The sequence below is a fragment of the Polaromonas sp. genome (genome assembly GCF_029945895.1).
Lineage (GTDB): Bacteria > Pseudomonadota > Gammaproteobacteria > Burkholderiales > Burkholderiaceae_C > Polaromonas.
Genome location: NZ_JAQSDL010000024.1, coordinates 1 through 55,507, shown reverse-complemented (window position 1 = coordinate 55,507; position 55,507 = coordinate 1). Strand labels below are relative to the sequence as shown.

Below are 55,507 nucleotides of genomic sequence, written 5' to 3'. Positions count from 1 at the left end.
ACCAGCTCAAGCTGCCACTGGGCACGGTGAAGACCTGGATACGCCGCGGCCTGGAGCAGTTGCGCGGCTGCATGGCCCGGTTTGCCTGAGATGAAGCCGATGTTTGTTTTGTTTGATCTGTTTGCTCTGTTTGTTCCTGCTGCGTTGCGGCGGGAAACTTCTGAAGAAGGTGGCGTATGAACCTGACCCGCAATCCCGCGCTGATTGATCAGCTGGCGGCCAGTTATGCGCTGGGCACCTTGCGTGGCGGCGCGCGTCGCCGTTTCGAGGAGCTCGCGCGAACCCATGCAACCGTGCGCGCCGCCGCGCTGATCTGGCAGGGGCGCATGGCTTCAGTCACCGAACTGCAGGCGCAACAGGCGCCCAGTCCCGCCGTCTGGAAGCGGATTGAAAACCTCGTCCAGGCGGACAAGCAGGCGCGGGCCATGCAGGCAGCGCGCCAGGTGCCCGCCGCCAGGGCCGGCTGGTGGGCCAGCCTGGGCCTGTGGCAAGGCGCAACCGCGGCCGGCGCCATGGCGGCGGTGGTGGCCGTGGTCACCGGACTGAACTTCAACACCCAGCTCAACGGCCAGGTTCGGGAGCTGAGCGCCCGGCTGGCGGCCACCCCCGAAATCCGTTACGTGGCGGTGCTCGCCGACGACAAGGCCGCGCCCGCGGTGCTGGTGACCTACGACCCCAAACACAGCCAGCTGCAGCTCAAACATGTGGGCCAGTTCCACCCCGGCCCGGACAAGTCCCTGCAGCTGTGGGCGCTGCCGCAGGCCGGCGGGCCGAAGTCGCTGGGCGTCCTTGGTGAAGGCACGGTGATCCGTCTGCCAGCCGGCAGCGGTGAGGTGAACAACGTGCCGGCGCTGGCTCTGAGCCTGGAACGCCTGGGCGGCGTTCCGGCAGGCAGCGGTCCGAGCGGGCCGGTGCTGTTCAAGGGTGCGTTGCTCCAGACGGCGCTTTAGAGCGGGCAGCCGGGCAGGCAAGCCGGCAGGCAAAAAAAAGGGGCTTTCAAGCCCCTTTTTGTTTTGCTGGCCTAACGCCAGTGACGGTGACCGTAGCCGCCGCGGCTGTAGCCGAAATTGAACGACAGGCCCACCGGCGGGTAGTAGGGGCGCGGGTAGTAACCGGGGTAGGCGACCACCGCCGGCTGCACGTAGACCGGTTGGGAATAAACCGGCTGGTAGACGGGCTGCGAATAAACCGGTTGCGTATAGACAGGCTGCGAATAGACAGGTTGCGAGTAGGCCGGTTGCGAATAAACCGGCTGGGCAGGCTGGCCATAAGCTTGCTGGGCACCGGCCTGCGGCGCGGGCATCGCACCCACCGGCGTGACCTGCAGCCGCACATACAGGCCGGGGTCATTGGGCATCTGCACGGTGTACTGCTTGTCGGCGTATTCGTAGACCACGTTGTAGTGCGAGGTGCGGTTTTCGTAGGAGGTCTGGGTGCCGCACTGCTGCACGTTCTGCACCTGGCTGCGGTTGCCTTCGATGTTGTTGCCGACCATCGCGCCACCGACCAGGCCAATCATGGTCGCCAGGGCGCGCCCGCCGCCGTCACCGATGGCATTGCCCATCGCGCCGCCGGCCAGGGCGCCCATCACCGCGCCGGCGCCCGAGGGAGGCGCTTCGGTGATCATGGGCTGGGTGTTGCAGACCTGGCGCGGAACGCTGACCTGCTGGACCACCGGGGTGCTGGAAATCACGCGCGCCAGGATGTCCATGGCTGACGCGTTGACGGCAAACAGGCCGGAGGCTGCGGCAACAGCGGATAAAACAAGTGCTTTTTTCATGGTTCAAATCCTTTTTCAGCCGGCTGGAAGAGCCCCTTGCGGGAGGCCAAAATGACGGCTATCAGTTTAATGATTCAGAGTCAATTTGGTGCACACAAGTTCAGTAAAGCCCTGTAAAGCTGACCCGGCCCCGCCCGCTTTACAAACGCCCCGCGGGCGGCCTCACAGTCGGTCAGCCCAGCTTTTTTCGTCAAATCCGACCGTGACCTGCGTGCCCCAGTCCACCACCGGGCGTTTGATCACGCTGGGCTGCGCCAGCATCAGCGCGCGGGCGCTGGCGGCGTCCACCGTGGCGGCCTGCAGCTGCGGGTCCAGCTTGCGCCAGGTCGTGCCCTGGCGGTTAAGGAGTTTTTCCCAGCCCACCGCGCGCTCCCACGCGCTGAGCCCGTCGGACGGCACGCCCTGTTTTTTGAAATCGTGAAAAGTATAGGCAACACCGTGTGCCGCCAGCCAGGCGCGGGCTTTTTTGACGGTGTCGCAGTTGGGAATGCCATAAACAGTGATCATGCGCAGATTTTCGCATGGTTTGGCAGCAAATTGGCCCTATCCCCTTGCTGGGTGGGCGCAAACAGCTATTGTTTTGATAGCTATCCAACCCCATCCCGCGTACGGTCGGGCCGGCGGCGCGATCGGGTGCGGCGCGGCAGCGGCGACAATACCGCTTCCATGGACAAGCCCCACACCCTAGCCGACTGGCTCGCGCACTGCGAACGCCTGCACCCCCACGCCATTGACCTCGGACTGGACCGCGTCCGCAGTGTTGCCGAACGCATGGCGCTGCGGTTTGACTGCCCGGTCATCACCGTCGCCGGCACCAACGGCAAGGGGTCGAGCTGCGCCATGCTCGAAGCCATTTTGGGGCAGGCCGGCTACCGCACCGGCGTCTACACCTCGCCGCACCTGGTGCATTTTGAAGAACGCTGCCGCCTGCGCGGCGAGATCGCCCGTGCCGACCAGTTGCTGCCCCACTTCGAGCGGGTCGAGGCGCTGCGCGGTGAGATTTCACTGACCTATTTCGAGTTCACGATGCTCGCCATCTTCAGCCTGATGGCCGCGTCCGGCCTGGACGTGGTGGTCCTCGAGGTCGGGGTTGGCGGGCGGCTCGACTCGGTCAACATCATTGATGCCGACTGCGCATTGATCACCAGCATCGACATCGACCACACCGAGCTGCTCGGCAAGGACCGCGAAAGCATTGGCCGCGAGAAAGCCGGCATCATGCGCGCCGGCAAGCCTGCTGTCGTGGGCGACCCGGTACCGCCGCAAAGCGTGATAGATCACGCCGCCGAAGTGGGCGCTGACCTGTGGCGCCTGGGCCATGATTTCAACTTCTCCGGCGACAAGCAGCAGTGGGCCTGGGCCGGCCGCGGCAGGCGTTACGCCGGCCTGGCCTATCCGGCGCTGCGCGGCGCCAACCAGCTGGTCAACGCCTCGGGCGTGCTGGCCGCGTTGACGGCCCTGCGCGACCGCCTGCCGGTGACCGCCCAGGCGGTGCGCAACGGGCTGGGCATGGTGGAGCTGCCGGGGCGCTTCCAGATCATCTCCGGCCAGCCGACGCTGGTGCTGGACGTGGCGCACAACCCGCACGCGGTGGCGGCGCTCACCGAGAACCTCGACGCCATGGGTTTTTACCCCTGCACCCACGGCGTTTTCGGCGCCATGGCCGACAAGGACCTGGCCCAGATGCTCAAGCGGGTGGGGCCGCTGGTCGACCGCTGGTATTTCACCGACCTGCCAACCCCCCGCGCGGCCAGCGCGGATGATTTGCTGACCACGTGGCAGGCGCTGAACACCCGCCAGGATGCGCGTGCCAGCGTGTTTTCCGACCCGGTCCAGGCCCTTCAGGCCGCCATCGCTGCGGCAGACCCCGCTGATAGAATTGTGGTCTTCGGATCGTTCTATACGGTGGGGGGTGTTTTGAAGGACGGCCTGCCGCGTCTTTTCGCTCCGCACGCTGCGCCTGAGCGCCACGCTTCATCAACCGATACCTAACGTAACGGATACCGTCATCGCCATGCCGTTTTTCAACTTTCGCCGGGGCCAAGCCTCTGCTGCAGCCGGGTCTGCCGCCCAGACCGAGAGCGTGGAAGTGATGCGCAAACGTGCCAAGCACCGCCTGATCGGTGCGGTGGTGCTGGTGCTGGCCGGGGTGATCGGCTTCCCCCTCTTGTTTGACACCCAGCCGCGTCCGGTGGCTGTCGATATCCCGATCGAGATCCCTGCCAAGAGCGGGGTCAAGCCCCTGGTGATGCCGCTGCCGGCCACTGCGCCGGCTGTCGCCGCCAGTGCCGCGTCGGCCGGCAGCGACAAGGTCACCGCTCCGACCAGCCTCTCGCCGCGCGAAGAAATCATCCCGGAGAAAAAGGCTGAAACGCCCGCTGAACCTGCGCAGCCTGCTATCAAAAAAGAAGCAAAATCGGAGCCAAAAGCAGAACTGAAAGCGGAGCCGAAACCCGAGCCCAAGGCCGCGGCCAAAACGCCCGTAGCCGCACCCGCCGGCGACGAGGGTGCCCGCGCCAAGGCCCTGCTCGACGGCAAGGCGCCCGCTGCCAAGGCCGCGCCGGCCGAGGCGGAAGGTCGCCTGGTGGTGCAGGTCGGTGCTTTTGCCGATGCCGACAAGGCCCGGGAAGTACGCCAGAAACTGGAGCGGGCGGGGCTCAAGACCTACACCCAGGTCGCCGACACCAAGGACGGCAAGCGCACTCGCGTGCGGGTCGGGCCGTTTGCCAGCAAGGCCGATGCCGACAAGGCCGCCAGCAAGATCAAAAGCCTTGATTTGCCGGCCGCCATCCTGACCTTGTAGGCATGTAACGCGTCGTGGCTGTTGCGGACTGGGCGTTTCTGGGGGTGTTGGTGGTGTCGCTGCTCATCGGCGCGTGGCGGGGGCTGGTGTACGAGATCCTGTCTGTTCTTGGTTGGGCGCTTTCGTTTTATGTCGCGCAATGGTTTGCGCCCGCGGTGGCTGCCGTGCTGCCGCTGCAGAGTGCGTCCGATCCGGTGCGTTACGCCGCGGCCTTTGTCCTGATTTTCATTGTGTCCGTGTTTCTGGCGGGCCTGCTGGCGGTGTTGTTCAAGAAGCTGGTGGAGGCCATCGGCCTGCGCCCGGTGGACCGGACCCTGGGGGCGGCATTTGGCCTGGTGCGCGGGGTGATCCTGCTGCTGGCGGTCACGGTGGTCGTCAACATGACCGCCTTCAAGACCAGCGCCTGGTGGCAGGAGTCGGTGGGCGCCGGCGTGCTGACGGCGGCGGTCAAAGGCCTGAAGCCGGTGTTGCCCGAACAGTTTGCAAAGTACCTCTAATGATGGGCCAATTGATGAACGGAAATGTATGTGCGGAATAGTTGGCGTTGTCAGTAACGCCCCGGTGAACCAGCTGATTTACGACGGGTTGCTTCTGCTGCAGCACCGTGGCCAGGATGCGGCCGGGATTGTCACGCAGCAGGGACGCAAGTTCTTCATGCACAAGGCCAAGGGCATGGTGCGCGACGTGTTTCGCACGCGCAACATGCGCGCGCTACCGGGCAACGTGGGCCTGGGTCAGGTGCGTTACCCGACGGCCGGCAACGCCTTCAGTGAAGACGAGGCGCAGCCGTTTTACGTCAACGCGCCGTTTGGCCTGGTGCTGTCGCACAACGGCAACCTGACCAATGCTGCCGAACTCAAGGCGGAACTGTTCAACACCGACCATCGCCACATCAACACCGACAGCGACTCCGAAGTGCTGCTCAACGTGCTGGCGCACGAGCTCGAAAAAACCACACGCGGACTGCCGCTGACGCCGGCCGACGTGTTTGCGGCCGTGCGCGGCGTGCACAAGCGTATCAAGGGCTCCTACGCCGTGGTGGCGCTGATTGCCGGCCACGGACTGCTGGCTTTTCGCGACCCTTTCGGCATTCGCCCGCTGTGTTTGGGCCGCGGCCAGAACGATAGCGGCCACACCATGATGGTGGCCAGCGAGTCGGTGGCCCTGGAAGGCACGGCCCACCAGTTCGAGCGCGACATTGCGCCGGGCGAGGCGGTGTTTGTGGACATGCAAGGCACCGTCCACGCCGAGCAGTGCGCGGCCCATCCGCAGCTCATGCCCTGCATTTTTGAATTCGTCTACCTGGCGCGGCCGGACTCGGTGCTGGACGGCATCTCGGTCTACCAGGCACGCCTGAACCTGGGCGAGACGCTGGCCAAACGCGTGGTGTCCACCGTGCCGCCCAACGAAATCGACGTGATCATTCCGATCCCCGAGTCAAGCCGGCCAAGCGCGACGCAACTCGCGCATTTGCTGGGCATTCCCTACCGCGAGGGTTTTGTGAAGAACCGCTACGTCGGCCGCACCTTCATCATGCCGGGCCAGGGCGTGCGCAAGAAATCCGTGCGGCAAAAGCTCAATGTGATCGCCAGCGAGTTCAAGGGCCGCAACGTGCTGCTGGTCGATGACTCCATCGTGCGCGGCACCACCTCCAGGGAGATTGTGCAGATGGCGCGTGACGCCGGTGCCAAAAAGGTCTACCTGGCGAGCGCGGCACCGCCGGTGCGTTACCCCAACGTCTACGGCATCGACATGCCAACCGCCGCCGAACTGGTGGCGCACGACCGCACGGTCGAGGAGATCCGCGTTGCCATCGGCTGCGATGCGCTGATCTACCAGGACGTCGAAGGCATGAAACGCGCCATCGGCTCGCTCAATGGCAAGCTCGACGGTTTTGATGCCTCGTGTTTCGACGGCGTCTACATCACCGGCGACATCACGCCCGAGAGCATTGCCAAAATGAACGAGCAGCGCATTGACAGCAGCGAAGAGGGCGATGTCGATGTCTCGCGCCTGGCGTTGCCCAATCCGCAGGAGGCCTGAGCATGGCCAACAAACAACTGCCCGACAACCTGCACCGCGACACGCTGGCCGTGCGTGTGGCGCTGGAGTCCAGCCAATACGGTGAAAACTCCGAAGCGCTCTTCCTGACCAGCGGTTTTGTGCAGCCCGACGCTGAAACCGCAGCCCGGCGCTTTGCCGGCACCGAAGACGGCTACACCTATGGCCGCACCTCCAACCCCACCGTCAGCAGCTTCGAGCGCCGGCTGGCCGCGCTGGAGGGCACCGAAGCCGCCATAGGCGCCTCGACCGGCATGGGCGCCATCCTCATGATGTGCATGGGCCTGCTCAAGACGGGCGATCACGTCGTCTGTTCGCGCTCGATGTTCGGCTCGACCTTGACACTGATAGGCCGCGAATTCGCAAAGTTCGGCGTCGAGACCACCTTTGTGTCGCAGACCGATGTGGCCGAGTGGAAGGCAGCGATCAAGCCCAACACCAAGCTGCTGTTCGCCGAAACACCGACCAACCCTCTGACCGACGTGTGCGACATTGCTGCGCTGGCTGATCTCGCGCACGGTGCCGGTGCACTGCTGGCGGTGGACAACTGTTTCTGCACGCCGGCCCTGCAGCGGCCGGCCGAACTGGGCGCCGACCTGGTGATCCACTCCGGCACCAAGTACCTCGATGGCCAGGGCCGCGTGATGGCCGGGGCGATCTGTGGCCCCTCAAAGCTGATCGTCGACGTGTTCGGCCCGGTGGTGCGCACCGCCGGCATGACACTGTCGCCCTTCAATGCCTGGGTCGTGCTCAAGGGGCTCGAAACACTGGGTATCCGCATGCAGGCGCAGTGCGCCAATGCGCTGGCGGTGGCGCGCTGGCTGGAAACGCAGCCCGGCGTAGCGCGTGTTTACTACCCGGGGCTGGCTTCCCATCCGCAGCATGACCTGGCCATGCGCCAGCAGTCGGGGCAGGGCGGTGCGGTGGTCTCTTTCGACGTGGTGGGCAACGATGCCGACACCGCGCGCGCCAATGCTTTCCATGTCATCAACAGCACCCGCGTGCTGAGCATCGCCACCAACCTGGGCGACACCAAGACCATCATCACCCATCCCGGCACCACCTCGCATGGGCGCCTGACCGAAGTGCAGCGGCAGGCCGCCGGCATCGGGCAGGGCCTGATCCGCGTGGCCGTGGGCCTGGAGCATATTGAAGACATCAAGGCTGACCTGCTGCGCGGCCTGGGCACCCTGACATGACACCAAAAACAAGAACGCGGTTTGCGCCTTCACCGACAGGCTTCATCCACCTCGGCAACATCCGCTCGGCGCTCTACCCCTGGGCGTTTGCACGCGCCACCGGCGGCGACTTCATCTTGCGCATTGAAGACACGGATGTTGAGCGCTCCTCGCAGGCTGCGGTGGACGTGATCATCGAAAGCATGCGCTGGCTGGGCCTGGATTACGACGAAGGCCCTCATTACCAGATGCAGCGCATGGACCGCTACAAGGCGGTGCTGGCCGAGCTGCAGGCCGCAGGCCATGTCTACCCCTGCTACATGAGCATGGCGGAACTCGACGCCCTGCGCGAAAAGCAGATGGCTGACAAGCAGAAGCCGCGTTACGACGGTACCTGGCGGCCCGAAGCCGGCAAGACCCTGCCACCGGCGCCCGCAGGCGTGTTGCCTGTGCTGCGTTTCAAGAACCCGCAGGGCGGCGCGGTCGTCTGGGATGACAAGGTCAAGGGCCGTATCGAGATCAGCAACGACGAGCTCGACGACCTGGTGATCGCGCGGCCCGACGGCACGCCGACCTACAACTTCTGCGTGGTGGTCGATGACCTTGACATGGCGATCACCCATGTGATCCGCGGCGACGACCACATCAACAACACGCCGCGCCAGATCAACATCTTCCGTGCCCTGGGCAAGGATGTGCCGGTCTATGCCCATCTGCCCACCGTGCTCAACGAGCAGGGCGAAAAAATGAGCAAGCGTCACGGTGCCAAGGCCGTCACGCAGTACGCCGAAGAAGGTTACCTGCCCGACGCCATGGTCAACTACCTGGCGCGCCTGGGCTGGAGCCATGGCGACGACGAAATTTTCAGCCGCGAGCAGTTCCTGCAATGGTTCAACCTCGACCACCTCGGCAAAAGCGCGGCGCAGTTTGACGAAGCCAAGCTGCGCTGGGTCAACGCCCAGCACATCAAGGCCATGGCCGACGACAGGCTTGCCGAACTGGTGTTGCCGTTCCTCAATGCGCGTGCATTGGCTGGCCTTGATGCTGGCCGGCGCGTGGCGGCCTGCGCCTTGCTGAAAGACCGGTGCAGCACCCTGGTGGAACTGGCCGACTGGATGGGCGTGCTGGTCAGCCATGAGCCGGTCAGTGCGGAAGACATCCAGGCCCATGTATCGGTCGATGTGGTGCCAGCCGTGTACCAGCTCGCGGAGTTGCTGGCCAGCTGCGAGTGGAACAAGCCGGCGATCGCCGCCGCCATCAAGCAGGTGTTGCAGGACAAGGGCCTGAAGATGCCGCAACTGGCCATGCCGGTGCGGGTACTGGTCGCCGGGCGCCAGCAAACGCCGTCGCTGGATGCTTTTTTGTCATTGATGGACAGGGAAAACGTGATTGCGCGTCTCGTCCACTTGAAAAGGCCCTGATTTTCGGGCTATAATTCAAGGCTCGACGATTGCAGGGAAACTTGCAACAGGGGGGTATAGCTCAGCTGGGAGAGCGCTTGCATGGCATGCAAGAGGTCAGCGGTTCGATCCCGCTTACCTCCACCATTAAATTGTCGAAAAGTTTTTGAATAGAGTTTTTTTGGTGGGCCTTTGTGTAAAAACAAAAAGCCTGCTGACGGAAGTTCCAAGGTTTTGACCCTATCGTCTAGAGGCCTAGGACACCACCCTTTCACGGTGGCTACAGGGGTTCGAATCCCCTTAGGGTCGCCAGAATTCTTCACAGCGATGTGAGGCACAAGGCACAAGTTGATAACAAGCCTGCGCAAGCAGGCGACTTGGCTCGCAAGAGCGAATGTTGTTGCTACCAGGAGTGGTAGTTCAGTTGGTTAGAATACCGGCCTGTCACGCCGGGGGTCGCGGGTTCGAGTCCCGTCCACTCCGCCAGTATTGAAGGGTTTGCTGCTATGAAAATAGAAGCAAACCCTTTTTGCTTTCCGGCTCCGGCTTTGTTCTCACGTGCCGCCTTCCGTTCAACGCCCGGTCGGGCAGTAGCTGTTTTTCGGTTCTTCGCCGCGCAGGTACTGCAATTCCTCTTCGTCCGTGGCCTTGCGCACCGTCGCCAGCTTGGCGCGGTCACCGTACAGGTCCTTCAGGGTGTCCGTCATTTGCTGGAACGGATCGTCCTTGGGGCCGAAGGCTTTGAACCAGCGGCGTGGACGGCCCTCGTAGTGGAAGTCCACGACCCAGGTGACGGAGGTCTTGAAAAACTCGGCCATACAGATGTGTGATCCGGTGGGGATGATGGACCATTGTAGGCAGGCGCTGGCGGTCTTGTTGCACTGGATGGACAACGTTTTCCGCGGCGCCACCAGCAGGGCGCCTGCTGACGCGGTAACCTTCGTCAGGTCATGACAAGAGAGAATCGGGCAGGCACGCCGATCTGGTCGGCCAACCGTCCATCAGGGAGAAAAAAATGAACCGGGATTTTGTGATGCGTCTGCTCAACGAGCGGATGGACCAGGCGGACCTGACCGAGGGGCGGGTGTTCGACATGGGCACCCTGGCCGAAGTGCTGATCAATGAGCTGGCTGAGAGCTGGGAAAACATTCCCGAGCGCACCCGCGCCATCATGATGGGCGCTGCCTTTGACCTGGTGATGCAAAACCTGAAGCTACAGGAGGCCGACATCGAGGCGGCGCTGGTCATTGAAAACCTGAAGAAGAAGTAGCGCCCCGTACGAGCAAGCCTGGGCACTTGCGCCAGGACACTTCTTCCTGGGGCTGCACGCGGGCAAGGCGCCGTCTCCCGGCCTTGAGGCGGCGCGTCGCTCGCATCACAATGGGCCCATGCGCAAATATTTTTCTGAAACCACCGGACCGCAGCGCCTGATGTATGGCCTTGCGGCAGGTCTGGCCGCGGCCGCACTGCCGCTGCCGATGGCCTGGCCGCTGCGCGGCCTGCTTGGCTGGTGTGCGGGCATAGTCGTTTACCTGGTGCTGGCCTGGTGGCTGGCCATGGGTTTTGACGCGAAGGGCACCCGCGAACGCGCCCAGGCGCAGGACGAGCCCAGCGTGGTGATTTTCCTCATGCTGCTGCTGGCCACCCTGGCCTGTGTGACGGCCATTGTGTTCATGATGCAGCAGAGCCGGGACCTCTCGGGCGTGGGGCGCACCCTGCAGATTGCCTTGTCGATGGCGGCGCTGGCTGCCTCCTGGCTGTTCATTCAGGCCGTTTTTTCGTTTCACTACGCACACCGCTACTACCACGAAGAAAAACGCAATCAACCCGCCGGGGCCGGCCTGTTGTTTCCGGGCGGGCTGGACCCTGACTATTTTGATTTTCTCTATTACGCCCACGTGGTCGGCATGACCTCGCAGGTGTCCGACGTGCAGATCACCTCGCGCGCCATGCGTCGCCTCACAACGATCCACGCGGTGTTGTCCTTTGCCTTCAACATGCTGATTCTGGCGCTCAGCATCAACGTGGTGGCGGGCTCCCTGAAATAGGAACTTCAGTCTTCGCGCAGCTGCCTGTCCAGCGCACGCTTGTCGGCATGCCGGGTGGCCGATTGCGACTTGCGGTGCGCACCCGCCTTGCGTTGTGCCGCCGGCACGACCAGCGGGTTGCGCGGCCGGGTGGCCTTGAGCTTGAGTTTGATCTTGGTCTTGCGGGCGGAGCTCATCGGGGAATTTTAAGCAGCCCGGTGGACAGCGCCGTGCCGCACACAATCACCACCGCGCACAGCAGCATCCACAGCGTGACGGCCTCGCCCAGAAACAGCACGCCGTACAACACCGCAAACACCGGCACCACAAACGTCACGGCCAGCGCACGCGCCGGGCCGGCCGATGCAATCAGCCGGAAGTACAGGATGTAGGCAATGCCGGTGCACAGCACGCCGACCACCAGCAGGGCCAGCCAGGCGCTGCTGCCGGGCATTTTTGCCGGCCACAGCCACAGGGCCGGCAGCGCCAGGCCCAGCGTGGCGCCGATCTGGCTGCCAGCGGCGGTGACCAGCGGCGGCAGCCCGGTCAGGTAGCGCTTGGTGTAGCTGGCCGACAGCGCGTAACAGATGCAGGCAAACAGGCAGGCCAGCACGGCCCAGCCGGGCGCCACACCCGAAGCGTCAGGCTTGAACGTGGCCTTGTCCCAGGCCAGCATGGCGACCCCGGCAAAACCGACCACCAGGCCCAGCAGGCGCGAGGGGTTGGGCTTGTCCTTCAGCCAGAGCCAGGCCACCAGCGCGCCAAACATCGGCACGGTGGCGTTGAGAATGGCCGACAGGCCGGTGGTGATCGACAGCAGGGCAAACGAGAAGCAGGCAAACGGAATGCCGGAATTGAACATGCCGATCAGGAACACATGGCGCCAGTTTTTCGCCAGCGTGGGCCCCAGCCCGCGCAGCAGCACCAGCGGCAGCAAAAAGGCCGCGGCAATCGCAACGCGCACGGCCGCCGTCGGCAGCGGGCCGAACTCGACCGTGCCGATACGCATGAACAGGAAAGACGAGCCCCAGATGGCGGCCAGCAGCACGAAGTCGATCGCCCAGTGCTTGGTGCGGGCGCCGGCGGTTGCAATTGCGGAGGTTGAACTCAAGACTGATGCTCCTGAAGAACGCCTTCAAGCTTGAGCAGGGCGGTTTTGCGGTCCAGCCCGCCGGCGTAACCGGTCAACGCGCCATTGGCGCCCATCACGCGGTGGCAGGGCACGATGATGCTGACCGGGTTGCGGCCGACGGCGGCGCCCACGGCGCGCACGGCGGCTGGCTTGCCGATGCGCTGGCTCACTTCGCCGTAGCTGGCGGTGCCGCCTTGCGGGATTTTCAGCAGTGCCTGCCACACGGATTGCTGGAAAGCCGTGCCATAGGCCAGGTCCAGCGGCACATCGAATTCGGTGCGCTGGCCGGCGAAGTATTCGCCGAGCTGGCGGATGACTTCCTGCAGCACCGGATGCCCGGGGGCGCTGGGCCACGTGGCCGTGCGCCGCGAAGCAACAAGCGTCGGGGCTTTCTCTCCACCAGTCGGGGCCGTGGAACCGGCCTTGCCGGGCCGCAGGCGCAGCGCCCCCCCGGGGGGCAGGGAGGACACGTCAGTGCCGAGCGTGGGGGCCAACAATTCAGGTGGGAGATGGCGCTGGCCCTCGAACCAGAGCCCGGCCAGCCCCTTGTCGGTCGCGGCAATGATCATCTTGCCCAGAGGGCTTTGAAAAGTGGTCTGAACGATGGAGCGGTCAAATTTCATGTGGTTCACCTTTTGAATGGTTTCGGGTTCCCGCCTGCTATTCAGGCTGTTGTGAGGTTTTCCCCTTTGCGTACGGGGTTTGTTTGCTATCAAATAAGAAGCGGCATGGCTTTTTTATCCATCCGTACACATTTCAGGGAAAAAGGAAGCTCCATCATTCGCTGCTGATCCTCGCGCGGCGGCACTTTCCCGTCCAATGAAATCGAAGCGCCTGATTCATGCCCTGAACGCATGGATCGCAGGGGCCGTCAGCCGGTGGGTTCCATCGCGCCGCTCCAGGCCCGGATCACGGCGTAGCTGCGCCAGGGCTTCCAGGCCAGCGAGGCGAGCCTGGCTTCCTTGGCCGGGTTTTTCAGCCCCTGCACGCCGAGAGCCTTGTGCAGCGCCACGTCGCCGGATGGAAAGGCGTCGGGCCAGCGCAGTGCCCGCATCGCGATGTACTCCGCCGTCCAGTCGCCAATGCCGCGCAGGGCTTTCAAGGCGGCGATGGTGGCGTGGATATCGGCGCCGCCATGCAGTTGCAGGCGCTTTTCGGCCACGGCCTGGGCAATGCCGACGATGGCCGTCTGCCGCTGCCGGACAATGCCGAGCTGGCCCAGCGCGTCGCCGCTGGCCTGCGCCAGCACGGCCGCCGCAGGAAAAAGCCGCGTCAGGGCGGGCCAGGGGGTTTCAATCGGCTCGCCGAATTTGTCCACCATGCGCTGCGCCAGCGTGCGCGCGGCCGCCACCGTGATCTGCTGGCCCAGCACCGCACGCACGGCGAGTTCATAACCGTCCATCGCACCGGGGACGCGCAGGCCGTCGCCGCCCGGAAAAGAGGCGTGCAGCACGCTGTTGATGGCCTGCGGGTCGGCGTCGAGGTCGAGCATGGCGCGCAGCCGCCGTATCACCAGCGGCAACACCTCGCGCAGCGAGTCGCTGATGCGTAGCGCAACGTGGCAGCGGCTTTCGTCGAAGGTGGCGTGGATCCAGCCGGCGTGCACCTTGCCGCCGGCTTCTACGCGAAAAGTGCGTCCTATCCCCACGCTGCCTGCGCCGTCAGCTACAAATTCGATAGCGTTGATCTGGCGCTTCCTGAAAAAGGCGGCCATGGCTGCCACGTCATACGGCGGGCGGTAACCGAGCCTGACGGTGATGCCGGAGTCCGGCGAGGTGTCGCCCTGGCGCCGCATCTGCGTCGGGTTCAGGCCATAGTGGTCGACAAATGCCGCGTTGAAGCGCCGCACGCTGGCGAAGCCGCTGATCAGCGCAACCTGCGTGATGGGCAGCGCGGTGTCGGCCAGCAACTGCTTGGCCGTCAGCAGCCGGCGCGTCTGCAGGTACTGCATGGGCGACACGCCGAATTGTGTTTCGAAAATGCGCCGCACGTGGCGGTCGCTGACGCCCAGTTTGGCGGCCAGCGATTCCACCGAAGGCATGCCATCCGGCCAAGCGTCGGGTTCATCCAGCAGGCGGGCCGCCTGGTGCGCCAAAATATAGGAAGCATCCTGGATGGACCAGACCACCGAGTGCGGCGCCAGTTCGGGCCGGCAGCGCAGGCAGGGCCGGAAACCCGCGTTTTCGGCCTGCGCGGCATGGCCGAAGAAGCGGCAGTTTTCGCGCTTGGGGGTCTTGACGCTGCAGACCGGCCGGCAGTAAATGCCGGTGGAGGTAACACCTGTAAAAAAACGGCCGTCGAAGCGAGCGTCCCGCGCTTTCAGCGCGAGGTAGCAGGCATCGTCGGCGAGAGGGGTGGCGTCCGGGGTCATGGGCTGGATGATACGTGGCGGGCGGGTTTTGACTAGCCGTTTCCGGACATCTGCCGCATGCCCCCGGCGCCTACAATCTACGCTGTTTTGCAACCCCAGGAGTGCCCACCCCATGCAGCTTGACGCATCCATTTTCAAAGCTTACGACATCCGCGGCGTGGTGCCCTCCACCGTCAATGAGCCGGTCGCCGAGGCGCTGGGCCGGGCCTTTGGCAGCATTGCCCTGACCCAGGGTGAACACACGGTGGCGGTGGGGCGCGACGGGCGCCTGAGCGGGCCGGCCCTGAGTGCGGCGCTGATACGCGGCCTGGCGGCCAGCGGCGTGGATGTGGTCGATATCGGCATGGCCACCACGCCCATGCTTTATTTCGCGGCCAGCACGCTGGCCAGCTCCGGCATCCAGATCACCGGCAGCCACAACCCGAAAGACTACAACGGCTTCAAGATGGTGCTGGCCGGCCGCGCCATTTACGGTGAAGACATCCAGGCCCTGCGCCGCAGCATGGAAGCCGAAGGCTGGGCCACGCCGGCCCGCGCGGGGAGCATCACCCAGGTCAATGTGCTTGCGGCCTACCGCGAGCGCATCGTGGCCGACGTCAAGCTCACGCGGCCCATGAAAATTGTCATTGACTCGGGCAACGGCATTGCCGGGGCGTCGGCGCCGGACATTTTCCGCGCGCTGGGCTGCGAGGTGACCGAGCTGTTCAGCGAGGTTGACGGCACCTTTCCTAACCACCACCCCGACCCGAGCAAGCCGGAAAACCTCAAGGACCTGATCACCGTGCTGCAGGCGGGCGACGCCGAGCTGGGCCTGGCCTTTGACGGCGACGGCGACCGGCTCGGTATCGTCACGCGTGACGGCAACAACATTTACCCGGACCGCCAGATGATGCTGTTTGCGCGTGATGTGCTGTCCCGCGCGCCGGGCGGCGCCATCGTGTTCGACGTGAAGTGTTCGCAGCGCCTGGCCCCCGAGATCGAGGCCGCCGGCGGCGTGCCCATGATGTACCGCACCGGCCACTCGCTGATCAAGGCGAAGATGAAGGAAGTCAATTCGCCGCTGGGCGGCGAGATGAGCGGCCACATCTTTTTCAAGGAGCGCTGGTTCGGCTTTGACGACGGCACCTACGCCGGCGCCCGCCTGCTGGAGATCGTGAGCCGTTCGCCCGATGCCGGCGCACTGCTCAATGCCCTGCCCACCAGCTTCAGCACACCCGAACTCAACGTGGCCTGCAAGGAAGGCGAGCCGCACACGGTGGTCGACGCGCTGGTGTCCCTGGCCATGGAGGCGATGCGCGATGCCGGTCCTTCGCCGGCCGGCCCCGATCCCTCGGGCGGCAGCGCGTTGCGCGAAGCCATTAACGCGGGCGCCAAAATTTCAACGATAGACGGCGTGCGCATCGACTGGGCCGACGGCTTCGGCCTGATCCGCGCCTCCAACACCACGCCGGTGCTGGTGCTGCGTTTTGAAGGCCGCACCCCCGAGGCGCTGGCGCGCATCCAGGCCGACATGCTGGGCCTGCTGCGCAGCGTCAAGCCCGATGCCAGTTTTGCAGCCGCAGCGCACTAGATGTTGTCCCCACGGTTCCAACATTCCGTTCGTCCTGAGCTTGTCGAAGGATGCCCCCCGAGAAGGCTGGCTTTGCTTGGGGCGGCTGGCGCGTTGTGAAAATCCTTCTTGTCAAGCTCTCGTCGCTCGGCGACGTGGTGCACACCTTGCCGGTGGTGCAGGACCTTCTGGCGGCGTGCCCCGGCGCGCAGATCGACTGGGTGGTGGAAAAAGCATTTGCGCCGCTGCTGTCCCCGCTGCTGGCAAGCGGCCATCTGCAGCGTGTCATCCCCTGCGAGCTGCGTCGCTGGCGCAAGGCGCCTCTGGCGGCGGCCACGCGGGCCGGGTGGGGCACTTTCAAAAAGCAGCTGCAGGCGCAGCCGTACGACGCGGTGATCGACCTGCAGGGCCTGACCAAATCCGCCCTGGTGGCGCGCCTGGCCCGGCTGGCGCCGGGCGGCAAGCGTTACGCGCTGGCCAACCAGACCGAGGGCTCGGCCTACGAGGCGCCGACGCGCTGGGTGGCCGACGTGGCGATTGCCATGGAACCGCACATTCACGCCATGCAGCGCGGGCGCGAGCTGTGCGCGCGAGCCCTGGGCTATGCCTTGCCGCCGGTTCCGGATTTTGGGTTAAAAGTGCCTCCAGCCCTTATGGAGCAAGCGCAAGCAGCTCCTGAAACCATAGCATTTGTGCACGGTACTTCGCGTGCCGACAAGCAGTGGCCGCTGCAGAACTGGGTCACGCTGGGCCGCCAGCTCATCGCGCAGGGCTACCGAGTTGCCCTGCCGCACGGCAGCACGGACGAACTGGCGACGAGTCAGGCCATTGCTGCGGCGTTGAACGGTGATGACGAGGGTGGGGGCGCCATCGTGTGGCTCCGCCTGTCGCTTGACGCGCTCACGCAAAAGCTCGCGCAGTGCGCCGGCGTCATCGGCGTGGACAGCGGCCTGAGCCACATCGCCGTGGCGCTCGATCTCCCGCATGTGCAGATCTACAACTTCGACACCGCCTGGCGCACCGGGCCACTGTCTGGCTCAGCGGGGCCGGCCGGGCCAGGCGTTCAGCGCCAGCTCAGCGTTTTCGCCCAGCCCACCCCGTCGGTGCAGGCGGTCTGGGACGCCTGGCTCAGTTGCCAGCCGCTTCCGGCGCAGGTGTCGGAATGGGCGCCGCTTCCCTGATGATTCGGCAGCTTTATTCACTGCTGATGTGGGCGGCCCAGCCCTTTTTGCGGCGCAAGCTGCGCCGGCGCGGTCTGGCCGAGCCGGGTTACCTCGACGCCATCGAGGAGCGCTTCGGCCACTACACGCAGGCTGCCGAAACCACCTCCGGGCTGGTGTGGGTGCACGCCGTGTCGCTGGGCGAAACCCGCACCGCGGGCATTTTGCTGGCGGCCCTGCGCGCGCGCTGGCCCGGGGTTCGCATTCTGCTGACCCACGGCACCGCCACCGGCCGGGCCGAGGGTGCGGGCCTGCTGCGTGCGGGCGACGTGCAGGTCTGGCAGCCGTGGGACAGCCAGGCCGCGGTGGCGCGGTTTTTCACGCACTTCCGGCCGCGCCTGGGGCTGCTGCTGGAAACCGAGGTCTGGCCCAACACCGTGGCCGGCGCGCAGGCGCGCGGCGTTCCGCTGGTGCTGGTCAACGCGCGCCTGTCTGACAAGTCGCTGCAGCAGGCGCTGCGCATGGCGTGGCTGTCGCGGCCGGCCTACGCGGCGCTGGCGGCGGTGTACGCGCAAAGCGACAACGACGCCGAGCGCCTGCGCAAGCTCGGTGCGAGGGTAGAGGGTGTGTTCGGCAACCTCAAGTTCGACGCCGCGCCCGACGCGGCGCAGCAGGAAGTCGGGCGGCGCTGGCGCCAGGCGCTGGGCCGGCCGGTGCTGATGCTGGCCAGCTCGCGCGAAGGCGAGGAAGACGATTTTTTAAAGCAAATAACGGCGCTGGCCCTTTCCACGCGGGCGCAAGCAGCTCCTGAAACAGGAGCAAACGGCGAGCCGTCGCCGGCCACCGCCGACTTCCGTATCCTGATCGTGCCGCGCCACCCGCAGCGTTTTGACGAGGTGCAGGCCCTGGTTGAAAAACACGGGCTTTCGGTGTCGCGCCGCTCCTCCTGGGCCGATGCGCCCGTGGCCGCCGATGTCTGGCTCGGCGATTCGCTGGGCGAGATGGCGCTGTATTACGCCATGAGCGACGTGGCCCTGCTGGGCGGCAGCTTCGCGCCGCTGGGCGGGCAAAACCTGATCGAAGCCGCCGCCTGCGGCTGCCCCGTCATCATGGGCCCGCACACCTTCAACTTTGCCGAGGTCGCCGAACTGGCCGAGGCCGCCGGTGCTGCGCGCCGCGTTTCAGACATGGCCGAAGCCGTGCGCGCGGCCCGCACCATGCTCAGCCGGCCGGCCGCACAGCAGGCCGCCGCAGCCGCAGGCCGGGCGTTTTCGGCACAACACCGCGGCGCGGCGGCCAACACCGTGCAGGCGCTGGAAGAACTTCTCAAAATAGGCTGAAGGCATGGCAGAGCCCCTCGTCAACCAGTACGGCGCGGACGTTCCCCAGGCGATTGCCCGCATGGTCGCTGCGGTGCACCCGGCCTTCGAGGCGAAGAAGTTCATGCGGGATGTGCTGCAGGGTTATGAGGCACTGGCCCTGATGCCGCGCGGCAAACACATCGCACGCGCCTTGCAGCGGCACCTGCCGACGGACTACCCGAAGGCAATCGCCATCCTGCTCGCCTCGCTGGACCAGCCGCACGGCCGGGCCGAAGGGCTCAGCATGGCCTCCTTTCTGTACCTGCCGCACACGATGTTTGTGGCCGAGTTCGGGCTCGATCATTTTGAGGAGTCGATGCGCGCGCAGCATGCGCTGACGCAGCGCTTCACCGCCGAGTTCAGCATTCGCGCCTTCTTTCAAAAGCACGAAGCGGCTACGCTGAAGCGATTCAGGCAATGGGCCACCGACCCGAGCGAACACGTGCGCCGCCTGGTGTCCGAAGGCAGCCGCCCACGCCTGCCCTGGGCCAGCCGTCTGCCGGCCTTCCAGAAGAACCCGGCGCCGGTGATTGAACTGCTGGAGCTGCTGAAAGACGACTCCGCGCTCTATGTGCGCCGCTCGGTCGCCAACAACCTCAACGACATCGGCAAGGACCACCCGGAACTGCTCGCCAAAACCGCGAAGCAGTGGCTCCACGGCGCCAGCGAAGAGCGCCGCTGGATCGTCCAGCACGCGCTGCGTTCAGCCGTCAAACGCGGCGAGGCCGGTGCGCTGGAGGTGCTGGGCTTCGGAAAAAGTGCGAAGGTCGAAGTGTCAAACGCCCGCATCACGCCCGAGCGTGTGCCCATGGGCGAGAAGGTCAACATCGCGTTTGACGTGAGTAACACCAGCGCGAAGTCGCAGGACGTGCTGGTGGACTTCTGTATCCACTACGTCAAGGCCAGCGGCAAGACCAGTGCCAAGGTGTTCAAGCTCAAGGTGCTGAGCCTGGCACCCAAGGAAACGGTTCGATTGAGCAAGACGGTATCCACCGCGGAGATGACCACGCGCAGACACCATGCGGGGCTGCATCGGGTGGAGGTGCTGCTCAATGGGCAGGCGGGAGCGCTGGGGGAGTTTGAGTTGGTGGCCGGCGCCTGAGTAATCAGCCAAGCGGCCGACAATGTTCGCTAGTCAGCCGCTGCGACTGCTTTCGGCCAGAAGCGGCCGTTGGTGCGACACCAAGCGAAGGTCTGCAGTGATTCATTGCTTTCGACCAAGGGGGCACTGGCAATCAGTTGTTACTCGCCCCCAATTCAGTAGCCCTTTTAAACAAATCAGGTAATAAAAGGTCTAGTAACGTCGGGGCGATTCGCTGGGTTGAACACGCGGCGTGCGTTGTCTGCGATGACTCCGGCCACCATCCCAAACAGCAAGGGTGGAAGATCGTGGCCCATTCCCTCGACGATGAGTAGTTCGGCTCCTTTAATATGGGCCGCCGTGTCCTTCCCGGCTTCCGGGGGAACCAGTGGGTCGTCTGACCCATGCAATACAAGCGTCGGAGCACTTATGTTGGCTAGTCGTGATCTTAAGTCACCGGTTGCTGCAATGGCAGCGATTTGCCGCCAAAACCCGCTTGGGTTGTATGCTCGTTTGACTTCGGCCAGGGATTGGTCACGTTGAGCGGATTCGTCGAACGGATAGCCTCGCCCGGCAATCACTTGGGAAAAGGCAACGCAATGTGCGAGATAGCCCTGTTCATCTTTCAAAGGATGTGGCGCGGGCGATGTCATCGCCGCCATCACTGCGGGGCTGGCCTGCGGCAGCTCACGATTGCCCGTGCTCGACATCATGGAAATCAGAGATAGAACGCGTTCAGGATGCTCGCTGGCCAACAGTTGTGCAATCATGCCGCCCATTGATCTCCCAACCACGTGCGCTCGTGTGATCATCAACGAATCGAGAAGTCCTACAGCGTCGTTCGCCATGTCGAACAGCGTATAAGGGACATTGGGTGTTTCACCGCGAGAGACTGCGTCGGAAATTGCAGCGAGATCTGGCATCGATGTGCTATCGAAGTGAGTTGAAAGGCCAGCGTCGCGATTGTCAAAGCGAATCACGCGATAGCCTTGTTCTGCCAATATCCGGCAAAACGTTTCGCTCCAGCGAATCATCTGCGTACCCAGACCGGAAATCAGCAACACAGCTTCCGCATCGTTATTGCCAAAAGAATCGTATTCAATTTCAATTCCGTTCGCTTTAGTCTTGGGCATGACGATTTGTCCTTAAATGCTTTTGTGTCGTGCGCTTTGTGGGAGCGCTTCGATATTTCGTTTGGCCTGCTTCACTGCAGCACCACGGATGCACCGTCAGGCTGCGTAAGTGGCCACGTACCCAAAAGATCGTCGCGATGGCGTTGCTCATGAGAGGGCTAAGGTTGGCGTGCGTGCAAGCGTTTTCAGTGCTGCGGAAACCATCTCAACCGCTGTGGGGGCGATTGATTCGACGGCCTCGGTGCAAATGCTATCGGCGGTCTCGCGTGCGGCGTTTACCAGCGCACGCCCGGCTGGGCGCAGCACGGCCTGACGATCGTCATTCGCACCCTCGCGCACCACAAGGCCTATCTTCTCGAGCAAAATCAACTGACGCAGCACAGCCGATTGAGGCAGACCCAGCGGACGCACGAGTTCCGGGATGCTTACCCGACCACCGTCCGCTTGCGCAAGCAAATTCAACAGCGCAAAGTCGTTGAAACCGATGCCATGGTAGATGCCCAACTCGTCGTCAAGCTTGAGTTGCAGGCTGGCGTTGGCACGGTGTAGCGCCAGGCAAAAGTCGAGAGTCGTGTTCATCGAGTAGCCCTCTTCAATTCGTCGTAGCCGAGCTCGCCGTGACAAGGGATTTCCTGGCGCCACAGGCCAACTAGCATTTCCAGTTCTCGTGCGGCATCGAACTCTGGATCTCCGCTGGGTTTGACCATGTCGATTACGTCGAAGAGAAAATTGGTCTCGCCGTGCTCGACCCAGTCCTGCGCAAGCCTTGCATTGCGATGCTGTCCATGCTGCAGTTCAAAACGATGCCGGTTGAGTGTGCCCTGAACGTTCGTACTTCCTGCAACCAACACCCGGCCGGTGACCTGGTTACGGATCGCATAGACGCCTGCTCGGGTTTTCGTCTCCAGATACTGTCGTTTCAGCGTCTTTTTGTCTGTCATCATCAATCCTTTTTTTTAAATGAGTTACGGTGAAAGCTACGGCACTTCTGTCAGCGGCAGTGGCTACGCCAGCTACCTGACGTAATCGCAAACGTCGGCCGCCCGAGCTTCGGTCCGTTGGCGAAACTTTGCCGCGTCGTTCGTGAACAGGAAGGAGTCGCGGCATCAATCACGGTGAGATCAGGCTCCAATTGGATGAGTTAATAATACCCGGGTTAAATTACTGCCTGAATAATACCCGGGTTAAATTACCGTGTCAATAATACCCGGGTTAAATTTAAATCATCGTGCTTCCATGACTGGCGCATTGGTAGTGCCAGGGCCTCCCGTTCTTGCTCGACAACACCGAAGTGGATCAACTTCATGCGCCAATTCGGTCAGCGCCCCTCGGAGGATTCCGCTTCACCCGTTGGCCAGTGTGTTAGGGCAGTCTTGCCGACTCCGTTGTGTCCGAACAAACCAATGTGTCGTAGATAGAGGCCTCGTTGAGATAGGAGGACCGCGCTTTGCCACCGCACCTCATGTCACGAACGACTTCAGTTCTGAAAGAAAATTGGCAACCCGAAAGCTTTCACCGACGAAAGGCCGCAACCGCTGCGAAGCAGTCACTGGGAAAGGTGGTTTGGAAGACCGCAACGGGCCCAAAGCAGACATTTTCCTGCAGAGGCTGTGTCTATGTGGACAGAGCTGTTGACTATCGATAAATGCATATTGTCGATAGCCAATCCGGAGACGTTGACAAGTTCAGGTATGACCAGGCGTCCGGTGCCAGCGAAAGGCCGCAGAGATATTCTCTTGTCAGGCAAGAGGCAAGAGGCAAGAGGCAAGAGGCAAGAGGCAAGAGGCAAGAGGCAGGAGCCCCTTCGTGCCGACTACTGCACCAGCAACGAATTGATCAGCAACAGATCTTCCGGCGTCAGCGTCCCATTGGCCTGGCGCAGCCGCAGCCCGCCGATCAGTACGTTGTAGCGCGCCTGCGCGAGGTCGCGTTTGGTCTGGAACAGCTGGCTTTGCGCATTGAGCACGTCGATGTTGATGCGCACGCCGACCTGGTAGCCCAGCTTGTTGGCGTCCAGCGCACTCTGGCTGGATGCTTCGGCGGCTTCCAGCGCCTTGACCTGGCCCTGGCCCGACAACACGCCGAAGTAAGCGGTGCGCGTGCTCAGGGCAACGCCGCGTTTGGCGCCTTCAAGGTCGGAGCGTGCTTTTTCTTCAAGGGACAGCGTTTCGCGGATGCGGTTTTGCGTGGCGAAGCCGGCAAACAGCGGCAGGTTCAGCGCCAGGCCGACGGTGGTGCTGTTGCTGCGGTTGTCCAGCGGGCTGGTGGTGCTGCCCTGCGGGTTGCGCTGCGAGCCGTAGCTGGCGGTCAGGTCCAGCGTGGGTTTGTGGCCGGCTTCGGCCTTGTCGACTTCAAGCTTGGCAACTTCGAGGTTGGCCAGGGCCTGGCGCACCGACGGGTGCAGGTCTTCAGACTGCCGGACCCAGGTGTTCACGTCGGCGGGCACCAGCGGCGGCAGCTCCACGGGCACCAGCAGGCCTTTGGGCTGGGCGTCGGCTTTGCCAACCAGCTGGTCCAGGGCAATTTTCTTGACGCGCAAGTCGTTTTCGGCGGCAATTTCCTGGGCGGTCACCAGGTCGAAACGCGCCTGCGCCTCGCGCGAGTCGGTGACGGTGGAGGTGCCGACCTCAAAGTTGCGTTTGGCTGAAGCCAGTTGTTCGCCGACCGCGGCTTTTTGCGCCCGCACAAAAGCCAGCGTGTCCTGCGCGGCCAGCACATCGAAATAGGCCTGGCTGGTGCGCACGATCAGGTCCTGTTCGGCGGCTTCGAGTTGCGCCCTGGACAGCACCACCTGCTGCTTGCCCTGTTCGTAGGTGGCCCAGTTGCCGGGCCGGTAGAGCGGCTGCGAAGCGTTCAGTGAGCCCGTCTGGGTGGGGAAGTTGCGGTCGATGACCGGGTTGGTGTTTTCAAAATTGGTGCGCGACACCCCCAGTGACAGCCCGGCCGTTGGCAAAATGCCGGCCTTGGCCTGCTCGGCCTTGGCCAGGTTGGCCTCGTACAGCGAGCGTGCCGACTGGTAGGACGAGTCGTACTCGCGCGCCGAACGGTACAGCTCCACCAGGTTCTGCGCCTGGACGGCTGGTACAAAAGCCGCCAGCACGGAACCCAGCGCAAGAGACAAAGGCAACAGGGCCGGAATTTTCAAGAGCGTTTTCATGGGGTGTCCTGATGGAAGGTGAAGTCGGTGAAGAGGGCTGGCCGGAGCTCAGTAGCGCGGGACGGAGGCGTCGCGCTGCCCGGACCAGGCATTGATGCCGCCCTGCAGGTTGACCACTTGCGTGAAACCGTTTTGCGCCAGGAAGCTGGCCACCTGCTGGCTGCGCGCGCCGTGGTGGCACAGGCAGGCCACCGGCTGGTCGGCGGGCAGTTCTTCCTTGAGATCAAAAATCCGCGCGGGGACAGCGCGCATCGGAATGTGCAGCAGCCTGAACCCGTCTTCCTTGACCGAGGCTGTCTGCACTTCCCACGGCTCGCGCACATCCAGCACGATGGGCGCGGGGCCGCCGGCGGGAAGGCTGGCAAGCCAGGTGCTGAAGTCGGCAGGGGAAAGCTGGTCAATCATCGGGACGGCTCGGTTTAAAAGTTGAATGTCGACGGTTCGGGGAAGTTGAGCAGGCGCGGGGCGACCGTGTCCCAGCCCTGCGTGGTGCTAAAGGCGGCGTCGCCGACGCGGGTGACCAGCGTGGCACGCATGACGGGCTCAAAACCCACCACGGCGCTGAGCCGGCCGCCGATCTTCAGCATGGCCAGCAGCGCGGGCGGCACTTCGGCGACCGAGCCGCTGAGCACGATCACGTCGAAGGGGCCGCTCAGCGGGTCGTTGCCCGAGACCGCCTTGCCAAGTTTGACGGCACCGTCGCCGGTGCGCACTTCAGCGTTGTAGACGCCGGCTTTTTTCAGGTTGTCGCGGGCCAGCTGGGCCAGTTCCGGGTCGATTTCCAGCGTGATGACCTGCTGGCCACGGTGCGCCAGCAGGGCGGCCATGTAGCCGGAGCCGGCGCCGATTTCGAGCACCTTCTCGTGTTTCTGCACCGCCAGGTCCTGCAGCATGCGCGCCTCGACCTTGGGTGCCAGCATGCACTGGCCGGGCTCGGCGCCCAGCGGTATCTCCATGTCGGCAAAAGCCAGGGCCCGCATCGCAGGCGGCACGAAGTCCTCGCGCTTGACCACGGCCAGCAGGGACAGGACCTGGCTGTCCAGCACTTCCCAGGGGCGGATCTGCTGCTCGATCATGTTGAAACGGGCTTGTTCGTAGTTCATGGTGGGGGCCTGTGAAGAGAAATCGGGGTAAACCTCTGATTTTAACGGGGGGTCAACGGCACCGGCGCCACGGCGGGCAAGGCGCGCCGGCCGGTAAAGCGGCGTTTGAGCCATTGCGCGAGGTCATCAAGATAGCAGTAGGTCACCGGCACCACCACCAGCGTCAGCAGCGACGAGGTGATGACGCCGCCAATGACGGCCTGGCCCATGGGGGCCCGCTGCTCCGAGCCTTCGGTCAGCGCAAAGGCCAGCGGCACCATGCCGAAAATCATGGCCAGCGTGGTCATCAGGATGGGGCGCAGGCGTACGCGGGCGGCCATCAGGAGGGCTTCGCTGCGTTCCATGCCTTCGTCACGCATGCGGATCGCAAAATCGACCAGCAGGATGGCGTTTTTCGTGACCAGTCCCATCAGCATCACCACGCCGATGATGGAAAACATCGACAGCGTCGAGCGGAACAGCAGCAGCGCCAGCACCACGCCGATCAGCGTCAGCGGCAGCGAGGTCATCAGGGCCATGGGCTGCAGGAAACTCTTGAACTGGCTGGCCAGAATCATGTAGATGAACAGGATCGCCATGACCAGCGCAGAGATGGCATAACCAAAGGACTCGGCCATGTTCTTGGTTGAGCCGCCAAACTGGTAGCGGTAGCCGGGCGGAAAACTGATGCCGTCCAGCGCCTTGCGGATGTCGGTGGACACCTCGCCGGCCGAGCGGTTGTACACGTTGGCATTGATGGCGACTTCGCGCGTCAGGTCTCGCCGGTTGATCTGGTTCGGGCCGGTGGCTTCCTTCACCGTGGCCACCTGGCTGAGGCGCACCGTACGGGCCGAGCCGTCAGGGTTGTTGCCGATCACGCTGCTGATGAAGGGCAGGCGCTCCAGGTCCTGCGGCGTATTGCGGGCGTCGGGTGCGAGCCGCACATTCACGTCGTAGGTCTGGTCGTCGGGCGCGCGCCAGTTGCCCACCGTCTGCCCGGCCACCAGCGTGCGCAACGAAGCCGCGATCTGCGACACCGACAGGCCCAGGTCGGACGCGGCGTCGCGCTTGACGTCCACCTCGATGGTCGGTTTGTCGGCCTTGAGGCTGGAGTCCAGGTCCACCAGGCCGGGAATGCCGCTGACTCGGGCCATCACCAGGCCGGTCAGGCGCTCCAGCTCCTTCAGGTCGGCGCCCTGCAGTGAAAACTCCACCTGCTTGTTGCCGCCCACCGCGTCGAGCAGACCGACGTGGGTGACGGTGATGCCGGGCACCTGTCTGAGCCGTTCGCGCAGCACGCCGGACATCTCGTCCACGTTGCGGGCCCTGGCCTTGCGGTCCACCAGACGCACGTAGATGCTGGCGTACATCTTGCCCTGCGCATTGCCGGTGTTGATGGTCGACAGCGTGTATTTCACTTCGGGGAATTCGCGCAGTATGGTTTCAACCTGTTTTGTCTTGGCCTCGGTCGTCTCCAGCGACGAACCCACCGGCGTGTAGAAATTGAGCGAGGTTTCCGAGAAGTCGGCCTTGGGCACGAACTCGGTGCCGAGCAGGGGCACCATGAAAACGCTGGTCACAAAAATCGCCAGGGCCAGGCCCACCGTGGCCAGCCGGTGGACCAGTGCCCAGCGCAGGATGCGCTGGTAGGTCTCGGCCAGCGAGTCGGTCGCGCGCTCGAACCAGCCGGTCACCCGGCCTATGGTCCTGTCGTAAAAAGTGACCGGCTTGCCGTGCTGGCCGTGCGCATGAATGCTGGGGTCGTGCCAGATGCTCGAGAGCATGGGGTCCAGCGTGAAGCTGACAAACATCGAGATCAGCACCGCAGCCACGATGGTGACACCGAACTCGTGGAAGAACTTGCCGATGATGCCGCCCATGAAGCCGATGGGCAGGAACACCGCCACGATGGAAAACGTGGTGGCCAGCACCGCGAGGCCGATTTCCTGCGTGCCCTCCATCGCCGCCTGGTAGGGCAGCTTGCCCATCTGTACATGGCGCACGATGTTCTCGCGCACCACAATCGCATCGTCGATCAGCAGGCCCACACACAGGCTCAGCGCCATCAGCGTGATCATGTTGATGGTGAAGCCGAACAGGTTCATGAACAGGAAGGTGCCGATGATGGAGATCGGCAGCGTGAGGCCGGTGATCACCGTGGAGCGCCACGAGTTCAGGAACAGGAAAACAATCAGCACCGTCAGCAGCGCGCCTTCAATCAGCGTGCGGCGCACGTTTTCCACCGCGACCCGGATGGGCCGCGAGCCGTCGCCGATCTGCTCCAGCCGCGTGCCGGGCGGAAGCTGGGCCTGCAGTTCCTTGATCGCGTTGTTCAGCCCGTCCACCACGGCAATGGTGTTTTCGCCCTGGGCCTTCTGCACCGTCAGCAGCAGCGTGCGCTGGCCGTTGTACAGCGCCAGGCTGTCGATTTCCTGCGAGCCATCGCGGATGCTGGCGACCTGGTCCACGGTGACGGTGCTGCCCGCGCCGGCCGCAGACACCTTGCGCGCCACGATGATCTTGCCGAAGTCTTCGGGGCGTTTCATGCGCGCGTCGATTTTCACCACACGCTCCTGCGCCAGCGAACGGATGGCGCCGACCGGCAGGTCCTGGTTTTCGTTGCGCACTGCGCTCGCCACCTGGTCGGCCGTGATGCCCAGCGCTTCCATGGCCTGCGGGTTGAGGTAGATGTTGATTTCACGCTTGCTGCCGCCCACCAGGCTGACCGCACCCACGCCGCGCACGTTTTCCAGCCGCTTCTTGAGCACCTGGTCGGCCCAGTTTGTCAGCTCGACGGCGGTGGGCAGGGCGGCAGGGCCTGCCGCTGCGGGCGTTTTGCCATCCGCGCCTGCCGCCATCGGCAACACGGCGACCGACCAGATGGCGCGGTTGGCCGGGTCGAAACGGAGCACGCGTGGCTCCTTGACTTCGTCACGCAGCAGCGGGCGCAGCGACGCAATCTTTTCGCGCACGTCTTCCGCAGCCTTTCGGCCGTCGATTTGCAGCTGGAACTCGATGATGACGACCGACTGGCCTTCGTAGCTGCGGGACGTCAGGGCATTGATGCCAGCGATCGAGTTGACGCCTTCCTCGATTTTCTTGGTGACTTCGCTTTCGACGATTTCGGGGGAAGCCCCCGGGTATTCCGTCGTGACCACCACCACCGGGAAGTCGATGTTGGGAAACTGGTCAACCTGCAGGCGCTGGTAGGAGAACAGGCCCAGTACCACGATGGCGAGCATCACCATGGTCGCAAAGACCGGGTTTTTCAGGCTGACCTGGGTGAACCACATACCGGCTACGGCGCTGTCTTGGCGGAGGCGGGTGCAGTCTGGGCCCAGGCGGGCGCCTGCGTGAACTTCACGGCCGTGCCCTCGCGCAGGGCGCCCACGGCGCCGGCGATCACCACCGCGTTTTCGGCCAGCCCCTTGACCGCGACCAGGGTGCTGTTGCCCGCGTCTGCGGCGCTGCTGCCGCGCAGGCCCATCTCCACCGGCTTGTGCACCACCTGGTTGTTGTCCACCACCTGCACATAAGGCGCGGGTTTGTCGGTGCGCACGGCGCTCAGCGGTACGGCCAGGGCCGGCATGCGTGTGGTGCCCAGGGTGCCCTGCGCAAACAGGCCCTGGCGCAGGCCCAGGGGCGTGGCCGTGTTGTCGATGGCCAGGTACACCAGCACGCTGCGGCTGCCGCCCTGGGCGCTGGGGTTGATGCGTGCCACCGTCGCGTTAACGGTTTGCGCGCTGCCTTCTATCTGCAGCAAGGCGCCCTGGCCGGGGCGCACCGTCAGCGCGTCGGCCGCGCTCAGGCTGGCTTCCAGTTCAAGCCGGCTCAGATCCACTATTTCCAGCACCCGCACGTCCACCCCGAGGCGTTCACCGGGCTGGGCCAGGCGCTGCGCAACCTGGCCCGACAGGGGAGCGCGCAGCACCGTGTCGTCCAGCGATTTTCTGGCCACCTCGGCAGCGGCAAGCGCGGCGCGGTGGTTGGCCTTGGCCGCATTGAGGTTGGCCTGCGAGGCGTCGAGCGCCGTTTTGGAGATGAAACCCTGGTTGACCAGGGCCTGGTTGTTGTCGTACTGGCGCTGCACGATGTCGATCTGCGCTTTTGCCGAATCCGCCTGCTCCTGCGCCTGCCGCATGCGCGACTGGTATTCGCTGGCGTCGATGCGTGCCAGCACCTGTCCGGCCTTGACGGTGTCGCCTTCGCGCACCGTCAGGCCCTGCAGTTCGCCGGCCACCCGCGTCTTGACGAACGCCGAGTTGACGGCCTTGAGCGAACCCGATACCGGCAGCCCCTGGCTGAGTTCCACGGTCTTGGCCTGGAACACATCGGTAGCGGCAAGTTCGACCACGGTTTGCGCCTTGGCAGCGGTGGTGTCGGCCAGTGCCTGCTGCTGCTTTTTGCGAGCAGACAGCGTGCCCCACACGGCCGTGGCCAGCAGCAGCAACAGGACGAGGGCCATGACCCATTTGAGCCAGGGTTTCATTTTTTCGCTTTGTCGGTGGTGGGGGCCGCGCAGATGCCGTGGAGGATGGTGTCGACCTGGGTGGCGATGTACTTTGCCGCGTTGTCTGGCAGGCCGGGGTCTGCGCAGGTGCCCGCGGAATGTTTGGCCAGAATCAGGAAGATCATGGGCGCAATCACGCTGTAGATGGCGTGGTCCAGGTCCATGGGCCGGAACTCGCCGCGGTCAATGCCGCGCTGCATGATGCGGCGAATCAGCGCCTGGCCTGGCAGGATGACTTCCTGCTGGTAAAAAGCGGTGATCTCCGGAAAATTGCCGGCTTCGCTCATCATGAGCTTGGTGATGCCTGAAGCCCGGGTGGCGCCCACACGCTCCCACCACACCGTCATGCAGTAGGCCAGCATTTCGGCGGCAGTGCCTTCAAAACGTTCGAACTCGTCGTTCCACTCCTTGAAGCGGCCCGAGATATTTTCGCGCACGACAGCCTTGAGCAGTTCTTCCTTGCTCTGGAAGTAAAGGAACAGCGTGCCCTTGGAAACACCGGCGCGGGCGGCCACTTCTTCGGCGCGGGTCGCGGCAAAACCTTTTTCGACAAACAGGTCAAGTGCGGCGTCCAGCAGTTCGCCGGGGCGCGCCTCTTTGCGACGCTCGCGTTTGGCCGAGAGTGTGGCGGTGGTATCGCTGAGGAAGGTGGAGATAGACATTAGTTACTGACTGACTGGTTAGTAATGTAGTGCCTTGCTCCCGGTCCGTCAAGGGACCTGCCCACTTTATCCGGGCTCAGGCCGGTGAAGTTGGGGTAAAGCTTGCGGCAGATCAAGGCCGGGCAATACGCAGCGCCAGCCACTCCCTGAGGATGGCCCGCGAATCCTCCAGCCCATCGCTGGAAGGCAGCCATTCGAGCAAGCCGTTGCGGCTGGGCAGCATGAAACCCATGGGCGCAGCCGTCACCATGAAACCGGCGCGTTCGAAAGCCAGCACCGAACGCGGCATGTGCCACGCATGGGTGACCAGCGCGATCCGCTGCACGCCGTCTTTTTGCAGCAGCGGCCTGAGCAGGCTGGCGTTCTCGGCGGTGTCGCGCGACCGGTCGTCGACCCAGCGCAGCTTCAGGCCGTAGTCCTGCTCGGCCATGCGGCGTGCGACTTCGCCTTCCGAGAGGACTTGGGCGTCGGCCGCGCCCCAGCCCATGCCGCCGGCAAACGCCACCGGCAGGCTGGTCTGGCGCGCCAGCCAGGCGCCGTAACGCAGGCGCATGGCCGCTGCGGACGAAGACTGCGCCTCGCCATACTCCGGGGCAACCGGGTGAACCCCGCCGCCCAGCACCACAATGGCCTGCACACCGCCGCTTTTGAGCGCGGGCACCGTCAGCGGCGCGTACTGCGGCAGGATGGTCTGCGCCAGCCACACGGCCACCGCATGGCAGCTCAGGAACCAGAGCAGGGCCAGGCCCGCAAAGGCCAGCAACAGGCCCGATGCCCTTTTGCGGATGGCCAGCACCAGGCCCAGCAACGCCAGCAGCAGCGGCGCTGCGGGCGGCAGCACCAGCGTGGCGAGAATCGGCTTGAGTTCACCCAGTGACATCATTCAAAATGCTCTCAAATAGATAGCTGCTTGCGCAGGTGTGGAAAGGGCTGGAGGCCGATTTGACTCATAACTTCAGGAAAAAGGTTGCGGGACAGCGGCACGGTGGTTCAGGGGTTTTCTGCTTTGCCGGATGATCATTGCCTGAATTCAATACCATTCGGTCAGGCCCGCAGAACAGAAATCAGCTGGAACCGGCCCATCGTAACCAAACAAGGATCATCCATGACACAAGACCCATCGAACGGCACGAGCCTGCAGACCATCACGCTGGGCGGCGGCTGCTTCTGGTGCACCGAAGCGGTGTTTGTGCAGGTGCGCGGTATTGTTGATGTGGAATCGGGCTACAGCAACGGCCACGTCCACAACCCGAGCTACGAGCAGGTGTGCACCGGCACCACCGGGCACAACGAGGTTGTCAAGCTGGTCTATGACCCGGCGCAGATCAGTCTGCGGGCGATTCTTGAAATCTTTTTCGTGATCCACGACCCGACCACCTTGAACCGCCAGGGCAACGACACCGGCACGCAGTACCGCAGCGGCATCTATTACGCCACGCTCGAGCAGAAGCAGGTGGCCGAGGACATGGTCAGCGCCCTGAACCGCGACAAGCTGTTTGGCAAACCGGTCGTCACCGAGGTGCTGCCGGTGGACAACTACTCGCCGGCCGAGGAATACCACCAGGACTTCTTCGAGAAGAACCCGAACCAGGGCTACTGCATGGCGGTGGCCGGGCCCAAGGTGGCCAAGTTTCGCAAGACCTTTTCGGAATACGCCAAAAGCTGAGAACAGCCTGGAACAGGTGGGCGGGGCGAGACCTGGCCGCCCGGCGGTCGCCGCGCGCGTGACCGCATGACCTTTGACCGACGCGCCGGACGCTACACGGAGCGACCGGACAAGCTCCGGTTTGGATGCTGGTTCTGGTGCGCGGCGCCCGCATCTGGTGCGAATCAATGCTGCATGGTGCGGGGAAACCCTTGGGTGACGCGATGCGTCAAATGTCCTATTGACAGAACAATAGGACTGTTCCTAACATCGGCCCATGTCCCCCGTGTTGCCCATGACGAAGTACCACCAGATCTATCTGGTGCTCCGCGAGCAATTGCATGAAGGCCGGTTCTCGGAAGGATTTCCCGGCGAGTTGGCGCTGATGCAGCAGTTCGGCGTGGCGCGCGTGACGGTGCGGCGGGCGCTGGAGCAGCTGGCGTCCGAGGGCCTGATTTCACGCGAGCCGGGTCGAGGCACGCGGGCGCTGGACGTCGGCGCTTCGCCGGCCGCACCGCGCGGCCAGACGGCGCAGCGGGCCCAGCTCACCGGTCTGCTGGAAAACCTGGTCAGCATGGGGTTGAAAACCTCGGTCAACGTGCTCGAGGTGGAACTGGTGACCGCCTCGGCCAGCGTCGCCACTGCCCTGCAGCTCAAGCCGGGTGACCCGGTGCAAAAAGCAATCCGGGTGCGCAGCACACGGGAAGGCCCGGTGTCCCACATCACGACCTATGTGCCGGCGGACATCGCCCGCAAGTTCGGGCGGCGCGAGCTGGCCAAAAAGCCGATCCTCGTGCTGCTCGAAGAGTCCGGGGTTCAGGTCGGCCGTGCTCACCAGACCATTTCCGCTCGGCTGGCCGATGTCATGGTGGCCAAACATCTGGACGTCGCTGTCGGCTCGGCCTTGCTGGCCGTACGCCGCCTGGTCTATGACGACCACGACCGCCCGATTCAATGGCTGCATGGCCTGTACCGCCCGGACAGGTACGAGTATGAAATGCAGCTGTCGCGCGTTGGCAGCATCGATGCCAAGGTGTGGGTCAGCAAAGAGTTGTCCGCCAAGTTCCATTAATCCACTTCAGGAGAATGCCATGAGTACCCGTCGCCATTTCATGTCCCAATCTGCCGCGGCCGCTTCGGCACTGGCATTTCCCCTGGTCGGGGGCGCGCAGCCCAAGTCCATCAAGGTGGGTGTGCTGCACCCCGTCACCGGGGCGCTGGCCTATTCGGGCCAGCAGTGCCGCCTGGGCGCGCTCATGGCCATCGATGACATCAACAAGGCGGGCGGCATCAAGTCCATGGGCGGCGCCAAACTCGAGGCGCTGCTCGGTGACGCGCAGTCCCAGCCGCAGGCCGGGGTCGCCGAGGTCGAAAAGATGAATGAAGCCGGGGTGTCTGCCGTGGTCGGGGCCTTTGCTTCCGCGATCTGCCTGGCCACCACCCAGGCGGCCGCCAAGTACAACCTGCCGCACGTGGTCGATGTGGGCGTGGCCGACCAGATCGTCGAGCGCGGCCTGAAAAACACCTTCCGCTTCGGCCCCGGCTACCGCAAGTGCGCCGAAACCGCGGTCGCCAACCTGCATGTGCTCAACACCGCCGCCGGCAAGCCCGCCAAGACGGTGATGATTGTTCACGAAGAGTCGCTGTTCGGCACCGGTACCGCCAACCTGCTGGCGCGCGAGTTGCCCGGTTACGGCTACGAGGTCAAGGAAGTGATCAAACACGCGAACCCGACGCGCGACTTCAACAACATCGTGCTGCGCATGAAGGCGGTCAACCCCGACATCGTCATCCCGGCCAACTACTACAACGAATATGCCCTGCTGGTGCGCACCATGCAGCAGCAGAAAGTGACGCCCAAGGCGATTTATTCGGTGCTGGGTGGCGCGGCTTCGAGCTACAAGTTCGTGAAGGAGTTTCCGGACGCGGCCAACGGCATCATCGACTGCAACCACTGGTTCAACCCCAAGGACAAGCGCTCGGCCGAACTCAAGAAGCGGGTCGAGGCCCAGGGCCTGTTCTTCAGCTATGAGGTGTTCATGACCTACACCTCCATGCGTCTGCTGGCCGATGCCATCGACAAGGCCAAGTCAGCCGACCGCGCGGCCATCATCAACGCGCTGCAGAACAGCACCTTCTCCGATCACATCATGCCGTACGGCGCGACCCGGTTCGTCAACGGACAGAACATGGGCGCGCAGCCACTGATGACGCAGGTCCTCAAGAACGACATCAAGGTCATCATCCCGCGCGACTACCGCGAAGCCGACCCCCTGTTCCCGCTGCGGGCCTGAAAAAAGCAGCGTTCGTACCGGACCCGCGCAGGCGCCTTCAGGCGCCTGGCCGGGCCAGGTGCCAGCGGCAGTGCCACTTTCCTGTGTGACCCATGTTTGACCTCAGCATCCTTTTCCCCTCCCTGCTCAACGGTGTGACCACCGGCGCGGTCTATGCGCTGATCGCGCTGGGGCTGACCCTGATCTACGGTGTGCTGCACATCATCAACTTCGCCCATGGGGCGGCCCTGATGATCGCGCTGTATGCCGTCTACATGCTCAAGCAGCATCTGGGCATCGACCCCTACCTGGCGCTGCCTCTCGTGGTGCCCGGCATGTTTGTGCTCGGTTATGCGCTGCAGCGCCTGATCATCAACCGCGCCAGCCACGGCAAGGACGAAAACATCCTGCTGGTGACGCTGGGGCTGTCCATCATCATGGAGAACGCGGCCCTGCTGTTCTTCAAGTCCGACACCCGTACCATCGATACGGCCTACACGCTGACCACGGTGGCCATCGGCCCGGCCATGATTGCGTTGCCCAAGCTGGTGGCCTTCGCCGGTGCGCTGGCGGTGTCCGGCCTGCTGCTGTGGATCGTGGGCAAGACCGATCTGGGCCGCGCCATCCGCGCGGTCGCCAGGGAAAAACACGGGGCCAAGCTCATGGGCATCGACGTTGACCATGTGTATGCCATGAGTTTCGGCATCGGCCTGGCCTGTCTCGGGGCCGCCGCCTGCTTCCTGCTGCCGGCCTATTACGTGAACCCGCAGGTCGGCAGCGGCTTTGTGCTGGTGTCCTTCACCATCGTGGTGCTGGGCGGCATGGGCAGTTTTGGCGGCGCCTTGCTCGGCGGCCTGCTGATTGGCGTGGTTGAGTCGCTGGGCGGCCTGTACCTCGGGGAGTCACTCGGACAGATCGGTATTTTTGCCATCTTCATTGCGGTGCTGCTGTTTCGCCCACAGGGCCTGTTTGGAGCCAAGGCATGAGAAGCGGCGTGAAAGACCTGACCGGCATTGTGCTGTTTGTCGCGCTGGTGGCCAGCATTCCGCTGGTAACCGATTCCGGCGTGATCCTGAACTTCGTGATGATGGCGCTGTATGCGGCCCTGCTGGCCCAGGCCTGGAACATCCTGGGCGGTTTTGGCGGGCAGTTCTCGTTTGGTCACGCCTTGTTCTTCGGCACCGGCGCCTACATCCAGGCGATCGCGCAGTTGCAGGGCGGGCTCAACGCCTGGATGGCCCTGGGCCTGGCGGTGGCCGGCAGCGCCGGCGTCGGCGTGTTTGTCGGCGCCCTGTCGTTTCGTTATGGCCTCAAGGGCTCGTATTTCGCGCTGGTCACGCTGGCCTTTGCCGAGGTGTTCCGCATCCTGGCGCTGTCCGTGCCGTTTACCGGCGCCGGCGTGGGCCTGATGCTGCCGCTGCAGGAATCCTTTGCCAACATGCAGTTCGGATCGCGCAAGGGTTATATCTATCTCGTGCTGGGTTTTGTAGCGGCCGCGTTGCTGGTGAGCTGGTGGCTCAAGAACTCGCGCTTTGGCGCCTACCTGCAGGCGGTACGCGACAACGAGGACGCGGCGCGCGCGATTGGCGTCAGTCCCTTCGGCATCAAGCTCGGCGCGATTGCGCTGTCGGGCGGTTTCATGGGGGCGGGCGGCGCCTTCTATCTGCAGGTATTCCAGTACATCGACCCGGGCATTGCCTACGGCGCGCAGACCTCGGTAGAGGCGCTGGTCGCCGCCATCGTCGGCGGCCTGGGCACGCTCTGGGGCCCGGTGCTGGGCGCTCTGGTGTTGCATGTGCTGGCCGACATCACGCGCAACCTGTTCGGCGAGTTGCCCGGCATCAACATGGTGATTTATGGCGTGGTTCTGGTGGCGATCGTGATGTTCATGCCGCGTGGCATAGGCGGACTCGGCGCGACGGCCAGATCGCTGTGGCGCGGCCGTGGACTGAAGAAAGGAGGCCGCGGTGGCTGATTCCCTGCTCTCCATCCAGGGCCTGTCCAAATCCTTTGGCGGACTGCAGGCCGTGCAAAACGTGAGCCTGGAGGTTCCCCGGGGAAGCCTGACGGCCCTGATCGGCCCCAACGGCGCGGGAAAAACCACCCTGTTTGCGTTGATGTCCGGCTTCCTCAAACCCGACAGCGGCAGCGTGGTGTTCGACGGCCAGGACATCACTGGCCGCGCGCCGCACCTCAATGCGCGCCAGGGCATGACGCGCACCTTCCAGATCGTGCAGCCGTTCGCCACCCAGACCGTGCGCGAGAACATTGCCGTCGGCGCTCACCTGCATCTGAAGGACAGGCGCAGCGCGCTGAGCCAGGCCGAGGAGGTCGCCGCCCGCGTCGGCCTGGCGGCGCTGCTCGACAAACCGGCGTCAGACCTGACAGTGGCCGGCCGCAAGCGGCTCGAGCTCGCGCGGGCGCTGGCCACCCGGCCGCGCCTGCTGCTGCTTGACGAGGTGCTGGCCGGCCTGAACCCGCAGGAAATTGCCGAGATGATTCCGGTGGTGCGCGGCATTGCGCAAAGCGGCGTGACCGTGCTCATGATCGAACATGTGATGCAGGCCGTGATGAACCTGGCGCAGCATGTCTGGGTGCTGGCCCAGGGCCAGCTGATTGCGCAAGGCACGCCGGCCGTGGTTACCGCCGACGAGAGGGTGGTCGAAGCATACCTGGGCCACGGCACGGCCGCGCGTCTGCGTGCGGCGGCCTTGGCCGCAACGGGGGGAGGCTCCGCATGAGCCCGTTATTGGAAATCCGCGGGCTGCGCGGAGGTTACGGCCAGGTCGAAGTGCTGCGCGGTGTGGACCTGACCGTCCAGGCCGGTGAAACCGTGGCGCTGCTGGGCAGCAACGGCGCCGGCAAGTCCACGCTGAACAACGTGATCTGCGGCATCTATCCTGCCTGGGCCGGCAGCGTGTTGTTCGACGGCCAGGACCTGAGCCGCGCACATTACCGCGATGTGGTGAAAGCCGGCCTGATCCAGGTGCCGGAAGGGCGCAAGGTGTTTCCCAACCTCACGGTGCTGGAAAACCTCGAGCTCGGCTCCTTCACGCGTGCGCGTGAGCGCCGCGCCGCCAACCTCGAGAAGGTCTTCGGCATTTTTCCGCGCCTCAGGGAACGCCTGCCGCAGCTGGCCGGCACCATGAGCGGCGGCGAGCAGCAGATGCTGGCGATCGGCCGCGGCCTGATGGCCGAGCCGCGCCTGCTGATTCTCGACGAACCGTCGCTGGGCCTGTCGCCGCTGCTGGTCGACGAGATGTTCGGGCTGATCCGCAAACTGCACGACGACGGCCTGGCGGTGCTGCTGGTGGAGCAGAACGTCGGCCAGTCGCTGGAAATTGCCGACCGGGCCTATGTCATGGAAAACGGCAGCATCCGTTTTTCGGGCCAACCGGCGGAGCTGCTGGGCAGCGACGAGTTGCGCCGCGCCTACCTGGGCCTTTGACTTCTGATGCCTGATTCTGATGCTGGTTCCGATACTGGTTCTGGAGACTGAACATGAAACGTCGTGACATTCTGCTTTCGTCGGCCGCGCTGCTGGCTGCGGGCGTGCATGCGCAGGCCGCGCCCACACGCATCCTGGTCGGCGCGCCGGCCGGCGGTTCCACCGACACGCTGGCCCGCACGCTGGCCACCGAACTGGGGCGCCTGCTCGGGAAAACCGTGATTGTTGAAAACCGGCCCGGTGCCGGCGGCAACATCGCGGCGGAAGCCGTGGCCAGGGCTGCGCCCGATGGCAACACGCTGCTGATGAGTTTCACCAGCCACGCCATCAATGCCTCGCTGTATCCCTCATTGCCGTTTGACCCGATCCGCGACTTCACGCCGCTGACCTGCGTGGCGACCTCACCTTCGGTCCTGGTGGCCCACCCTTCGGTGCCGGCCAAAGACGTGCGCGAGCTGATTGCTCTGGCCAAGGCCAGGCCGGGACAGCTCAACTTTGCCATTGGAGCGGTGGGCTCGTCGCTGCATCTGGCGGGCGATCTGTTCAAGATGCAATCGGGCGCCTTCATCGTGAACATTCCCTACCGCGGTACGGCACCGGCGATCCAGGACGTGATCGCCGGGCAGGTCGAACTGATGTTTGCCGCGATCGGCAATGCGCAGGCGCAAGTGAAAGCCGGCAAACTCAAGGCGCTGGGCGTGACCAGCAGCAAGCGCCTGCCGGCCTTTCCGGACGTGCCCGCGATTGCCGAAGTGCTGCCCGGTTACGAGTCGAGCGCGTGGTTCGGCCTGTTCGGCCCGGCGCGCATGGCCCCCGAGCTCGCCAAACGCATCAGCGATGCCGCGCGGCAGGCGATTGCCGCACCCGAGGTGCGCCGCCGGCTCGATGCCGAAGGGGCCGTGCCTGTCGGCAATTCGCCAGAAGAATTCTCGAAGTTCGTGCAGGGTGAAATCCAGCGCTGGGCCCGGGTGGTGAAGTTCTCGGGAGCCAAACCGGAATGAAAGAACCTGTTCCACAGACCCTCGCGCAAAAACTGATCGCCCGGGCGGCCGGACGTTCGTCGGTCTCACCCGGCGAGATTGTGACCTGCCGGGTGGATCTGGCGATGTTTCACGATTCGTCCGGTCCGCGCCGGCTCAAGCCCATGCTGGAAGAGCTTGGCGCGCAGATCTGGGACAAGTCGCGCGTCGTGCTGGTGATGGACCACTACGTGCCCGAGCGTGACGATGAGTCGCGCAGGATCGTGCGAATTGCGCGGGACTGGGCGCGTGAGCAGGACCTGCCCCATGTGTACGACAGCCAGGGCATCTGCCATGTGGTGGTGGCCCAGCACGGGCACATCCGGCCCGGCATGTTCTGTGTCGGCGGTGACTCGCATTCACCGACAGGCGGGGCGTTTGGCGCCTACATGTTCGGCATCGGCAGCACCGAGATGCTGGGCGTGGTGGTGACGGGCGAGATCTGGCTGCGTGTGCCGCAGACCCTGCAGATGTATTGGCACGGCCACCTGCAAAAAGGCGTAACCGCCAAAGACATGATGCTGCACATGATTGGCCGCTTCGGCATGAACGGCGGGCAGTACCAGGCGGTGGAATTCGCCGGTCCCGCCGTCCACGCGCTAGCCATGCAGGAGCGCATGACACTCTCCAACATGAGTGCCGAGCTCGGCGCGCAGGTCGGCCTGATCGCGCCCGACGAGGTCACCGCAGCGTGGTTGCAGGCCGCCGGCACGCCGGCCAGCGAACTCGGTGACCTGAGCCGCTGGCAGAGTGACGAAGGCGCCGCCCTGACGCGCCACGAATTTGATGCGGGTGCGCTTTCGCCATTTGTGGCCGCGCCGCACAGCCCGGCCAATGCGGAGGTGGTGGGCCGATTCATCGGCACCCCGGTGGACGTGGCCTACATCGGCGCCTGCACCGGCGCCAAACTCGACGACCTGCGCGCCGCCGCCGAGGTGCTGCGCGGCCGGCGTGTGGCCAGTGGCGTGCGCCTGATGGTGGCGCCGGCCAGCCAGAAAGACCAGAACGCCGCCCGCGAAGAGGGCGTGCTGCAGGTGCTGCTCGATGCCGGTGCCGAGCTGTTTCCCACCGCCTGCGGCGCCTGCGCCGGTTATGGCGAGACCATGGGCGACAACACCACGGTAATCTCGAGCACGGCGCGCAACTTCAAGGGCCGCATGGGGTCGACAACCACGCAGGTCTACCTGGCCTCACCCTACACCGTGGCCGCCTCGGCGCTGCGCGGCGTGATCACTGATCCACGGGAGGTGCTGGCATGACCCAGGCTGCGACGACCCATCGTGTCTGGAAGCTGGGCGCTGACGTTGACACCGACGTGCTGGCGCCCGGCCATGCCATGAAACACGGTATTGACAGGATTGCCACCTACTGCCTCGAATCCGTGCGCCCTGAATTTTCGACACAGGTTCGCCCGGGCGACGTGATCGTGGCCGGCCCCAACTTCGGCATTGGCTCCTCGCGCGAGCAGGCGGCCGCGGTGCTGGTCAAGCTCGGTGTGGCAGCAGTGATTGCGCCCTCGTTCAGCGGCCTGTATTTCCGCAACGCCTTCAATGTCGGCCTGTTGCTGCTGACCTGCCCTGAGGCTGATCGCTTGCAGGAGGCCGGACAGGTCACGCTCGACACAGAAAATCTCGCGGTGATCTCAGGCGCCGGCGAGCGCCTGGCCTGTGAACCCATCCCCGACTTCCTGCTCGACATGGCGCGCAGCGGCGGACTGATGAACCAACTGCGAATCCGATTTGGCAAGGAGCCTGAACATGTCTGAGATTTCCCCGGGGCCGGCGATGGACCCCGTCACGCTGGCGGTCCTCAGGGGCCGTCTCGAACAGGTCGCCGACGAGATGGACGCCACGCTGTACCGCAGCGCCTTCAACCCCATCATTGCCGAAGCGCACGACGCCTGTCACGGCCTGTATGACGCCACCTCGGGCGACACGCTGGTGCAAGGCAAGTCCGGCCTGCCGGTGTTTGTCGGCGCCATGGCCTTTGCGGTGCGCGCGGCGGCCCGGGTGGCGCGCGAGCGCAGCAAACCCGATGATCCGCACGCCGGCATGGCCGACGGTGACACCTGGCTGTTCAATGACCCTTACGAGGGCGGCACCCATGCCAATGACTTCAAGCTGGTGCGGCCTTTTTTCCGCGGCGGCAAGCTGTTTTGTTACCTCGCTTCTGCCGCGCACTGGCACGATGTCGGTGGTGCGGTGCCCGGCAACTACAACCCGGCGGCCACCGAATGCTGGCAGGAGGCGGTGCAGATTCCACCCGTGCGTGTCGTCCGCGCCGGCGCGCTGGACGCCGATGTGCTGGCCATTTTGCAGGCCAACACCCGGCTGCCCGACAGCCTCTGGGGCGACCTCAACGGCCAGCTCGCCGCGCTGGAGCTCGGCGTGCGGCGCCTGCACGGCCTGCTCGACGAATATGGCGATGCGCTGGTGCTGCAGGCCATGGGGGAGCTGCGCGCGCGCGCCGTGCGGCTGATGCGCTCGCACATCGCCTCGCTGCCCGACGGTCGCTACTCGTTCAGCGACATCCTGGACAACGACGGCGTCAAGGACGAGCCACTGACGATTGCGCTGGACATGACGGTGCAGGGCGAACGTTTGACGCTTGATTTTTCACGCAGCTCGCCGCAGTGCGCCGGCCCGGTCAATATCTCGCGCGCCACGGCGATTGCCGCCTGTTATGTCGCGCTCAAGCACCTGTTCCCCGACGTGCCGGCCAATGCCGGCGTGCTCGACGCGGTGGACTTCGTCCTGCCCGACGGCCTCGTCATCAGCGCGGCGCGGCCGCGGCCCGTGGGGGGCTACACCGAGACCATCTTGCGCATGATCGACGTGATTTTCAGTGCGGCGGCGCAGGCCGACCCGACACGCGCCGTGGCCCAGGCCTACGGCACCATCAATGCGCTGTCCATCGCAGGACACCGCACGGACGCTGCCCGCAAGGGTCAGCGCTGGGTGATGTTCAGCTTCTTCGGCGGCGGCCACGGCGGTCATTCCGGCGGTGACGGGCTGAGCCACGGCAATGCGCCTATCTCCACCGCCACCATCCCGCCACTGGAGATTCTGGAAGCCGCCTACCCGGTGCGCTTCACCGAATGGTCACTGCGCGCCGACTCCGGCGGCGACGGCCAGTTCCGCGGTGGCCTGGGCGCGAACTACGAAATCGAACTGCTGGAGCAGGACGCCGAGGTCTTCATCTTCGGCGAACGTGGCAAGTCCGCGCCCAAAGGGATTGCCGGCGGCGGCGAGGCTGCGGTCAATGTCTTCAGCTACGAGAACAACCATGAATGGAAAACACCCCCTATGGTTTCGAAGATGGTCGGCATCAAGCTGAAGAAAGGCGAACGTGTGCGCTTGCAGACGCCGGGCGGCGGTGGCTACGGCGCGCCTGCGGATCGTTTGCAGGCTGCGCGTGAACGCGATCTGGCGCTGGGTTACGTGACGGCAGGCGCTGCGAAGAAGGAGGGCGTATGAGCACTCCAGGCGGTCTGGTTGTCGGCGTTGATGTGGGTGGCACCTTCACCGACCTGTTTGTGCTGGACGAAGCCAGCGGCACTGCGCGCATCGTCAAGGTGCCTTCCACACGCGGCGAGGAAGCGCGCGGTTTCATGAACGGTGTGGCGCGTGTCGCCGACTCGGCGGCCAGCATAAGCACCATCGTGCACGGCACGACGGTGGGCACCAATGCGCTGCTCGAACGCAAGGTGGCGCGCACCGGCATCATCACCACGCGCGGCTTCCGCGATGTGATCGAGATGCGCCGGCGTGACCGCCCGCAGACCTGGGGACTGCGCGGCAGTTTCGAGCCCATCGTGCCACGCGACCTGCGGCTGGAAGTTGACGAACGTGTGCTGGCTGATGGCAGTATCCACACTGCCGTGGACCTGGAGCAGGTGCGCACCCAGGCCAAGGCCTTGCTGGCCGCGGGCTGCGAGGCGGTCTGCGTGTTTTTCATCAACACCTATGCGAACCCGGCCAATGAACGCGCCGCCGTCGCGGCCGTGCGCGAACTCTGGCTCAACGCCCATGTGACCGCCGCCAGCGAAGTATTGCCGGAGATCCGCGAGTTCGAACGCTGCTCCACGGCCACGCTCAACGCCGCGCTGCAACCGGTGGTCGGCAGCTACCTCACGCGCCTGGAGTCCGACCTGCGCGGCCAGGGTTTTGCCGGTGAGCTGCTGATTGTGCAAAGCAACGGCGGCGTGATGTCGCGCCAGACCGCCTGCGACGTGCCGGTGCGCACCGCGCTGTCGGGCCCGGCGGCCGGCGTGATTGCCTGTGCGGCGATTGCCCGCTCTGCCGGTTTCCCCAACGCCATCACCGGTGACATGGGCGGCACCTCGTTCGACGTGTCGCTGGTCGCCAAGGGGGAGGCAGCGCTGTCGGCGCAGACCTCCATCGAGTTCGGCATGGTGGTGCGTTCACCCATGATCCAGATCGAGACCATAGGCGCCGGCGGCGGCTCCATTGCCTCGGTCGATGCCAGCGGCATGCTGCAGATCGGCCCCGAGTCGGCCGGCAGCAACCCGGGCCCGGCCTGTTACGGCCGCGGCAACACACGCCCGACCGTGACCGACGCCAACGTGCTGCTGGGCCGGATTGCTGCCGACCGCCCGCTCGGTGGCGGCCTGCTTGCCGCCATGGACGCCGGCAAGGCGCGCGCCGCGATCGAGCAGCATGTGGCGCAGCCCCTGGGGCTGGACGTGATGGCTGCGGCCGAAGCCATTTTGACGGTGGCCAACGCCAAGATGGCAGGTGCGATCCGCGTGGTGTCCATCGAACGCGGGCACGATCCACGCAACTTTGCCTACATGCCTTTTGGCGGCGGTGGCGCGCTGCATGTGTGCGCCATGATGCGCGAGGTCGGTGTGACCACCGGCATTGTCCCGCGTTACCCCGGCGTCACCTCGGCCCTGGGCTGCGTGATGGCCGACATGCGGCACGACGCGGTGCAGACCCTGAACAAGGGCCTGGCGGAGTTGGATATTGCCGATCTGCGCCAGCGCATCACCACCGTCGCGGCGGCCTGCCAGCAGCGGCTGGACTCGGCCGGCGTGCGTTTCTCCGAGGTGCAGGAAGTCATTGCGCTGGACATGCTGTACGCAGGTCAGACCCACACGGTGCAAGTGCCCCTGCCGGTGACGCAGGTCGAGTTGATCACCACGGCGGTGATTCAGATCGCCTTTGAAGCGGCTTACCTCGCAGCCTTTGGCCGCGTGCTGACCGGCATCGCGATACGCGTCATGAACCTGCGTTACGCCCGCATCGGCGTGCGGCCCAAGTTCGACCTCGCGGTGCTGGCCCCGACGGGCGCCGGCTCCACGGAACCCAGCGGCGAGCAGCAGGTGTTCCATGCCGGGCGCTGGTGGGCGGCGGTGCGTTACCCGCGCCTTGATTTACCGGTCGGTGCGCGCATCAACGGCCCGGCCATTCTGGAGCAGCCCGACACCACGGTCTGGCTGGAGCCCGGCTTTCATGCGACGGTGGACAGCTTTGGCAACCTGCTGGTCAAACCCTCATGAAGCCATCACCGAAAAAAATTGCGCTGATCATTGTGGATCTGCAAAACGATTTCCTCGCGCCCGAGGGCGCCTATGCGCGCGGGGGCGCCGCCAGCGCGGCCGCGCGTGAACTGCCCGGCCGCGTGGCCGGTGTGGCGCGCGCTGTCAAGGCCGGCGGCGGCCTGGTGGCGGCCAGCCAGTTCACGCTCTGGCCCGACGCCCAGGGCGAGCCCATGATCTCGCCGCACCTCCTGGCCCTGCGCCCGTTTCTGCGCCGCGGCGATTTCGCCCCCGGCAGCGCGGGCCAGGCCAATGTGCCCGAGCTGCAGCCCCTGATTGATGTGTCGGTCTGCAAGGTCGCCTACTCGGCGTTTTTCAACACCCAGCTCGACTGGGTACTGCGCCATGCGGGCATAAACACCGTGGCGGTCTGCGGCATCGTCACCAACGGCGGCGTGGCCAGCACGGTGCGTGATGCCCACATGCGCGAATACCACACCATCGTGCTGAGCGACGGCTGCGCGGCCTTCAAGCCCGAAATCCATGCCACGGCCCTGGCCGACATGGGCAGCATCGCGCAGGTGATGCGCTGTGAAGAATTTATCCAGTCGCTGTCATGACATTGCCCGTGATTCGCCGCGCCGAGCGCATGGACGCCCCGGTTCATGTGCCGGTCGCGATTGTGGGTGCCGGTGCCTGCGGCCTGACCGCGGCGCTGATGCTGCGCGACGCCGGCATCGAATGCGTGGTGCTCGAGCGCGACGCCGTGCCCAGCGGTTCGACCGCGCTGTCCTCGGGTTTTGTGCCCGCTCCGTGCACGCGTGTGCAGCAATCGAAAAGCATTGACGACAGCCCGCAGCTTTTTGCCGCCGACATCCAGGCCAAAGCCCATGGCACGGCGGCGCCGCACCTGGCCACGGCTTATGCCGAGGCGATCGGACCGGCGATGGACGCCCTGCAGGCCAGGCACGGGCTGGACTTTGTGCTGCTCGATGATTTTCTCTACCCCGGTCACAGCCGGCACCGCATGCACGCCGTGCCGGAAAAAACCGGTGCCGGCCTGATGGCGCGCCTGCAGCAGGCCGCCGAAACGGCCGACGTTCCCACCGTGACCCGCGCGCTGGTGCGCGAGCTCTGGCTCAATGAGCGCGATGAAGTTCTGGGCGTCACCTACGAGCGGCCCGACGGTACGCTGGAGCAGCTGTCCTGTGACGCGCTGATCCTGGCCTGCAATGGCTTTGGCGGCAATGCCGCCATGGTGCAGCAGCTTTTGCCCGAGATGAAAGACGCTACCTTTGCCGGCCACACCGGCAACGACGGCAGCGCCATCGCCTGGGGCCGCGCGCTGGGCGCGCGTCTGGCCGACCTCGGCGGTTACCAGGGCCACGGCTCATGGGCCGTGCCGCAGGGCGCGCTGGTCTCCTGGGCGCTGATGATGGAAGGCGCGGTACAGATCAATGCACTGGGCCGGCGCTTTCACGACGAGACCGGCGGTTATTCGGAAGCTGCCGTGCAGGTGCTGGCACAGCCCGGCAGCGTGGCCTGGAATGTGTTCGACGAAGCCTTGCTGGCCTTCGCGCGCAGCTTTCCCGATTTCTGCGCGGCCGAAGCCGCCGGTGCGCTCAAACGCTGCGAGAACGAGGCCGCGCTGGCCGCGTTGATCGGCTGCGATGCCGGCGCCTTGCACGCCACGCTGGCCATGGTGGCCCCTGGCGCCGCAGCGCCCGACGGTCGTGTTTTCAAGCGCGTATTGCAAGCGCCTTTTTACGCGGTCAAGGTCACGGGGGCGCTGTTTCACACCCAGGGCGGGCTCGATATCGACGCCCATTGCCACGTGCTGCATGAAGACGCGAGACCTTTCAAGAATCTGCTGGCCGCCGGTGGCGCGGCGCGCGGTGTTTCGGGCAACGTGGTCTGGGGCTACCTCTCGGGCAACGGCCTGCTCAGCGCGATTGCGGGCGGCTACATCGCGGCGCGCAGCGCGGCCACGCTACTGGAAACCAAGCCATGAATCCAAGCCTTTCCTTGAAGCAGCGCCTGGCGCAAACCCAGGCCGTGCTCGCCCCCGGTGTCTACGACGCGCTGAGCGCGCTGGTGGCCGAGCAGGCCGGCTTCGAGGCGCTTTATCTGTCGGGTGCCTCGATGGCCTACACGCGCCTGGGCCGCTCCGATGTGGGCTTGACGACCTTCACCGAGGTGGCCGACACGTTGGCCCGCATCACCGAGCGGGTGAGCCTGCCGGTCATCGTTGATGCCGACACCGGTTTTGGCAATGCACTCAATGTCATGCGCACCGTGCGGGGTTTCGAGCGCGCCGGCGCGGCCATGATCCAGATCGAAGACCAGACCTTTCCCAAACGCTGCGGCCACCTCGACGGCAAGGCCGTGGTGCCGGTGCAGGAGATGGTCGGCAAGCTCAAGGCCGCGCTGGATGCCCGCACCAGTGCCAACACGCTGATCCTGGCGCGCACCGACGCCATTGCGGTCGAGGGCCTGGACGCCGCGCTGGAGCGCGCCGAGCGTTATTTCGAATGCGGCGTGGACGCTCTGTTCATCGAAGCGCTGCGCACGCCGGAGCAGATGGACACGGCCTGCGCGCGTTTTGCGGGGCGCATCCCCATGCTCGCCAACATGGTCGAAGGCGGCAAGACCCCGGTGCAAAGCGCCACCGAACTGGGGGCCCGCGGTTTTCGCATCGTCATTTTCCCCGGAGGCACGGTGCGTGCTGTGACGCACACGCTGCAGGGCTACTACGCCAGCCTGCACCAGCACCAGACCACGGCGCCCTGGCAGAAACAGATGCTGGATTTTGATGGCATCAACGAGGTCATCGGCACGGACCAATTGATGGCGGACGGCAGGCGCTACGAATAGGCAAGTCAGGCGTTACACACGCTGAAGCACCATGGGCGCTCCCGAACTTGCACCGCCGGCTTCCGCCAGAGCCCGTTCTGCGGCGATCAGAACGGTTGCGCTGTTCGAAGCTTTCAAAGGCGCAGTAGTTTTGTTGGCCGGCAGCGGCCTGCTGCTACTGATTCACACCGACGTGCATGCCGCGGCGGCCAGGCTCATCGAACATTGGCACCTGAACCCGGCCTCGCGTTACCCGCAGATTTTTCTGCAAGCTGCGTCCAACCTGCAGGACAGCCGGCTGACGCTGCTGGCCGCCGGTGCGGCGCTGTATGCGCTGGTGCGTTTCGTCGAAGCCTGGGGTCTGTATGGCGAGAAAGCCTGGGCCGAGGTTCTGGCGGCGGTCAGCGGTGGCGTTTACGTGCCGTTTGAAGTTGTCGAAATCCTGCGCCAGCCAAGCTCGCATGGTGTGTTGCTGCTCATCGTCAACCTGGTTGTTGTGGCGTTGATGGTCGGGGCGCTGCTGCAACGTCGCAAGCGTGGCGGTCACCCTGCGGACTGATCCTGCGCCGTCAATGCTCCTGATCTGATAGCTGCTGGCGCACGCACTGATTGGGCTACAGGCACTTTCTGCGTGAAATCAGGCGCGCCGCCGTGCCATGTAAAACCACTCCTGCCCCGGTTCGGCGCGCGGGTTGGGAAACACCACGAAGCCGTCGTGTGGCGCCTTGACTTCCACGCCGCTGTGGCGCACGCCGATCAGCTCGCCGGCCTGCACCGCGTCAAAGCTGCGCCACTCGCGGCTGAAGCGGTCGTCCGCGTGTTCACGGTCCGTCATATCGACCAGGCGCAAAATCTCACGCTCGGCAGTTAGGGCTTCCATCGGCTGCGACACCATGCCCAGCAGCGCCAGCGTCTGCAAAATCGCGTGGCGCGCCACCTTGATGCCTTGCGGGTCGTCATGCTGGCCGCATTCCAGCGTCACCCCGTAGCCGCCGCGTGAACGCATGTACTCGGTGGTGCCGACGCCGTAGTTCGGGTTGGTCACCAGTGTCTGTGCACGGGCAGATCCCGCCGCTACCGGCGCCGCCGCGCGACGCGACACGCCACGCGCATAGGTGTCCAGCCAACCTTCCACAATACGCGGCGCGCCGGTGCACAGGGCCAGTTGCATTTCCGCTTCGGCCTGACTGAAAGGCTCCAGCGTGCCGCTGTTGTTCTGCGGGCCAATCATCACAAACGGTGCACCGCCGGTGTGGAAGGAATGCAGGTCCAGCAGCACGTCGTGCGCATCGAGCAACGGGCACAACACATTGGCGATGCGGTCCTCAAAATCCTGCGGAATCGCGCTCGGTGCCATGTTGCGGTTCAGGTTGCGGTCGCCGGTGCGCTGCTTGAGCTGGTAGGCCAGCGGGTTGGTGACCGGCACAAAAGTCACCGTCCCGCGTTCGATGGCGAGTTGGCCGCTGTCGATGTCCTGCAGCAGTTGCGTGATGGCTTTGGCGCCGCAGACTTCGTTGCCGTGCACGGCGCCAAGGACCAGCAACCTGGGGCCGGGGGCGAGGGCGTGGAAGGTGTGAGTGGGAAGGTGGGTGGGACGGGAGTCAGCTAAGGCAGGCATGGCAAGCTCTGTTTGTAGTTTTTGTGGCGGCTTAGGGGTCGCTGTTCTGCGGGGACCAGGCGGCTTCAGAGGGCAGGTTGCTGGATGGGACGCGCGCGTGGGATGTTGCCGCGCATGAAAAGAAAAAGCCGGCGAACCTGGTTGAGAGGTCGCCGGCTCGGGTGCTTGGCCGTGTGGCGGCGAGCCCTTCCGGGCCCATGCCAGCGGGCTTACTTGCTCAGCACCATCTGGCCGCGGATTTCGCCGCCAGGGAAAGTCGCGGTGTGGACGTTGGCGTACCAGAAGCCTGCCAGCAGATCACCGACCTGTGCCGGGGCAACGACGGCGCTGCCGGTTGCGCCGTTCGCGGCGCTTGGCCACGGCATCACCACACCGGCATTGGCGCTGGCAGCGGCGGGGCCGTGGAAGTGACCCGCTGATGCGGGGGCTGTGAGGCCCGAGTAGGTGACTCTCCAGCTCAGCACGCGGGTGTCTTTGTTGAAAGTAGCCTCGACCATGCCGGCGCCTGGGCTGGTGTTCGGTGGAACTTCGTTGGTGCCGCGCAGTTGGGTGGTCAGCTTGACGATGTTTGACGCGGCGGGCATGGGCTGTTGCATGGCGCAGCCGGCCATGCCGATGGCGGCAATGGAAGCGAACGAAAGTACGGCAAAGGAACGGCGGGTCGGCAAAATTTTCATATAAAAAAGCTCCTGTATGTGGAAGCTTCATTGTGCGCGAGTCGTCTTGCGATCCGCTTGGGACTAACCCCCGATGCACGAGCGCGCCGTGTTGTCTGGCCTGCCCGGCTCTTTCTTTGTTCAACCTGTGGCCAGGCTAGGCGGCGCAGCGTTCGCTGGCACTTCCAGTGCATCCATGTGCCGCCTCGCCACCGTGCGGCGGAGATGGCCTGGATGGGTAGATCGGTCATAATGCAACTCTATTGCGATAATTTCGTTGTCATCCCTCCATGTCGCCCGTACTTCCTCGCAGCAAATCCCCGTCCGACCCCATCGCCGCGCTGCTCTCCGCCCACGGCCTGCGTCGCACCAGTGCGTCGCATCGCGTTCTGGGATGGTTGCTGGCGCATCCGGACACCAGCTACACACATGCCCAACTGCAGGCTGCGTTGGCGGGTGAAGGTGATGCTGCGGGCGGTGCCGTGCTGGACCGCGTCACGCTGTACCGCCTGATCGACCGCCTGACCCAGGTGGGCCTGCTGCTGTGCCGCGTCGATGCCAGCAGGGTGCGGCGCTACCAGGCGATGCCGCCCGGGGTGCATGCGATGCCGCATTTCGAATGCCAGAGCTGCCACCGCGACAGCCCGCTGGAGAACGCGCTGCAAGCCAGTGCCGGTGACCTTGACAGGGCTGCACAGTCTGCACTCGAGGCGCTCAAAGCGCTGGGTTACCAGGGCATGAGTCTTGATTTTGCAGTGCGTGGCGTGTGTGCAGACTGCGCTACCGCCGCCAGAACCCAAGGCGCTCCCGCGTGATACGCACCCAGCAACTGGTTTACCGCTACCCCGGCGGCGCCGCGCTTCGTTTCGACGACATCGACGTAGCGCAGGGCGGCGTGTTGCTGCTGCGCGGCGCATCGGGTTCCGGCAAGTCCACCTGGCTGGCGCTGGCGGCTGGCTTGCTGAGCCCGGGCGGCGGCGACATCACGGTGGCCGGCCAGTCGCTGGCGGCGCTGGGCAAGGTCGCGGGCGATGCCTGGCGTGCGCGGACGATAGGCTTTCTGCCGCAGAAACTTCATTTGAGTGCTGCGCTGACAGTGCACGCCAACCTCGCGATCGCGCAGTGGGCCGCGGGGCGGGCGCAGGACGATGCGCGCATCCGGGATGCGCTCACCGCGCTCGGTGTGAATGAGCTCGCGGCGCGCAAGCCGGCGCAGCTTTCCGGCGGGCAGGCGCAGCGAGTGGCGCTGGCGCGGGCGGTGCTGCTGCAGCCCCAAGTGATCCTGGCCGACGAACCGACGGCCAGTCTGGACGACGATGCAGCGCGGCAGGCCCTTGAACTGCTGCAGGCCACGGCAAAGCGTTACGGCGCGACGCTGGTGATCGCCACGCACGATGCCCGGGTTGCGGCGAATCTTGATGATCAAATCGGCTTCCAGCCATTGTCCATCGGGCGCAAGCAGCTATGAAAACAGTAGCGCTTGCCTGGCGGTTCTTATGGTCCCGGCCGCTGTCGGCCGGGCTCAACCTGCTGTTGCTCAGTCTGGGCCTGGGGTCGCTGAGTTTTGTGCTCCTGGCCAGCCACCAGATCGACCAGGCCTTCGAGCGCGACCTGGCCGGCATCGATGTGGTGGTGGGCGCCAAGGGCAGCCCGATGCAGCTGATCCTGTCGGGCGTGTTCCACATTGACGCACCGACCGGCAACATACCGCTGGCCGCGGTGAAGGAACTCGAACAACACCCGCAGGTGGCGCAACTGATTCCTGTCAGCCTGGGCGACAGCTTGCGCGGCTTTCGCATTGTGGGCACCACGCCGGACTACCTGACGCATTACCATGCAGATTTTGCGCAGGGCAGCGTCTGGACGGCGCCGATGCAGGCGGTGCTCGGTGCGCAGGTGGCGAAGCAAACCGGCCTGAAGGTGGGCGACCGCTTCGCCGGCAGTCATGGCTTGGGCGGTGGCGGCGACAGCCATGGCCAGACGCCTTACGTGGTCAGCGGCGTTTTGGCCGCTAATGGCTCGGTGCTGGACCGGCTGGTGCTGACGGCGCTGGATTCTGTGTGGCGGGTCCATGAAGACCCCGCGGTGCTGGACGCTGAAGACCGCAGGGTGATGGAAGAAGAGCGCGAAGTCACGCTGGCGCTGATCCGCTACCGCACGCCGCTGGCGGCAGTGACCTTTCCGCGTTTTGTGAACAGTACGACGGAGATGCAGGCCGCCGCGCCGGCGCTGGAGATCACGCGGCTGCTGAGCATGATCGGTGTGGGCACAGACGTCATGCGCGCGCTGGCGGGGGTCTTGCTGCTGACGGCGGGCCTGAGCGTTTTCATCGCGCTGTGGAGCGCCGTGCGCGAGCGTCGCGCAGATCTGGCGCTGCTGCGTCTGCTGGGTGCGCCGCCGCACAAGGTGGCGGCGCTGCTGCTGTGTGAGGCGCTGTGGCTGGCGCTACTGGCGACCGTGATGGGACTGCTGGCCGCGCAGGAGCTGATGGCTGGGCTGGCCTGGTTTCTGCAACTGGATAAATCGATGTTGATCGGCGGGCTGTCGTGGCCGGCCGGGTTGTGGAGTGTCCCGGTGCTGGCGGTGGGTGTGGCGCTGCTGTCGGCGTTGTTGCCTGCGTACGAGGCTTACCGGGCTGATGTGTCTGAACTGCTTCAATCAAGGTGAATTCATGAAAAACAGGATGTCAAAAATGCTTCCAGCCCTTGCTGCACTTGCGCTGGCAGCTATTTTTTCGATAGCGCATGCGCAGCACAAGGACGCAGAAACCAAGGAAGACATCCAGCGCCACCGCGCCATGGCCGCCGCGCACGAGGCCGCCGCCAGATGCCTGGAGTCGGGCAAGAAGGAAGACGTCTGCATGAAAGAGCTGCAGACTTCCTGCAAAGGGCTGGCGGTGGGAAAATATTGCGGCATGAAACACGCGCATTGACGCGCCGCCACCGCAACGTTTCTGGAGAACCCATGAAAACCACTGCTCCCACCGCTTTCAGGATTTCGCCCTTGTTGCTGGCCTTGTTGCTGGCCGCCGCCGGCGCGCATGCGCAGCTGAGCTCGCCCCTGCCTGCCGGAAGCGGCAAGCCCGCGGCGGGCAAGGCGGCGCCTGCAGCACCGGACGGCCTGGCGTTGCCGGCCGGGCAGGGCGCGGGTGTGCATGGGGCCAACAGCCCGTATGCGCCGCTGGCCCCGCGTGCAGACGTGGTGCCCTGGTCGGTGCTGACCGACGTGAAAACCAAAAACGAGAAGAACCGCATCCTGCCGGTGTTCAATGAAGGCCAGCTCGGCATGAACGGCAAGACCCAGCGTATCCAGGGTTTCATGATGCCGCTGGAGCCGGGCAAGAAGCAGCGCCACTTCCTGCTCTCGTCGGTGCCGCTGACCTGTTCGTTCTGCCTGCCCGGGGGGCCGGAAAGCATGGTGGAGGTCAAGACCAGAACCCCGGTGGAATACAGCACGGAGGTGGTGGTGGTGGAAGGCCGCCTGCAGGTGCTGCACGACGACTCCTATGGCCTGTATTACCGCATCAATGATGCGGTGACGGTGAAGTAAGCCCGCATGGGTTACCGGCGCATGGCGTGGCGGGCAGCCTGGGTCTATCTGGCCCTGGTGCTGCTGCTTGCGCCGGTGCTGGGCCTGATGCACGGCGTGGTCCACAGGGCCGGCGGCCACCCGCAGGCTGCGCAGACGCAAACGCAAACCCAGGCAGTGCAAGCAGGCGACCATGCGTTCGGCCACGGCCACGGCTGGCTGGATGACCTGTTTTCGGCCCACATCAATGATTCCGATTGCCGCGTTTTCGACCAGCTTTGCCACAGCCAGGCGCCGCCCGCGCTGGCCCTGCTGGTGCTGCCCCTGGCGCTTTTGCCGTTTGTCTTTCACTTTCTGGAGGGCGAGGTACTCGCCCGTTGGGCCGCGCTTTTTGAAGCGCGCGGTCCGCCCCTGACTCGCTGAATCCCTTTCCCGAAGTCCCATGCAATGCCTGCCGGCAGCTGCATGGCGTTTCCGTCCTCCGATTCAACGAGTCCTCATGAAAAAACCATTTTCCCGGCCTGCCATTGGTGCGGCCACCCTGTCCCTGCTCGCGCTCGGCTGCTCGCTGGCCCACGCCCAGACAGCGGCGCCCAGCCTGAAAGAAATCACCGTCACCGGCAACCCGCTGGGTGCCACGGACCTGATCACCCCCGCCACGCAGTATTCGGGCGCCGGCCTGCTGCTGCGCTCCAGAACCACGCTGGGTGAAACGCTGGACGGCACGCCCGGCGTCAGCAGCACCTACTTCGGCCCCAACGCGAGCCGGCCCGTGATTCGCGGGCTGGACGGCGACCGTATCCGCATCCTGGCCAACGGCGGCGGTTCGCTCGATGCGTCCAGCCTGAGTTATGACCACGCGGTCACGGCCGACCCGATCAGCATCGAACGCATCGAGGTGCTGCGCGGCCCCGGCGCCCTGCTGTACGGCGGCAGTGCCGTCGGTGGTGTGGTCAACGTGATCGACAACCGCATTTCGCGCGAACCGCAGTTTGACGAGAAGGGCGGGATCAGCGGCAAGGCCGACCTGAGCCTGGCCAGCGGCAACTCGGAGCGCGGCAAGAGCGTGCTGCTTGAAGGCGGCAACCAGCGTTACAGCCTGCACGTGGACGCTTTTGACCGCCACACCAGCGACGTGAAAGTGCCGCGCGATCTCAATTGCACCACGGCCGGGGTCACCACCACAGCGCGGCGTATCTGCAACTCGGCCAGTGAGGTCAGCGGCGGGGCGCTGGGTGGCTCGGTGTTTTTCGACAACGGCTACCTGGGCGCCTCGGCCAGCAATTACCGCAGCACTTACGGCACGGTGGCCGAAGACGAGGTGACCATCGGCATGAACTCGGACCGTTATGCACTCGAAGGAGAAGTGCGCAACCTGGGCGGGCCTTTCCAGAGCATCAAGGGTCAGTACAGCCAGACCAACTACGGCCACACCGAATTCGAAGGCGCGACCGCCGGCACGGTGTTCAAGAACAAGGGCAGCGACTTCCGGCTGGAAGCGCGCCACGCCAGGCTCGGCAGGCTCGACGGCGTGATCGGTTTGCAGGCCGAGTCCAACCGCTTTTCCGCTGATGGCGCCGAAGCTTTTGCGCCCTACAGCAAGACGGCACAGTCGGCGGTGTTTGCGTATGAGGAGCTGGGCACGGACTGGGGCAGGCTGAGCCTGGGCGGGCGGCTGGAGTCGGTCCGGGTCGAGTCCTTCGGCAACCCGCTGGTGACGCGCTTCACGCCGGCAACGCGGGACTTCAAGCCCGGCAGTTATGCCTTGGGCGCGCTGTGGAATGCCGCGCCCGGCTGGCAACTGACCAGCAACCTAGCTTATACGGAACGCGCGCCGAAAGACTACGAACTGTTTGCCGACGGCCCGCACATTGCCACGGCCGCCTATGAAGTAGGCAACGCCAGCCTGACAAAAGAACAGTCGAGCAATCTCGATGTGGGTGCGGCCTGGAAGTCGGGCGGGCACAGCTTCAAGGTCAACAGCTATGTGAGCCGCTTCAAGAACTACATCGCGCTGAACCAGACGGCTGGCGTCAGACGCAATGCGGAAGATGGCACGGTCAATCCGGTGGAAGATGCGGGCAACCCGGGCTTCACCGCCACGGGTGCCGAATTCAAACCGCTGGCCGAATTCCGCTACGAACAGGTGCGGGCACGCTTTATCGGCATCGAGGCCAGCGGCAACATCCGCCTGCTGGAAGGCGCCTCGCAGGTGGACCTGGCGTTGCGCGGCGACATGGTGCGCGCCACCAACCTGAGCAACGGCCAGCCGCTGCCGCGCATTGCACCCTGGCGCGTGGGCGCTTCGCTGCTGTGGGCCAGCGGGCCCTGGGGCACCAGCCTCGGTTTCGACCACAACGCCGCCCAGAAGCGCGTGCCGGCACCGCCTGTGGGTGCCACGGGAGCCTACACGCTGTGGAACGCCGCCGCGTCTTACCGTGTCAAGGCCGGCGCCGCGACGCTGCTCTGGTATGCACGGCTGGACAACCTCACCGACAGGCTGGCCTACAGCGCGAG

56 protein-coding genes and 3 tRNA genes (1 of these 59 cut by a window edge) are annotated in these 55,507 nt (G+C 64.8%); 40 read left to right on the top strand and 19 right to left on the bottom strand.

Going from position 1 to position 55,507, the window contains the following annotated elements:
• Window positions 1-89, top strand: partial view of a sigma-70 family RNA polymerase sigma factor gene (locus PSV33_RS02770; protein ID WP_300558364.1) — the 3' end only. 487 nt of this gene lie to the left of the window's left edge; 89 of the gene's 576 nt are visible here — the last part of the coding sequence; its start codon lies beyond the left edge, outside the window; its stop codon occupies window positions 87-89.
• An 87-nt stretch (window positions 90-176) separates the two neighbouring features.
• Window positions 177-950 (top strand): anti-sigma factor, encoded by a 774-nt coding sequence (locus tag PSV33_RS02765; protein ID WP_300558361.1) that lies wholly within the window; start codon window positions 177-179, stop codon window positions 948-950.
• 71 nt (window positions 951-1,021) lie between these two features.
• On the opposite strand, the gene PSV33_RS02760 is transcribed toward PSV33_RS02765, so the two are convergent.
• On the bottom strand, window positions 1,022-1,780 hold the full coding sequence (locus tag PSV33_RS02760; RefSeq protein WP_300558359.1) for a glycine zipper 2TM domain-containing protein: 759 nt from the start codon (window positions 1,778-1,780) through the stop codon (window positions 1,022-1,024).
• Window positions 1,781-1,942: 162 nt separating this feature from the next.
• The gene (locus tag PSV33_RS02755) at window positions 1,943-2,287 is read right to left on the bottom strand and encodes an ArsC family reductase (RefSeq protein ID WP_300558356.1); all 345 of its coding nucleotides are present in this window, start codon (window positions 2,285-2,287) and stop codon (window positions 1,943-1,945) included.
• Window positions 2,288-2,446: 159 nt separating this feature from the next.
• Between PSV33_RS02755 and folC the strand changes: the two genes are divergently transcribed.
• The 9 genes from folC to PSV33_RS02710 all read left to right on the top strand — a co-directional run bounded on the left by folC (window position 2,447) and on the right by PSV33_RS02710 (window position 9,708).
• Window positions 2,447-3,772 (top strand): bifunctional tetrahydrofolate synthase/dihydrofolate synthase, encoded by a 1,326-nt coding sequence (gene folC, locus PSV33_RS02750; protein ID WP_300558353.1) that lies wholly within the window; start codon window positions 2,447-2,449, stop codon window positions 3,770-3,772.
• Window positions 3,773-3,794: 22 nt separating this feature from the next.
• Window positions 3,795-4,583, top strand: coding sequence for an SPOR domain-containing protein (locus tag PSV33_RS02745; protein WP_300558350.1), 789 nt, complete (start codon window positions 3,795-3,797; stop codon window positions 4,581-4,583).
• A gap of 14 nt (window positions 4,584-4,597) precedes the next feature.
• The gene (locus PSV33_RS02740; RefSeq protein WP_300558347.1) at window positions 4,598-5,080 is read left to right on the top strand and encodes a CvpA family protein; all 483 of its coding nucleotides are present in this window, start codon (window positions 4,598-4,600) and stop codon (window positions 5,078-5,080) included.
• A 28-nt stretch (window positions 5,081-5,108) separates the two neighbouring features.
• Window positions 5,109-6,626: an amidophosphoribosyltransferase gene (gene purF, locus PSV33_RS02735; protein WP_300558344.1), complete on the top strand. Its 1,518-nt coding sequence runs from the start codon at window positions 5,109-5,111 to the stop codon at window positions 6,624-6,626.
• Between the two features lie 2 nt (window positions 6,627-6,628).
• Window positions 6,629-7,843, top strand: a complete 1,215-nt coding sequence (locus PSV33_RS02730; protein ID WP_300558342.1) for an O-succinylhomoserine sulfhydrylase — start codon at window positions 6,629-6,631, stop codon at window positions 7,841-7,843.
• Window positions 7,840-9,243, top strand: a complete 1,404-nt coding sequence (gene gltX / locus PSV33_RS02725) for a glutamate--tRNA ligase (RefSeq protein ID WP_300558339.1) — start codon at window positions 7,840-7,842, stop codon at window positions 9,241-9,243. Before PSV33_RS02730 ends, gltX begins: the two co-directional genes overlap by 4 nt.
• A 50-nt stretch (window positions 9,244-9,293) precedes the next feature.
• Window positions 9,294-9,369, top strand: a tRNA-Ala gene (locus PSV33_RS02720).
• Between the two features lie 89 nt (window positions 9,370-9,458).
• Window positions 9,459-9,534 (top strand) — tRNA-Glu (locus PSV33_RS02715).
• A 97-nt stretch (window positions 9,535-9,631) separates the two neighbouring features.
• Window positions 9,632-9,708 (top strand) — tRNA-Asp (locus PSV33_RS02710).
• 86 nt (window positions 9,709-9,794) lie between these two features.
• On the opposite strand, the gene PSV33_RS02705 is transcribed toward PSV33_RS02710, so the two are convergent.
• Window positions 9,795-10,040 carry a hypothetical protein gene (locus tag PSV33_RS02705; RefSeq protein ID WP_300558336.1) on the bottom strand — a complete coding sequence of 82 codons (246 nt, stop codon included), beginning with the start codon at window positions 10,038-10,040 and terminating at the stop codon, window positions 9,795-9,797.
• A 197-nt stretch (window positions 10,041-10,237) separates the two neighbouring features.
• Between PSV33_RS02705 and PSV33_RS02700 the strand changes: the two genes are divergently transcribed.
• On the top strand, window positions 10,238-10,492 hold the full coding sequence (locus tag PSV33_RS02700) for a hypothetical protein (protein WP_300558333.1): 255 nt from the start codon (window positions 10,238-10,240) through the stop codon (window positions 10,490-10,492).
• A gap of 118 nt (window positions 10,493-10,610) precedes the next feature.
• Window positions 10,611-11,270, top strand: coding sequence for a DUF1345 domain-containing protein (locus tag PSV33_RS02695; RefSeq protein ID WP_300558330.1), 660 nt, complete (start codon window positions 10,611-10,613; stop codon window positions 11,268-11,270).
• A gap of 5 nt (window positions 11,271-11,275) precedes the next feature.
• On the opposite strand, the gene PSV33_RS02690 is transcribed toward PSV33_RS02695, so the two are convergent.
• The 4 genes from PSV33_RS02690 to PSV33_RS02675 all read right to left on the bottom strand — a co-directional run bounded on the left by PSV33_RS02690 (window position 11,276) and on the right by PSV33_RS02675 (window position 14,752).
• On the bottom strand, window positions 11,276-11,446 hold the full coding sequence (locus tag PSV33_RS02690) for a hypothetical protein (RefSeq protein ID WP_300558327.1): 171 nt from the start codon (window positions 11,444-11,446) through the stop codon (window positions 11,276-11,278).
• Window positions 11,443-12,360, bottom strand: a complete 918-nt coding sequence (locus tag PSV33_RS02685; protein ID WP_300558324.1) for a DMT family transporter — start codon at window positions 12,358-12,360, stop codon at window positions 11,443-11,445. The genes PSV33_RS02690 and PSV33_RS02685 overlap by 4 nt, the downstream gene beginning before the upstream one ends.
• Window positions 12,357-13,004, bottom strand: a complete 648-nt coding sequence (locus PSV33_RS02680) for a methylated-DNA--[protein]-cysteine S-methyltransferase (RefSeq protein WP_300558322.1) — start codon at window positions 13,002-13,004, stop codon at window positions 12,357-12,359. The genes PSV33_RS02685 and PSV33_RS02680 overlap by 4 nt, the downstream gene beginning before the upstream one ends.
• A gap of 248 nt (window positions 13,005-13,252) precedes the next feature.
• Window positions 13,253-14,752, bottom strand: a complete 1,500-nt coding sequence (locus PSV33_RS02675; RefSeq protein ID WP_300558319.1) for a DNA-3-methyladenine glycosylase 2 family protein — start codon at window positions 14,750-14,752, stop codon at window positions 13,253-13,255.
• A 112-nt stretch (window positions 14,753-14,864) separates the two neighbouring features.
• Here PSV33_RS02675 and PSV33_RS02670 point away from each other — a divergent pair, with 112 nt between their 5' ends.
• From PSV33_RS02670 to PSV33_RS02655, 4 genes are all read left to right on the top strand, one after another.
• Window positions 14,865-16,322 (top strand): phosphomannomutase/phosphoglucomutase, encoded by a 1,458-nt coding sequence (locus PSV33_RS02670; RefSeq protein ID WP_300558315.1) that lies wholly within the window; start codon window positions 14,865-14,867, stop codon window positions 16,320-16,322.
• Window positions 16,323-16,417: 95 nt separating this feature from the next.
• Window positions 16,418-17,482, top strand: a complete 1,065-nt coding sequence (gene waaC / locus PSV33_RS02665; protein ID WP_300558312.1) for a lipopolysaccharide heptosyltransferase I — start codon at window positions 16,418-16,420, stop codon at window positions 17,480-17,482.
• Complete coding sequence (locus PSV33_RS02660) at window positions 17,464-18,801, top strand: 3-deoxy-D-manno-octulosonic acid transferase (RefSeq protein ID WP_300558309.1); 1,338 nt, start codon at window positions 17,464-17,466, stop codon at window positions 18,799-18,801. The genes waaC and PSV33_RS02660 overlap by 19 nt, the downstream gene beginning before the upstream one ends.
• Before the next feature lie 4 nt (window positions 18,802-18,805).
• Window positions 18,806-19,924, top strand: a complete 1,119-nt coding sequence (locus PSV33_RS02655; protein ID WP_300558306.1) for a DNA alkylation repair protein — start codon at window positions 18,806-18,808, stop codon at window positions 19,922-19,924.
• 176 nt (window positions 19,925-20,100) lie between these two features.
• On the opposite strand, the gene PSV33_RS02650 is transcribed toward PSV33_RS02655, so the two are convergent.
• The 10 genes from PSV33_RS02650 to PSV33_RS02605 all read right to left on the bottom strand — a co-directional run bounded on the left by PSV33_RS02650 (window position 20,101) and on the right by PSV33_RS02605 (window position 31,330).
• On the bottom strand, window positions 20,101-21,036 hold the full coding sequence (locus tag PSV33_RS02650) for an alpha/beta hydrolase (RefSeq protein WP_300558304.1): 936 nt from the start codon (window positions 21,034-21,036) through the stop codon (window positions 20,101-20,103).
• Between the two features lie 147 nt (window positions 21,037-21,183).
• Entirely contained in the window at window positions 21,184-21,615 is a 432-nt protein-coding gene (locus PSV33_RS02645) for a MarR family transcriptional regulator (RefSeq protein ID WP_300558301.1), read from the bottom strand.
• Entirely contained in the window at window positions 21,612-21,980 is a 369-nt protein-coding gene (locus PSV33_RS02640) for a GIY-YIG nuclease family protein (protein WP_300558298.1), read from the bottom strand. Before PSV33_RS02640 ends, PSV33_RS02645 begins: the two co-directional genes overlap by 4 nt.
• 869 nt (window positions 21,981-22,849) lie before the next feature.
• Complete coding sequence (locus PSV33_RS02635) at window positions 22,850-24,193, bottom strand: TolC family outer membrane protein (RefSeq protein ID WP_300558296.1); 1,344 nt, start codon at window positions 24,191-24,193, stop codon at window positions 22,850-22,852.
• Window positions 24,194-24,241: 48 nt separating this feature from the next.
• Window positions 24,242-24,598 carry a rhodanese-like domain-containing protein gene (locus tag PSV33_RS02630; RefSeq protein WP_300558293.1) on the bottom strand — a complete coding sequence of 119 codons (357 nt, stop codon included), beginning with the start codon at window positions 24,596-24,598 and terminating at the stop codon, window positions 24,242-24,244.
• A 14-nt stretch (window positions 24,599-24,612) separates the two neighbouring features.
• Entirely contained in the window at window positions 24,613-25,296 is a 684-nt protein-coding gene (locus tag PSV33_RS02625; RefSeq protein WP_300558290.1) for a protein-L-isoaspartate O-methyltransferase, read from the bottom strand.
• A gap of 41 nt (window positions 25,297-25,337) precedes the next feature.
• Entirely contained in the window at window positions 25,338-28,568 is a 3,231-nt protein-coding gene (locus PSV33_RS02620) for an efflux RND transporter permease subunit (RefSeq protein ID WP_300558287.1), read from the bottom strand.
• Window positions 28,569-28,573: 5 nt separating this feature from the next.
• Window positions 28,574-29,764, bottom strand: a complete 1,191-nt coding sequence (locus PSV33_RS02615; RefSeq protein WP_300558284.1) for an efflux RND transporter periplasmic adaptor subunit — start codon at window positions 29,762-29,764, stop codon at window positions 28,574-28,576.
• Entirely contained in the window at window positions 29,761-30,447 is a 687-nt protein-coding gene (locus PSV33_RS02610) for a TetR/AcrR family transcriptional regulator (RefSeq protein WP_300558281.1), read from the bottom strand. Before PSV33_RS02610 ends, PSV33_RS02615 begins: the two co-directional genes overlap by 4 nt.
• Window positions 30,448-30,559: 112 nt before the next feature.
• Window positions 30,560-31,330 (bottom strand): YdcF family protein, encoded by a 771-nt coding sequence (locus PSV33_RS02605; protein ID WP_300558278.1) that lies wholly within the window; start codon window positions 31,328-31,330, stop codon window positions 30,560-30,562.
• 222 nt (window positions 31,331-31,552) lie between these two features.
• Between PSV33_RS02605 and msrA the strand changes: the two genes are divergently transcribed.
• The 16 genes from msrA (at window position 31,553) to PSV33_RS02525 (ending at window position 47,747) form a co-directional block, all read left to right on the top strand.
• Entirely contained in the window at window positions 31,553-32,113 is a 561-nt protein-coding gene (gene msrA / locus PSV33_RS02600) for a peptide-methionine (S)-S-oxide reductase MsrA (RefSeq protein WP_300558276.1), read from the top strand.
• 256 nt (window positions 32,114-32,369) lie between these two features.
• A complete protein-coding gene (locus PSV33_RS02595) occupies window positions 32,370-33,164 on the top strand; it encodes a GntR family transcriptional regulator (protein ID WP_300558274.1) in 795 nt (264 codons plus the stop codon).
• Window positions 33,165-33,183: 19 nt separating this feature from the next.
• Window positions 33,184-34,386 carry an ABC transporter substrate-binding protein gene (locus PSV33_RS02590; protein WP_300558271.1) on the top strand — a complete coding sequence of 401 codons (1,203 nt, stop codon included), beginning with the start codon at window positions 33,184-33,186 and terminating at the stop codon, window positions 34,384-34,386.
• A 92-nt stretch (window positions 34,387-34,478) separates the two neighbouring features.
• Entirely contained in the window at window positions 34,479-35,351 is an 873-nt protein-coding gene (locus PSV33_RS02585) for a branched-chain amino acid ABC transporter permease (protein ID WP_300558268.1), read from the top strand.
• The gene (locus PSV33_RS02580; protein WP_300558265.1) at window positions 35,348-36,340 is read left to right on the top strand and encodes a branched-chain amino acid ABC transporter permease; all 993 of its coding nucleotides are present in this window, start codon (window positions 35,348-35,350) and stop codon (window positions 36,338-36,340) included. Before PSV33_RS02585 ends, PSV33_RS02580 begins: the two co-directional genes overlap by 4 nt.
• Window positions 36,333-37,106: an ABC transporter ATP-binding protein gene (locus tag PSV33_RS02575; RefSeq protein WP_300558262.1), complete on the top strand. Its 774-nt coding sequence runs from the start codon at window positions 36,333-36,335 to the stop codon at window positions 37,104-37,106. Before PSV33_RS02580 ends, PSV33_RS02575 begins: the two co-directional genes overlap by 8 nt.
• Window positions 37,103-37,813 carry an ABC transporter ATP-binding protein gene (locus tag PSV33_RS02570; RefSeq protein ID WP_300558259.1) on the top strand — a complete coding sequence of 237 codons (711 nt, stop codon included), beginning with the start codon at window positions 37,103-37,105 and terminating at the stop codon, window positions 37,811-37,813. Before PSV33_RS02575 ends, PSV33_RS02570 begins: the two co-directional genes overlap by 4 nt.
• A gap of 53 nt (window positions 37,814-37,866) precedes the next feature.
• Window positions 37,867-38,814 (top strand): tripartite tricarboxylate transporter substrate binding protein, encoded by a 948-nt coding sequence (locus tag PSV33_RS02565; RefSeq protein ID WP_300558256.1) that lies wholly within the window; start codon window positions 37,867-37,869, stop codon window positions 38,812-38,814.
• A complete protein-coding gene (locus PSV33_RS02560; RefSeq protein ID WP_300558253.1) occupies window positions 38,811-40,091 on the top strand; it encodes a 3-isopropylmalate dehydratase large subunit in 1,281 nt (426 codons plus the stop codon). Before PSV33_RS02565 ends, PSV33_RS02560 begins: the two co-directional genes overlap by 4 nt.
• On the top strand, window positions 40,088-40,597 hold the full coding sequence (locus PSV33_RS02555; RefSeq protein WP_300558250.1) for a 3-isopropylmalate dehydratase: 510 nt from the start codon (window positions 40,088-40,090) through the stop codon (window positions 40,595-40,597). Before PSV33_RS02560 ends, PSV33_RS02555 begins: the two co-directional genes overlap by 4 nt.
• Window positions 40,590-42,308 (top strand): hydantoinase B/oxoprolinase family protein, encoded by a 1,719-nt coding sequence (locus PSV33_RS02550; RefSeq protein WP_300558247.1) that lies wholly within the window; start codon window positions 40,590-40,592, stop codon window positions 42,306-42,308. The genes PSV33_RS02555 and PSV33_RS02550 overlap by 8 nt, the downstream gene beginning before the upstream one ends.
• Complete coding sequence (locus PSV33_RS02545) at window positions 42,305-44,356, top strand: hydantoinase/oxoprolinase family protein (protein ID WP_300558244.1); 2,052 nt, start codon at window positions 42,305-42,307, stop codon at window positions 44,354-44,356. The genes PSV33_RS02550 and PSV33_RS02545 overlap by 4 nt, the downstream gene beginning before the upstream one ends.
• Window positions 44,353-44,955: a cysteine hydrolase gene (locus PSV33_RS02540; protein ID WP_300558241.1), complete on the top strand. Its 603-nt coding sequence runs from the start codon at window positions 44,353-44,355 to the stop codon at window positions 44,953-44,955. The genes PSV33_RS02545 and PSV33_RS02540 overlap by 4 nt, the downstream gene beginning before the upstream one ends.
• The gene (locus tag PSV33_RS02535; RefSeq protein ID WP_300558238.1) at window positions 44,952-46,346 is read left to right on the top strand and encodes an FAD-dependent oxidoreductase; all 1,395 of its coding nucleotides are present in this window, start codon (window positions 44,952-44,954) and stop codon (window positions 46,344-46,346) included. The genes PSV33_RS02540 and PSV33_RS02535 overlap by 4 nt, the downstream gene beginning before the upstream one ends.
• Window positions 46,343-47,209, top strand: coding sequence for an isocitrate lyase/PEP mutase family protein (locus PSV33_RS02530; protein ID WP_300558236.1), 867 nt, complete (start codon window positions 46,343-46,345; stop codon window positions 47,207-47,209). Before PSV33_RS02535 ends, PSV33_RS02530 begins: the two co-directional genes overlap by 4 nt.
• Window positions 47,210-47,240: 31 nt before the next feature.
• On the top strand, window positions 47,241-47,747 hold the full coding sequence (locus PSV33_RS02525) for a DUF2127 domain-containing protein (RefSeq protein WP_300558235.1): 507 nt from the start codon (window positions 47,241-47,243) through the stop codon (window positions 47,745-47,747).
• A 78-nt stretch (window positions 47,748-47,825) separates the two neighbouring features.
• On the opposite strand, the gene PSV33_RS02520 is transcribed toward PSV33_RS02525, so the two are convergent.
• Together PSV33_RS02520 and PSV33_RS02515 are read right to left on the bottom strand one after the other, a co-directional pair.
• Window positions 47,826-48,806, bottom strand: a complete 981-nt coding sequence (locus tag PSV33_RS02520; protein ID WP_300558232.1) for a succinylglutamate desuccinylase/aspartoacylase family protein — start codon at window positions 48,804-48,806, stop codon at window positions 47,826-47,828.
• A gap of 209 nt (window positions 48,807-49,015) precedes the next feature.
• Window positions 49,016-49,483: a CHRD domain-containing protein gene (locus PSV33_RS02515; RefSeq protein WP_300558229.1), complete on the bottom strand. Its 468-nt coding sequence runs from the start codon at window positions 49,481-49,483 to the stop codon at window positions 49,016-49,018.
• A 269-nt stretch (window positions 49,484-49,752) separates the two neighbouring features.
• Between PSV33_RS02515 and PSV33_RS02510 the strand changes: the two genes are divergently transcribed.
• The 7 genes from PSV33_RS02510 to PSV33_RS02480 form a co-directional block, all read left to right on the top strand.
• Window positions 49,753-50,277 (top strand): Fur family transcriptional regulator, encoded by a 525-nt coding sequence (locus PSV33_RS02510; protein ID WP_300558227.1) that lies wholly within the window; start codon window positions 49,753-49,755, stop codon window positions 50,275-50,277.
• Window positions 50,274-50,930, top strand: a complete 657-nt coding sequence (locus PSV33_RS02505) for an ATP-binding cassette domain-containing protein (protein ID WP_300558224.1) — start codon at window positions 50,274-50,276, stop codon at window positions 50,928-50,930. The genes PSV33_RS02510 and PSV33_RS02505 overlap by 4 nt, the downstream gene beginning before the upstream one ends.
• Window positions 50,927-52,129, top strand: a complete 1,203-nt coding sequence (locus tag PSV33_RS02500; RefSeq protein ID WP_300558221.1) for an FtsX-like permease family protein — start codon at window positions 50,927-50,929, stop codon at window positions 52,127-52,129. The genes PSV33_RS02505 and PSV33_RS02500 overlap by 4 nt, the downstream gene beginning before the upstream one ends.
• A gap of 16 nt (window positions 52,130-52,145) precedes the next feature.
• Window positions 52,146-52,394: a hypothetical protein gene (locus PSV33_RS02495; RefSeq protein ID WP_300558392.1), complete on the top strand. Its 249-nt coding sequence runs from the start codon at window positions 52,146-52,148 to the stop codon at window positions 52,392-52,394.
• A 32-nt stretch (window positions 52,395-52,426) separates the two neighbouring features.
• The gene (locus PSV33_RS02490) at window positions 52,427-53,011 is read left to right on the top strand and encodes a DUF3299 domain-containing protein (protein WP_300558218.1); all 585 of its coding nucleotides are present in this window, start codon (window positions 52,427-52,429) and stop codon (window positions 53,009-53,011) included.
• A gap of 6 nt (window positions 53,012-53,017) precedes the next feature.
• The gene (locus tag PSV33_RS02485) at window positions 53,018-53,413 is read left to right on the top strand and encodes a hypothetical protein (protein WP_300558215.1); all 396 of its coding nucleotides are present in this window, start codon (window positions 53,018-53,020) and stop codon (window positions 53,411-53,413) included.
• A 76-nt stretch (window positions 53,414-53,489) separates the two neighbouring features.
• Window positions 53,490-55,507, top strand: a 2,018-nt coding sequence (locus PSV33_RS02480; protein WP_300558212.1) for a TonB-dependent receptor, incomplete at its 3' end; no start/stop codon positions are given.

Coding starts and splice junctions, on each gene's coding strand:
- PSV33_RS02765 (WP_300558361.1), top strand. CDS start 177: ATGAACCTGACCCGCAATCCCGCGCTGATTGATCAGCTGGCGGCCAGT.
- PSV33_RS02760 (WP_300558359.1), bottom strand. CDS start 1,780: ATGAAAAAAGCACTTGTTTTATCCGCTGTTGCCGCAGCCTCCGGCCTG.
- PSV33_RS02755 (WP_300558356.1), bottom strand. CDS start 2,287: ATGATCACTGTTTATGGCATTCCCAACTGCGACACCGTCAAAAAAGCC.
- folC (WP_300558353.1), top strand. CDS start 2,447: ATGGACAAGCCCCACACCCTAGCCGACTGGCTCGCGCACTGCGAACGC.
- PSV33_RS02745 (WP_300558350.1), top strand. CDS start 3,795: ATGCCGTTTTTCAACTTTCGCCGGGGCCAAGCCTCTGCTGCAGCCGGG.
- purF (WP_300558344.1), top strand. CDS start 5,109: ATGTGCGGAATAGTTGGCGTTGTCAGTAACGCCCCGGTGAACCAGCTG.
- PSV33_RS02730 (WP_300558342.1), top strand. CDS start 6,629: ATGGCCAACAAACAACTGCCCGACAACCTGCACCGCGACACGCTGGCC.
- gltX (WP_300558339.1), top strand. CDS start 7,840: ATGACACCAAAAACAAGAACGCGGTTTGCGCCTTCACCGACAGGCTTC.
- PSV33_RS02705 (WP_300558336.1), bottom strand. CDS start 10,040: ATGGCCGAGTTTTTCAAGACCTCCGTCACCTGGGTCGTGGACTTCCAC.
- PSV33_RS02700 (WP_300558333.1), top strand. CDS start 10,238: ATGAACCGGGATTTTGTGATGCGTCTGCTCAACGAGCGGATGGACCAG.
- PSV33_RS02695 (WP_300558330.1), top strand. CDS start 10,611: ATGCGCAAATATTTTTCTGAAACCACCGGACCGCAGCGCCTGATGTAT.
- PSV33_RS02690 (WP_300558327.1), bottom strand. CDS start 11,446: ATGAGCTCCGCCCGCAAGACCAAGATCAAACTCAAGCTCAAGGCCACC.
- PSV33_RS02680 (WP_300558322.1), bottom strand. CDS start 13,004: ATGAAATTTGACCGCTCCATCGTTCAGACCACTTTTCAAAGCCCTCTG.
- PSV33_RS02675 (WP_300558319.1), bottom strand. CDS start 14,752: ATGACCCCGGACGCCACCCCTCTCGCCGACGATGCCTGCTACCTCGCG.
- PSV33_RS02670 (WP_300558315.1), top strand. CDS start 14,865: ATGCAGCTTGACGCATCCATTTTCAAAGCTTACGACATCCGCGGCGTG.
- PSV33_RS02660 (WP_300558309.1), top strand. CDS start 17,464: ATGGGCGCCGCTTCCCTGATGATTCGGCAGCTTTATTCACTGCTGATG.
- PSV33_RS02655 (WP_300558306.1), top strand. CDS start 18,806: ATGGCAGAGCCCCTCGTCAACCAGTACGGCGCGGACGTTCCCCAGGCG.
- PSV33_RS02650 (WP_300558304.1), bottom strand. CDS start 21,036: ATGCCCAAGACTAAAGCGAACGGAATTGAAATTGAATACGATTCTTTT.
- PSV33_RS02645 (WP_300558301.1), bottom strand. CDS start 21,615: ATGAACACGACTCTCGACTTTTGCCTGGCGCTACACCGTGCCAACGCC.
- PSV33_RS02640 (WP_300558298.1), bottom strand. CDS start 21,980: ATGATGACAGACAAAAAGACGCTGAAACGACAGTATCTGGAGACGAAA.
- PSV33_RS02635 (WP_300558296.1), bottom strand. CDS start 24,193: ATGAAAACGCTCTTGAAAATTCCGGCCCTGTTGCCTTTGTCTCTTGCG.
- PSV33_RS02630 (WP_300558293.1), bottom strand. CDS start 24,598: ATGATTGACCAGCTTTCCCCTGCCGACTTCAGCACCTGGCTTGCCAGC.
- PSV33_RS02625 (WP_300558290.1), bottom strand. CDS start 25,296: ATGAACTACGAACAAGCCCGTTTCAACATGATCGAGCAGCAGATCCGC.
- PSV33_RS02620 (WP_300558287.1), bottom strand. CDS start 28,568: ATGTGGTTCACCCAGGTCAGCCTGAAAAACCCGGTCTTTGCGACCATG.
- PSV33_RS02615 (WP_300558284.1), bottom strand. CDS start 29,764: ATGAAACCCTGGCTCAAATGGGTCATGGCCCTCGTCCTGTTGCTGCTG.
- PSV33_RS02610 (WP_300558281.1), bottom strand. CDS start 30,447: ATGTCTATCTCCACCTTCCTCAGCGATACCACCGCCACACTCTCGGCC.
- PSV33_RS02605 (WP_300558278.1), bottom strand. CDS start 31,330: ATGATGTCACTGGGTGAACTCAAGCCGATTCTCGCCACGCTGGTGCTG.
- msrA (WP_300558276.1), top strand. CDS start 31,553: ATGACACAAGACCCATCGAACGGCACGAGCCTGCAGACCATCACGCTG.
- PSV33_RS02595 (WP_300558274.1), top strand. CDS start 32,370: ATGTCCCCCGTGTTGCCCATGACGAAGTACCACCAGATCTATCTGGTG.
- PSV33_RS02590 (WP_300558271.1), top strand. CDS start 33,184: ATGAGTACCCGTCGCCATTTCATGTCCCAATCTGCCGCGGCCGCTTCG.
- PSV33_RS02585 (WP_300558268.1), top strand. CDS start 34,479: ATGTTTGACCTCAGCATCCTTTTCCCCTCCCTGCTCAACGGTGTGACC.
- PSV33_RS02580 (WP_300558265.1), top strand. CDS start 35,348: ATGAGAAGCGGCGTGAAAGACCTGACCGGCATTGTGCTGTTTGTCGCG.
- PSV33_RS02570 (WP_300558259.1), top strand. CDS start 37,103: ATGAGCCCGTTATTGGAAATCCGCGGGCTGCGCGGAGGTTACGGCCAG.
- PSV33_RS02565 (WP_300558256.1), top strand. CDS start 37,867: ATGAAACGTCGTGACATTCTGCTTTCGTCGGCCGCGCTGCTGGCTGCG.
- PSV33_RS02560 (WP_300558253.1), top strand. CDS start 38,811: ATGAAAGAACCTGTTCCACAGACCCTCGCGCAAAAACTGATCGCCCGG.
- PSV33_RS02555 (WP_300558250.1), top strand. CDS start 40,088: ATGACCCAGGCTGCGACGACCCATCGTGTCTGGAAGCTGGGCGCTGAC.
- PSV33_RS02550 (WP_300558247.1), top strand. CDS start 40,590: ATGTCTGAGATTTCCCCGGGGCCGGCGATGGACCCCGTCACGCTGGCG.
- PSV33_RS02545 (WP_300558244.1), top strand. CDS start 42,305: ATGAGCACTCCAGGCGGTCTGGTTGTCGGCGTTGATGTGGGTGGCACC.
- PSV33_RS02540 (WP_300558241.1), top strand. CDS start 44,353: ATGAAGCCATCACCGAAAAAAATTGCGCTGATCATTGTGGATCTGCAA.
- PSV33_RS02535 (WP_300558238.1), top strand. CDS start 44,952: ATGACATTGCCCGTGATTCGCCGCGCCGAGCGCATGGACGCCCCGGTT.
- PSV33_RS02530 (WP_300558236.1), top strand. CDS start 46,343: ATGAATCCAAGCCTTTCCTTGAAGCAGCGCCTGGCGCAAACCCAGGCC.
- PSV33_RS02525 (WP_300558235.1), top strand. CDS start 47,241: ATGGGCGCTCCCGAACTTGCACCGCCGGCTTCCGCCAGAGCCCGTTCT.
- PSV33_RS02520 (WP_300558232.1), bottom strand. CDS start 48,806: ATGCCTGCCTTAGCTGACTCCCGTCCCACCCACCTTCCCACTCACACC.
- PSV33_RS02515 (WP_300558229.1), bottom strand. CDS start 49,483: ATGAAAATTTTGCCGACCCGCCGTTCCTTTGCCGTACTTTCGTTCGCT.
- PSV33_RS02510 (WP_300558227.1), top strand. CDS start 49,753: ATGTCGCCCGTACTTCCTCGCAGCAAATCCCCGTCCGACCCCATCGCC.
- PSV33_RS02500 (WP_300558221.1), top strand. CDS start 50,927: ATGAAAACAGTAGCGCTTGCCTGGCGGTTCTTATGGTCCCGGCCGCTG.
- PSV33_RS02495 (WP_300558392.1), top strand. CDS start 52,146: ATGTCAAAAATGCTTCCAGCCCTTGCTGCACTTGCGCTGGCAGCTATT.
- PSV33_RS02490 (WP_300558218.1), top strand. CDS start 52,427: ATGAAAACCACTGCTCCCACCGCTTTCAGGATTTCGCCCTTGTTGCTG.
- PSV33_RS02485 (WP_300558215.1), top strand. CDS start 53,018: ATGGGTTACCGGCGCATGGCGTGGCGGGCAGCCTGGGTCTATCTGGCC.